The 43,918-nt window shown below is 72.9% G+C and carries 42 protein-coding genes and 1 pseudogene (1 of these 43 running past the window's edge); 26 read left to right on the top strand and 17 right to left on the bottom strand.

What is annotated here, in order from left to right; all coding sequences use genetic code 11:
- Nucleotides 1-517 precede the first annotated feature (517 nt).
- Nucleotides 518-1,360, bottom strand: coding sequence for a helix-turn-helix transcriptional regulator (locus ACQXVK_RS14970; RefSeq protein WP_022907301.1), 843 nt, complete (start codon nucleotides 1,358-1,360; stop codon nucleotides 518-520).
- Nucleotides 1,361-1,462: 102 nt separating this feature from the next.
- Between ACQXVK_RS14970 and ACQXVK_RS14965 the strand changes: the two genes are divergently transcribed.
- Complete coding sequence (locus tag ACQXVK_RS14965; RefSeq protein WP_430854085.1) at nucleotides 1,463-2,206, top strand: SDR family oxidoreductase; 744 nt, start codon at nucleotides 1,463-1,465, stop codon at nucleotides 2,204-2,206.
- Nucleotides 2,207-2,260: 54 nt separating this feature from the next.
- On the opposite strand, the gene ACQXVK_RS14960 is transcribed toward ACQXVK_RS14965, so the two are convergent.
- Complete coding sequence (locus tag ACQXVK_RS14960; protein ID WP_430854084.1) at nucleotides 2,261-2,701, bottom strand: hypothetical protein; 441 nt, start codon at nucleotides 2,699-2,701, stop codon at nucleotides 2,261-2,263.
- 132 nt (nucleotides 2,702-2,833) lie between these two features.
- Between ACQXVK_RS14960 and ACQXVK_RS14955 the strand changes: the two genes are divergently transcribed.
- Entirely contained in the window at nucleotides 2,834-3,304 is a 471-nt protein-coding gene (locus ACQXVK_RS14955; protein WP_430854083.1) for a YbaK/EbsC family protein, read from the top strand.
- The gene (locus ACQXVK_RS14950; protein WP_430854082.1) at nucleotides 3,304-4,221 is read left to right on the top strand and encodes a pentapeptide repeat-containing protein; all 918 of its coding nucleotides are present in this window, start codon (nucleotides 3,304-3,306) and stop codon (nucleotides 4,219-4,221) included. The genes ACQXVK_RS14955 and ACQXVK_RS14950 overlap by 1 nt, the downstream gene beginning before the upstream one ends.
- Here the strand turns inward: ACQXVK_RS14950 and rsmA are convergent.
- From rsmA to rsmI, 4 genes are all read right to left on the bottom strand, one after another.
- On the bottom strand, nucleotides 4,166-5,017 hold the full coding sequence (gene rsmA / locus ACQXVK_RS14945) for a 16S rRNA (adenine(1518)-N(6)/adenine(1519)-N(6))-dimethyltransferase RsmA (RefSeq protein ID WP_022906477.1): 852 nt from the start codon (nucleotides 5,015-5,017) through the stop codon (nucleotides 4,166-4,168). The two genes, ACQXVK_RS14950 and rsmA, sit on opposite strands and share 56 nt — an antisense overlap.
- Nucleotides 5,017-5,925 carry a TatD family hydrolase gene (locus ACQXVK_RS14940; RefSeq protein WP_402267640.1) on the bottom strand — a complete coding sequence of 303 codons (909 nt, stop codon included), beginning with the start codon at nucleotides 5,923-5,925 and terminating at the stop codon, nucleotides 5,017-5,019. Before ACQXVK_RS14940 ends, rsmA begins: the two co-directional genes overlap by 1 nt.
- Complete coding sequence (gene metG, locus ACQXVK_RS14935) at nucleotides 5,922-7,499, bottom strand: methionine--tRNA ligase (protein ID WP_031261835.1); 1,578 nt, start codon at nucleotides 7,497-7,499, stop codon at nucleotides 5,922-5,924. The genes ACQXVK_RS14940 and metG overlap by 4 nt, the downstream gene beginning before the upstream one ends.
- Before the next feature lie 121 nt (nucleotides 7,500-7,620).
- Nucleotides 7,621-8,442 (bottom strand): 16S rRNA (cytidine(1402)-2'-O)-methyltransferase, encoded by an 822-nt coding sequence (gene rsmI, locus ACQXVK_RS14930; protein WP_430854081.1) that lies wholly within the window; start codon nucleotides 8,440-8,442, stop codon nucleotides 7,621-7,623.
- Between the two features lie 65 nt (nucleotides 8,443-8,507).
- Here rsmI and ACQXVK_RS14925 point away from each other — a divergent pair, with 65 nt between their 5' ends.
- Nucleotides 8,508-10,139 carry a dolichyl-phosphate-mannose--protein mannosyltransferase gene (locus tag ACQXVK_RS14925; protein WP_430854080.1) on the top strand — a complete coding sequence of 544 codons (1,632 nt, stop codon included), beginning with the start codon at nucleotides 8,508-8,510 and terminating at the stop codon, nucleotides 10,137-10,139.
- A gap of 256 nt (nucleotides 10,140-10,395) precedes the next feature.
- On the opposite strand, the gene ACQXVK_RS14920 is transcribed toward ACQXVK_RS14925, so the two are convergent.
- The gene (locus ACQXVK_RS14920; RefSeq protein ID WP_022906481.1) at nucleotides 10,396-11,043 is read right to left on the bottom strand and encodes a TetR/AcrR family transcriptional regulator; all 648 of its coding nucleotides are present in this window, start codon (nucleotides 11,041-11,043) and stop codon (nucleotides 10,396-10,398) included.
- Between the two features lie 166 nt (nucleotides 11,044-11,209).
- On the opposite strand from ACQXVK_RS14920, the gene ACQXVK_RS14915 reads away from it, so the two are divergent.
- The 10 genes from ACQXVK_RS14915 to ACQXVK_RS14870 all read left to right on the top strand — a co-directional run bounded on the left by ACQXVK_RS14915 (nucleotide 11,210) and on the right by ACQXVK_RS14870 (nucleotide 23,997).
- Entirely contained in the window at nucleotides 11,210-12,751 is a 1,542-nt protein-coding gene (locus tag ACQXVK_RS14915) for an MFS transporter (protein ID WP_402267650.1), read from the top strand.
- 442 nt (nucleotides 12,752-13,193) lie between these two features.
- Nucleotides 13,194-13,754, top strand: a complete 561-nt coding sequence (locus tag ACQXVK_RS14910) for an MOSC domain-containing protein (RefSeq protein WP_430854079.1) — start codon at nucleotides 13,194-13,196, stop codon at nucleotides 13,752-13,754.
- Nucleotides 13,755-13,832: 78 nt separating this feature from the next.
- Nucleotides 13,833-14,708: a sulfurtransferase gene (locus ACQXVK_RS14905; RefSeq protein ID WP_430854078.1), complete on the top strand. Its 876-nt coding sequence runs from the start codon at nucleotides 13,833-13,835 to the stop codon at nucleotides 14,706-14,708.
- A gap of 175 nt (nucleotides 14,709-14,883) precedes the next feature.
- Entirely contained in the window at nucleotides 14,884-15,954 is a 1,071-nt protein-coding gene (locus ACQXVK_RS14900; RefSeq protein WP_430854077.1) for an NAD-dependent epimerase/dehydratase family protein, read from the top strand.
- Nucleotides 15,955-15,957: 3 nt separating this feature from the next.
- Nucleotides 15,958-16,530 (top strand): AAA family ATPase, encoded by a 573-nt coding sequence (locus ACQXVK_RS14895; RefSeq protein ID WP_022906486.1) that lies wholly within the window; start codon nucleotides 15,958-15,960, stop codon nucleotides 16,528-16,530.
- A gap of 38 nt (nucleotides 16,531-16,568) precedes the next feature.
- The gene (locus ACQXVK_RS14890) at nucleotides 16,569-18,413 is read left to right on the top strand and encodes a thioredoxin domain-containing protein (protein ID WP_430854076.1); all 1,845 of its coding nucleotides are present in this window, start codon (nucleotides 16,569-16,571) and stop codon (nucleotides 18,411-18,413) included.
- Nucleotides 18,414-18,432: 19 nt separating this feature from the next.
- Entirely contained in the window at nucleotides 18,433-22,296 is a 3,864-nt protein-coding gene (gene hrpA, locus ACQXVK_RS14885) for an ATP-dependent RNA helicase HrpA (RefSeq protein ID WP_430854075.1), read from the top strand.
- Nucleotides 22,297-22,315: 19 nt separating this feature from the next.
- Nucleotides 22,316-22,684: a VOC family protein gene (locus tag ACQXVK_RS14880; protein ID WP_430854074.1), complete on the top strand. Its 369-nt coding sequence runs from the start codon at nucleotides 22,316-22,318 to the stop codon at nucleotides 22,682-22,684.
- 6 nt (nucleotides 22,685-22,690) lie between these two features.
- Nucleotides 22,691-23,344, top strand: coding sequence for an HAD family hydrolase (locus ACQXVK_RS14875; protein WP_430854073.1), 654 nt, complete (start codon nucleotides 22,691-22,693; stop codon nucleotides 23,342-23,344).
- On the top strand, nucleotides 23,341-23,997 hold the full coding sequence (locus ACQXVK_RS14870; protein ID WP_430854072.1) for a CatA-like O-acetyltransferase: 657 nt from the start codon (nucleotides 23,341-23,343) through the stop codon (nucleotides 23,995-23,997). The genes ACQXVK_RS14875 and ACQXVK_RS14870 overlap by 4 nt, the downstream gene beginning before the upstream one ends.
- A gap of 60 nt (nucleotides 23,998-24,057) precedes the next feature.
- Here the strand turns inward: ACQXVK_RS14870 and ACQXVK_RS14865 are convergent, their stop codons facing one another.
- From ACQXVK_RS14865 to ACQXVK_RS14855, 3 genes and pseudogenes are all read right to left on the bottom strand, one after another.
- Complete coding sequence (locus ACQXVK_RS14865) at nucleotides 24,058-24,729, bottom strand: DUF2461 domain-containing protein (RefSeq protein WP_402267676.1); 672 nt, start codon at nucleotides 24,727-24,729, stop codon at nucleotides 24,058-24,060.
- A gap of 22 nt (nucleotides 24,730-24,751) precedes the next feature.
- Nucleotides 24,752-25,366: pseudogene (locus ACQXVK_RS14860) on the bottom strand (DUF4166 domain-containing protein).
- 53 nt (nucleotides 25,367-25,419) lie between these two features.
- Nucleotides 25,420-26,049, bottom strand: coding sequence for an SRPBCC family protein (locus ACQXVK_RS14855; protein WP_430854071.1), 630 nt, complete (start codon nucleotides 26,047-26,049; stop codon nucleotides 25,420-25,422).
- Nucleotides 26,050-26,185: 136 nt separating this feature from the next.
- Here ACQXVK_RS14855 and ACQXVK_RS14850 point away from each other — a divergent pair, with 136 nt between their 5' ends.
- The 5 genes from ACQXVK_RS14850 to ACQXVK_RS14830 all read left to right on the top strand — a co-directional run bounded on the left by ACQXVK_RS14850 (nucleotide 26,186) and on the right by ACQXVK_RS14830 (nucleotide 30,580).
- Entirely contained in the window at nucleotides 26,186-27,208 is a 1,023-nt protein-coding gene (locus ACQXVK_RS14850) for a Gfo/Idh/MocA family protein (RefSeq protein ID WP_430854070.1), read from the top strand.
- A complete protein-coding gene (locus tag ACQXVK_RS14845) occupies nucleotides 27,205-28,230 on the top strand; it encodes a Gfo/Idh/MocA family protein (protein ID WP_430854069.1) in 1,026 nt (341 codons plus the stop codon). The genes ACQXVK_RS14850 and ACQXVK_RS14845 overlap by 4 nt, the downstream gene beginning before the upstream one ends.
- A 154-nt stretch (nucleotides 28,231-28,384) precedes the next feature.
- A complete protein-coding gene (locus tag ACQXVK_RS14840; RefSeq protein WP_430854068.1) occupies nucleotides 28,385-29,122 on the top strand; it encodes a class I SAM-dependent methyltransferase in 738 nt (245 codons plus the stop codon).
- A gap of 26 nt (nucleotides 29,123-29,148) precedes the next feature.
- The gene (locus ACQXVK_RS14835; RefSeq protein WP_430854067.1) at nucleotides 29,149-30,156 is read left to right on the top strand and encodes a LacI family DNA-binding transcriptional regulator; all 1,008 of its coding nucleotides are present in this window, start codon (nucleotides 29,149-29,151) and stop codon (nucleotides 30,154-30,156) included.
- 37 nt (nucleotides 30,157-30,193) lie between these two features.
- Nucleotides 30,194-30,580, top strand: coding sequence for a VOC family protein (locus ACQXVK_RS14830; protein ID WP_430854066.1), 387 nt, complete (start codon nucleotides 30,194-30,196; stop codon nucleotides 30,578-30,580).
- A 51-nt stretch (nucleotides 30,581-30,631) separates the two neighbouring features.
- Here the strand turns inward: ACQXVK_RS14830 and ACQXVK_RS14825 are convergent, their stop codons facing one another.
- Complete coding sequence (locus tag ACQXVK_RS14825; RefSeq protein ID WP_430854065.1) at nucleotides 30,632-31,384, bottom strand: esterase/lipase family protein; 753 nt, start codon at nucleotides 31,382-31,384, stop codon at nucleotides 30,632-30,634.
- A complete protein-coding gene (locus tag ACQXVK_RS14820) occupies nucleotides 31,381-32,154 on the bottom strand; it encodes an alpha/beta fold hydrolase (RefSeq protein WP_430854064.1) in 774 nt (257 codons plus the stop codon). Before ACQXVK_RS14820 ends, ACQXVK_RS14825 begins: the two co-directional genes overlap by 4 nt.
- Nucleotides 32,155-32,243: 89 nt before the next feature.
- Between ACQXVK_RS14820 and ACQXVK_RS14815 the strand changes: the two genes are divergently transcribed.
- The 3 genes from ACQXVK_RS14815 (at nucleotide 32,244) to ACQXVK_RS14805 (ending at nucleotide 34,861) form a co-directional block, all read left to right on the top strand.
- Nucleotides 32,244-32,897, top strand: coding sequence for a hypothetical protein (locus tag ACQXVK_RS14815; RefSeq protein ID WP_430854063.1), 654 nt, complete (start codon nucleotides 32,244-32,246; stop codon nucleotides 32,895-32,897).
- A 16-nt stretch (nucleotides 32,898-32,913) separates the two neighbouring features.
- Complete coding sequence (locus tag ACQXVK_RS14810) at nucleotides 32,914-33,462, top strand: dihydrofolate reductase family protein (protein ID WP_430854062.1); 549 nt, start codon at nucleotides 32,914-32,916, stop codon at nucleotides 33,460-33,462.
- A gap of 64 nt (nucleotides 33,463-33,526) precedes the next feature.
- Nucleotides 33,527-34,861: an NAD(P)/FAD-dependent oxidoreductase gene (locus ACQXVK_RS14805; RefSeq protein ID WP_430854061.1), complete on the top strand. Its 1,335-nt coding sequence runs from the start codon at nucleotides 33,527-33,529 to the stop codon at nucleotides 34,859-34,861.
- Between the two features lie 180 nt (nucleotides 34,862-35,041).
- Here ACQXVK_RS14805 and ACQXVK_RS14800 read toward each other — a convergent pair whose 3' ends face one another.
- Entirely contained in the window at nucleotides 35,042-35,950 is a 909-nt protein-coding gene (locus ACQXVK_RS14800; protein ID WP_430854060.1) for an SDR family oxidoreductase, read from the bottom strand.
- A 95-nt stretch (nucleotides 35,951-36,045) separates the two neighbouring features.
- On the opposite strand from ACQXVK_RS14800, the gene ACQXVK_RS14795 reads away from it, so the two are divergent.
- Both ACQXVK_RS14795 and ACQXVK_RS14790 read left to right on the top strand, forming a co-directional pair.
- Nucleotides 36,046-36,618 (top strand): TetR/AcrR family transcriptional regulator, encoded by a 573-nt coding sequence (locus tag ACQXVK_RS14795; RefSeq protein ID WP_430854059.1) that lies wholly within the window; start codon nucleotides 36,046-36,048, stop codon nucleotides 36,616-36,618.
- Nucleotides 36,619-36,710: 92 nt separating this feature from the next.
- Complete coding sequence (locus ACQXVK_RS14790; RefSeq protein ID WP_430854058.1) at nucleotides 36,711-37,922, top strand: acyltransferase family protein; 1,212 nt, start codon at nucleotides 36,711-36,713, stop codon at nucleotides 37,920-37,922.
- Nucleotides 37,923-38,024: 102 nt separating this feature from the next.
- Here ACQXVK_RS14790 and ACQXVK_RS14785 read toward each other — a convergent pair whose 3' ends face one another.
- Nucleotides 38,025-38,777 carry a DUF4184 family protein gene (locus ACQXVK_RS14785; protein WP_430854057.1) on the bottom strand — a complete coding sequence of 251 codons (753 nt, stop codon included), beginning with the start codon at nucleotides 38,775-38,777 and terminating at the stop codon, nucleotides 38,025-38,027.
- Nucleotides 38,778-38,907: 130 nt separating this feature from the next.
- On the opposite strand from ACQXVK_RS14785, the gene ACQXVK_RS14780 reads away from it, so the two are divergent.
- Nucleotides 38,908-40,074 (top strand): FAD-dependent oxidoreductase, encoded by a 1,167-nt coding sequence (locus tag ACQXVK_RS14780; RefSeq protein WP_430854056.1) that lies wholly within the window; start codon nucleotides 38,908-38,910, stop codon nucleotides 40,072-40,074.
- A gap of 76 nt (nucleotides 40,075-40,150) precedes the next feature.
- On the opposite strand, the gene ACQXVK_RS14775 is transcribed toward ACQXVK_RS14780, so the two are convergent.
- The 3 genes from ACQXVK_RS14775 to ACQXVK_RS14765 are packed head-to-tail and all read right to left on the bottom strand — an operon-like array spanning nucleotide 40,151 to nucleotide 43,625.
- Complete coding sequence (locus tag ACQXVK_RS14775) at nucleotides 40,151-41,020, bottom strand: UbiA family prenyltransferase (RefSeq protein WP_402267720.1); 870 nt, start codon at nucleotides 41,018-41,020, stop codon at nucleotides 40,151-40,153.
- Nucleotides 41,021-41,045: 25 nt separating this feature from the next.
- A complete protein-coding gene (locus ACQXVK_RS14770) occupies nucleotides 41,046-42,632 on the bottom strand; it encodes a long-chain-fatty-acid--CoA ligase (protein WP_416393129.1) in 1,587 nt (528 codons plus the stop codon).
- Between the two features lie 39 nt (nucleotides 42,633-42,671).
- Nucleotides 42,672-43,625, bottom strand: coding sequence for a DMT family transporter (locus tag ACQXVK_RS14765; RefSeq protein ID WP_430854055.1), 954 nt, complete (start codon nucleotides 43,623-43,625; stop codon nucleotides 42,672-42,674).
- A 70-nt stretch (nucleotides 43,626-43,695) separates the two neighbouring features.
- On the opposite strand from ACQXVK_RS14765, the gene ACQXVK_RS14760 reads away from it, so the two are divergent.
- Nucleotides 43,696-43,918 carry the start of a LysR family transcriptional regulator gene (locus ACQXVK_RS14760; RefSeq protein WP_022905900.1) on the top strand. It continues 626 nt past the right edge of the window, so only the first 223 of its 849 coding nucleotides appear in the window; its start codon is at nucleotides 43,696-43,698; the stop codon falls past the right edge of the window.

Raw genomic sequence — 43,918 nt, 5'->3', positions numbered from 1 at the left:
ACCGTTGTAGGGCCGCACCGAGCGGTCGCGGCGGCACCGGGCGGACAACCTCGCACGGTGCATGGCCGGCCAAGCTCGCACGGGCCGGACGGACCCGCACGGACCCACACGGCCGGACGAATCCGCACGGTGCGACCTTGTCCGATCCGTGCGCCGATGGTGGCTCGGTGCGAGGTTGTAGGGCCGCACCGAGCGGTCGCGACGGCACCCGGTGAACAACCTCGCACGGTGCTCGGCCGGCCAAGCTCGCACGGGCCGGACGGACCCGCACGGACCCACACGGCCGGACGAATCCGCACGGTGCGACCTTGTCCGACCCGTGCGCCGCTGATGGCTCGGTGCGAGGTTGTAGGGCCGCACCGAGCGGTCGCGGCGGCACCCGGTGAACAACCTCGCACGGTGCTCGGCCGGCCAAGCTCGCACGGGCCGGACGGACTCGCACGGGTCGGACGAAGCTGCACGGTGCGCGGCCGGGCAAGCCCGCACGGGCCGCACGGACCCGCACGGTGCGCAGGTCTCAGCCGGAGAAGACCTGCCGACCCACGACCCGGAGGAGCTCGAGCTTCTGCGCGGCCTCACTGCCCGCCGGCGCCGTGAAGAGCAACAGCGCCTGCGTCTGGCTCGTGGTGTGCAGCACCTGGCAGTCGACCGTGATCCGGCCGAGCTCGGGGTGGACGAACGTCTTGTGGTCCTCCCAGCGACTGGCCACCTCGTGCAGGGACCAGAGCGCCCGGAAGTCCGCGCTGCCCGCCTCGAGGTCGGCGATCAGCCGGGCGGCCCGGCCGTCGCCCGGCCCGGCGGCACCGACGGCGGCGCGGAGTGCTGCGACCTGTGCCCGAGCGAGCCGTTCGTGTTCCTCGGGCGCGTACCTCGCCCGCTCGTACTCCGTCATGAACCACCGCCACGGCTGGTACCGCTCGTTGCCGGGCAGGCCGGTGGTCGTGCCGACGAGTGCGGCTCCGAGCTCGTTCTCGACCAGGGTCTCCCCCAGGTCGTTGACCACGATGGCCGGGGTGTCCTCGAGTCGGTCGAGGACACGGAGGATCGCGGGGTCGACGTGGTCGGAGCGGTGCACCCGTGCGGGTGCGTTGTGCCCGGCGAGGCGGAACAGGTGGTCGCGCTCGTCGAGGGTGCAGCGGAGTGCCCGGGCGATCGCTGCGACCATCTGCTCGGACGGCTGGGGCCCGCGCTGTTGCTCGAGTCGGGTGTAGTAGTCGGCGGACATCCCCGCCAGCGCCGCCACCTCCTCGCGCCGGAGCCCCGGCGTCCGGCGGCGCTGCCCGGAACCGAGTCCGACGTCCTCGGGGCGCAGCAGTTCTCGGCGGCGACGGAGGAAGTCGGCGAGCACGGGTCGGTCCATGGTCATCATCGTGCCCCCGCGGCGCGCCACGTGCCAGGGATCGGCGGTCCCCCGATGACCGGCCTCTGGATGCTCCTGGAGCCTCGCACCACGGTGGTGGACATGGACATCACGAACTCCACCGTCTTCATCCCCGGCGCGACCTCGGGCATCGGCCTCGGCCTCGCGCTCCGCCTGCAGGCAGCGGGCAGCACCGTCGTGATCGGCGGCCGACGCCGGTCGTTGCTCGACTCGCTCGCCGCCGAGCACGGCTTCGGTACCGTGCAGCTCGACGTCACCGACCCGGCGTCGATCATCGCTGCGGCCGCCGCCGTCACCGAGGCGTACCCCGCGCTCGACGCCCTGATCACGATGTCGGGCATCATGCGCACCGAGGACCTGCGCTCGTCCGAGCACCTGCGCGACGCCGTCGCCGTCGTCGAGACGAACCTGCTCGGGACGATCCGCCTCGTCGACGCGTTCCTGCCGCACCTGCTCACCCGTCCCGCGTCAACGATCGTCACCGTGACGTCGGGGCTGGCGTTCACCCCGCTCACGGCGACGCCGACGTACAGCGCGACGAAGGCCGCCGTGCACTCGTACACGCTCTCGCTCCGGCAGCAGCTGTCCGGGTCGCCGGTCGCCGTGCTCGAACTGGCGCCGCCGGCGGTCGCGACGGACATCATGGGAGAAGGGGTGGACTTCGGCGGGATGCCGCTCGACGACTTCCTGACCGAGGTCGTCGACCTGCTGCGCTCGGGTGCCGCCCCGGAGATCCTCGTGCAGAACGTCCTGCCGCTGCGGTGGTCGGAGCGTGACGGGACGCAGCAGCAGCTCATCGAGGCGCTGGCGTCGCGCGGGCACTGACGACCGGCTCACCGTCCCCGGCGGCGGGTGGCGGGTGACGGGTGGCGGGCGCGCTCAGTCGGTGGCGCCGTCCGCCTCGCCGCGAGCTTCGCGCCGCCGGATCACACCGTCGAGGAACCGGTTGACGAGCCGCCAGGCCGGCCAGGTGAGGGCCCCGATCAGCGCTGTGTCGACCGGCCGACCGAGCGCGCGGATCACGACGTAGGCGCCCGTCATCGCCAAGCCGGTCGACAGGGCGGCGTTGAGGCGACGGGGCGTCCAGATCGACGCACGAGGATCGTCCCGGTCGTGGCCCTCGCGGTCGTCGTCGTCGGGGAGCCGGTCGAAGGTGATCCCCCACGCGACGAACATCGCCCCCAGCGCAACGGCCACCCACGCGGCGTCGGCGGACGGGTCCCGGAGCAGCGCGCGCACGGCGACGACCACGATGGCGCAGCCTGCGACCACTGCCGTGAGCAGGAGGACGAGTGCGGAACGGGAACGCGGTGCAGACACCCGTCGAAGCCTAGGGCCATCCGGTCGGTCCACGCGTGCAGGTCGACGTGCTGCGGATCTCGAGGACCCGTCGCGCGCGTTCGCTGTCGAGGGACTCGCGCTGGACACCGGATCCCACGAAGATGGGCGGTGATGAACGACCGCCTCGCCACCGTCCAGCGCATCGTCGCCGAAGCCGGCATCGACGCGACCGCCCGGGAACTCCCCGACTCGACCCACAGCGCCGCGCAGGCCGCCGCCGCGCTCGGCACCGAACCGGGAGCGATCGCGAGCAGCCTGCTGTTCCTGGCGGACGGTGCACCCCTGCTCGCGATGACCTCCGGTCGGCACCGGGTCGACACCGACCTGCTCGCGGCCCAGATCGGCGCGGCCGAGCTCACGATGGCCACCGCGAAACAGGTCCGCGAGATCACCGGGCAGCCGATCGGCGGCGTCTCCCCCGTCGGCCACCCGGCCCCGATCCGCACCGTGGTGGACGAGGCGCTCCGCGAGTACGACACGATCTGGTCGGCCGCGGGGACCGCGAACAGCGTGCTCCCCCTGACCTTCGAGCAGTTGCTGTCGCTGACCGGTGGGACGGTCGTCCGGGTCAACGACCACTGATGACGACGCGGACGCGTGTCGAGCTGGGACGACGCGAGGACCTCGGCGCCGACTGCGCGAACTGCTTCGGCCTGTGCTGCGTCGCCCTGGCGTTCACGCGGTCCGCGGACTTCCCGTTCGACAAAGACGCTGGCGACCCCTGCTCGAACCTCGACGACGCGGACGGCTGCCGGATCCACCCGCACCTGCGGGAACGGGGTTTCTCCGGCTGCACGGTGTTCGACTGCTCGGGGGCCGGGCAGAAGGTCTCCCGGCACACCTTCGCGGGCCGCTCGTGGCGCGACGACCCCGAGACGCGGCGGTCCATGTTCGCCACGTTCCCGATCGTCCGACGGCTCCACGACCTCCTGCGCCACCTCGACGAGGCGATCACCCTCGTGCGAGCGTCACACGACGAGACCCCCTGGGTCCAGGCCTTCGAGCACGTCCGTCTGCTGAGCGACGGGACGCCGGAGGACCTCGCCGTGCTCGACGTCGACGCCGAGTACGACCGTGCCCGTCCGCTCCTGCTCGAGGCGAGTGCGATCGCACGAGGACGGGGTCCGGTCGGCGCCGACGGCCAGCGGGTCGGTCCGGGGACGGACCTCGTCGGCGCGGACCTGCGTGGGGCCGACCTGCGCGGGGCGACGCTGCGCGGGTCGCTCGCGATCGCGGCGGACCTCCGGGGTGCCCGGTTGGACCGCTGCGACCTGCTCGGCGTGGACCTTCGCGACGCGGACCTGCGCGGCACCGACCTCTGCGGAGCACTGTTCCTCACGCAGATGCAGGTCAACGCGGCACGGGGCGACGCGGCCACGGTCCTGCCGGCGGGGTTCCAGCGTCCCGGGCACTGGAGCACGACGGCCGATGCGACCGACGGGGTCACTCCCCCGCGGCGAGCACCGTCCGGCCGAGCCGCACGAAGTCGTCGGCGCTGAGCATCTCCCCGCGGGCCGTCGGGTCGACCCCGGCGGCGGTGAGGAGTTCCGACGCCCGGGCACTGCTGCCGAGGACGCCGGACAGGCTCTGCCGCAGCATCTTCCGCCGCTGCTGGAACGCGCCGTCGACGAGCGCGAAGACCTGCGCCCGCAGGGCTTCGTCCCCGGGGGGCTCGTGCCGGTCGAACCCGACGAGCACGCTGTCGACGTTCGGCACCGGCCAGAACACCTGACGGCTGACCTGGCCGGCGATCGACCACGACCCGTACCACGCGGCCTTGACGCTCGGCGCCCCGTAGACCTTGCTGCCGGGTCCCGCGGCGATGCGGTACCCGACCTCGGCCTGCACCATGACGAGCGCGCGTTCGATGGACGGGAAGGTCGCCAGCAGGTGGAGCAGCACCGGGACGGAGACGTTGTACGGCAGGTTCGCGACGACGTGCGTCGGCGACTCCGGCAGGTCGGTCGCGGCGACGGTGAGGGCGTCCTGGTGGATCACGCGGAGCCGTGCGTCGGGCTGCATCGTGGCCACGGTGGCCGGGAGCTCCGCGGCGAGGCGACCGTCGATCTCCACCGCGGTCACCGAGGCGCCGGTCTCGGTGAGACCGAGCGTCAACGATCCGAGGCCGGGCCCGATCTCGAGGACGGCCGAGTCGGCCGACACCCGGCCGGACGCCACGATGCGCCGGACGGTGTTGGCGTCGTGCACGAAGTTCTGGCCGAGCTTCTTCGTCGGGGTGACGTCGAGCCGGGCTGCGAGGTCCCGGATCTCCGCCGGGCCGAGGAGCGTCGCCACTAGCCGTCCACCGTCACGGGCTCGGCGTCCCACGCACCGTAGACGAGCTCGGTGTTCGAGGCGATCTGTGCCGCGAGCATCGAGGCGTCGGTCCCGAGGGTCTCGGCCATCGACCGGAGCGTGAGCGGGATGAGGTACGGCGCGTTCGGTCGGCCGCGGTACGGCGTCGGGGTGAGGTACGGCGCGTCGGTCTCGACCATGATCAGGTGACGCGGCGCGACGTGCAGGGCCTCGCGCAGGGGTGCGGCGTTCTTGAACGTCACGGTGCCGGCGAACGACATGTACCAGCCGCGCTCCGCACAGAGCCGGGCGAGGTCGGGGCCCCCCGAGAAGCAGTGGAACACGGTCTTCTCGGGAGCGCCGACCCGGTCGAGGACCTCGACCACGGCGTCGTGCGCGTCGCGGTCGTGGATCGTGAGCGCGAGGTCGTGCTCCTTCGCGATGCGGATGTGCTCCTCGAACGAGCGGACCTGGGCGTCGCGGCCGTCCTCGCCCGTGCGGAAGAAGTCGAGCCCGGTCTCGCCGATCGCCCGGACGCGGGGCAGCGCCGCGAGCCGTTCGATGCCCGCGAGGTGCTCGTCGAGCAGCCCCTGCTCCTGCAGCGACGGCGCTTCGTTCGGGTGGAGCGCCACGGCGGCGAGGACCCGGGGCTCCCGTGCTGCGATGGCGGCCGACCACTCCGAGGTCGCGAGGTCGGTGCCGACCTGCACGACACCACGGACACCGACGCTCGACGCCCGGCCGAGGTGCTCGCGGTAGTCGAGCGCGCCGTCGCCACCGTCGGCGATCTCCATGTGGGTGTGGTTGTCGTACACCGGGACGACCAGCGCCTCGGGCAGCGGCGGGTAGGTCAGGTCCCGCTTCGACCCGTCGCCGTCGCCCCGGGAGCGGAGGTGCGCGTCGGTCACGCGGCGCCCTGCTCGGACTGCTCGATGCGCGGGAACAGCCCGCTCTCGAGCGGGACCACGGTCGACGCGCCCTGCCACTCCCATGCGCGGTCCACGCGCTGCTCGGTGATGGAGCCACCCGCACCGATCGCGGCCCAGAGCTTCTCGGTCGCCTTCGGCATGACCGGCGACAGCAGCACCGCGACCGTGCCGAGGCCGCGGAGCGCGGTGGACAGCACGGTGCCGAGCCGCTCGCGCTGGGCGTCGTCCTTCGCCAGGGCCCACGGCTGCTGCTCGGTGATGTACCCGTTCAGGGCGTCGACGAGCTCCCACACCGCGGCGATCGCCTCGTGCGGGGCGAACGCCGCGATGGCCGCGTCGGCACGCTCGGTGACCGACACCGCGAGGGCGTCGATCGCCTCGTCCGACCCGGTCAGCGCGCCGCGCTCGGGCACCGCGCCGTCGAAGTACTTCTGCAGCATCGCGACCAGGCGGGACGCGAGGTTGCCGAACCCGTTCGCGAGCTCGGCCTGGTAGCGGGCGGAGATGTCCTCCCAGCTGAAGTTGCCGTCCTGCCCGAAGGTGATCGCGCGGAGGAAGTAGTAGCGGAACGCGTCGGACCCGAACGTGTCGGTGATCTCGGACGGCGCGATGCCGGTCAGCTTCGACTTGGACATCTTCTCGCCGCCGACGAGCAGCCAGCCGTGACCGAACACGCGCTCGGGGACGGGCAGCCCGGCGGCCATCAGCATCGCCGGCCAGATCACCGCGTGGAAGCGGGCGATGTCCTTGCCGACGATGTGCACGCTCGGCCACAGGCGCTGGAAGGCCTCGTCGTCGTCCGTGCCGTAACCGAGCGCCGTGACGTAGTTGAGCAGGGCGTCGAACCACACGTAGAGCACGTGGTCGTGGTCCCACGGGATCTGGATGCCCCAGTCGAAGCTCGACCGCGAGATCGACAGGTCGCGCAGGCCCTGCTTGACGAACGAGATGATCTCGTTGCGGACGCTCTCGGGCTGGATGAACAGCGGGTTCGACTCGTACAGGTCGAGCAGGCGCTGCTCGAAGTCGGACATGCGGAAGAAGTAGTTGCGCTCGGCCAGCACCTCGACCGGGATCGAGTGGATCGCACAGACCTGCTGCCCCTCGTACGCACCCGTGCCGGGGACGAGGTCGCTCGGCTGCTTGTACTCCTCGCAGCCCACGCAGTAGAAGCCCTCGAACTCGCCCGCGTAGATGTAGCCGTCGTCGTACAGCTTCTGCAGGAACGCCGTCACGCCGCGCTCGTGGCGTTCGTCCGTCGTGCGGATGAAGTCGTCGTTCGCCACGTCGACGGTGTCGAGGAGCGGCTTCCACGCCTCGGTCACGAGCCGGTCCGCCCACTCCTGGGGCGTGACGTCGTTCGCGGACGCCGTGCGGAGGATCTTCTGCCCGTGCTCGTCCGTGCCGGTCAGGAGCCAGGTGTCGTCGCCGCGCTGCCGGTGCCAGCGCGCGAGGACGTCCGCGGCGACCTCGGTGTAGGCGTGCCCGATGTGGGGCACGTCGTTCACGTAGAAGATCGGCGTGGTGATGCTGAACGAGGACCCGTCGGACATGCGGACCATCCTACGGGCGCACCGGTGCCGCATGACGCGCCCCGCGCGCCACCTGTGGAGAACCGGACGGGAGGCGCGGTGCGCGTCCGGAGCCGCGCCTCCCGGCCCGTGACGCTCGCGTCTACCGCGCCGCCAGCGCACCCTCGTAGAGGTCGCGCTTCGACAGCCCCGTCGCGTCCGCGACGGCCGCCGCCGCCTCCTTCATGCGGGACCCGGCGGCGACTCGCTCGAGCACGAGCCGGACCCCGTCCTCGATCGTCGTCACGTCGAGCGCGCCGGTCGACCCCTCGACGACGACGCAGATCTCGCCGCGCACCCCGTCGGCCGCCCACGCCGCGAGCTCCGCGAGGGACCCGCGCCGGACCTCCTCGTGCAGCTTCGTCAGCTCGCGGCAGACCACCGCGCGCCGGTCGTCGCCGAAGCTCGCGGCCATGTCGGACAGCGTGTCGGCGAGCCGGTGCGGGGACTCGAAGAACACCATCGTGCGCTGCTCGCCGGAGAGCGCGGAGAACAGCCGCCGCCGCTCACCGCCCTTGCGTGTCGGGAACCCCTCGAAGCTGAACCGGTCGGTCGGCAGGCCGGACACGGCGAGCGCCATGAGCACGGCGGACGGCCCCGGCAACGCCGTCACCGTCACCCCGGCGGCAGCGGCGGCCTCGACGAGGGGGAAGCCGGGATCGCTGATCGCGGGCATGCCGGCGTCGGTGAGGACGACGACGTCCTCGTCACGGGCGAGCTCGACGACCTCGGCCGCCTTCGCGCGCTCGTTGTGCTCGTGCAGGGCGATGAGGCGGGGTCGGTTCTCGATGCCGAGCGCCCGCATGAGGTGGATCGCGGTGCGGGTGTCCTCGGCAGCGACCACGCTTGCGTTCGAGAGGGTCTCGACCAACCGCCTGGAGGCGTCGCCGAGGTTGCCGATGGGCGTTGCTGCGAGCACGATCACGGGACCATTGTGGTCGCCTGTGCGCGGCAGCGCGGACATGGCGTCGATCCGTAGGATGCTCTGCGATGACCAGCGCGCTGACCGACGACCGCACCGCCGTCCCCGACGGGCCGGTCGGTTCCCGTCTCGACGACTGGTGGGGGCGCACGCTCTCGACCGCCAGGCGCGTCGCACTGTGGCGCTGGGCCGGGCCGCTCGGCGTCACCCTGTTGGCGGCGGTGCTGCGGCTCGTCACGCTCGGCCACCCGCACTCGCTCGTGTTCGACGAGACCTACTACGTCAAGGACGGCTGGTCGATCGTGCACCTCGGGTACGAGGGCACCTGGCCGGGCAACCCCGCCGACGACTCCCAGCCGACGACGGACCAGCGGTTCGTCGACGGGCAGACCGACATCTTCACGAACGCCGCCGAGTTCATCGCGCACCCGCCGCTCGGCAAGTACCTCATCGGCCTCGGCATGCTGCTGTTCGGCGCGGACAACTCGTTCGGGTGGCGCTTCGCCGTCGCCGTGCTCGGCATCGCGACCGTGTTCCTCACGGCCGTCATCGCCCGCTCGCTGTTCCGGTCCACTCTCATCGGCACGCTGGCGGGGTTCCTGCTCGCGGTCGACGGGCAGGCGATCGTGCTGTCCCGCGTGACGCTGCTCGACGGGATCCTGACGTTCTTCGTCGTGCTCGGCTTCGGCGCGCTGCTGCTCGACCGACGCTGGACGTCCAGACGACTCGACGCCTGGGTCGCCCGACGGACGGCCGCCGGACGCGACACGCTCTGGGGACCGGTGCTGTGGTGGCGGCCGTGGTTGATCGCCATGGGGCTGGCGCTCGGCCTGGCGACCGCGACGAAGTGGTCCGGCATGTACTTCCTCGCGTTCTTCGCGGTGTACTCCGTGCTGACCGACATGATGCTGCGGAAGCGGGCCGGCATCGAGTTCTGGTCCTCGAGCGCGTGGCTGCAGCAGGCACCGGTGTCGTTCCTGCTCACCGTGCCGATCGCCGCCGTCACCTACGTGGCGTCGTGGACCGGGTGGTTCGTGTCGAAGGACGGCTGGGACCGGAACTGGATCGACACGGGAGGCGAGCGCTGGACCGGCGTGCTGTCGTGGGTGCCGGACAGCCTGCAGAACTGGTGGCACTACCAGTCCGAGATCTACGGCTTCAACATCGGCCTGCACACCCCGCACTCGTACCAGGCGAACCCGCTGCTCTGGCTCGTCATGCAGCGCCCGACGTCGATGTACTACGTCGGCACGAACGCGGGCCAGGACGGCTGCACGGCCACCCGCTGCGGCGAGGCGATCACCGGCATCGCGAACCCCTTCGTCTGGTACGCGGCGGTCGTCGCCGTCGTGGCGCTGCTCGTGCTCTGGATCCTGCGTCGCCGGTGGGAGTACGCGTTCGTCCTGATGGGGGTCGCGGCGGGGTACCTGCCGTGGCTGCTCTACGTCGACCGGACGGTTTTCCAGTTCTACACGATCGCCTTCGAGCCCTTCATGGTCATGGCGCTCGCCGCGGCGATCGGGTTGGTGCTCGGACGACGGGACGACCCCCGGCCGCGCCGGACACGTGCCGTCGTGTGGGTCGGCGTGTACCTGGGCGTCGTGGTGCTCGCGTCGGCGTACTGGCTGCCGATGTGGACGGGCATGCAGGTGCCGTGGGACTTCGTCCGGTCCCACTACTGGCTGCCGAGCTGGCTGTAGCACGCGACCACCCGTCGGCCGGGAGGCGCGGGTCGGCCCCGCACCGCGCCTCCCGGCCCGGACGGGGTCGCGTCCGGAGCGCGCGCTGGTGCGCACGGCGGGTAGGGATCGTGCCGCGCGCTCGTGCGCACGGCGGGGCGGGGTCGTGTCCGGGCCGCGCGCTGGGGCGCCCGGTCGGGCGGTGTCACGACCGCGCGCTGGTGCGCCCGGTCGGGCGGTGTCACGACCGCGCGCTGGTGCGCCCGGTCGGGCGGTGTCAGGACTGCGCGTGCAGGGCGCGCTCGATCGACTCGCGGTCGAGCGGGTCCCCGAGCATGGGCGCGTCGGGGGTGCCGGGCAGCACGCCCTCGATGAGGACCTCGGCGTAGCGGCGCCATGCGTTCGGGTCGTGCGCGCGCGTCGTGTCCGCGACGGCGCCGACCATCGAGGTGAGCATCGGCAGGTCGCGGTAGTCGAAGCCGACCCGCACCACGCCGGCGTCCCGCGCACGACGGATGATCTCGGAGACCTGGGTCTCGAGCCGGTCACGTTCCTGCACGATCGACGGGCGCGACTTGCCGGCACGCACGATGGCGTCCGCGAGGGCACGGTCGCGCGCCCGGAACTCGAACACGCCCATCAGGTACACCCGGAGGGACTCACGCGGATCGGACTCGTCCGCAGCACGTGCCGCGGCGTCGTTCATGGCCTCGAACTTGGTGGCGAGCAGCGCCTCGATCAGGGAGTCCTTGTCGGCGAAACGGCGGTAGACGGTCCCGACGCCGACGCCGGCCTCGTGCGCGATGTCGTTCAACGTGACCGACAACCCGCGTTCCGCGAAGCACTTGCGTGCCGTCTGCAGGATCAGCTCGCGGTTGCGTGCTGCGTCGGCGCGGAGGGGGCGCTCGAGGTCGGTGGTGCTCACGTCACCGAACCTAGTTGAACTTTCTGGGAATAAGCGGATGCAGACCTTCCGTTTCGGTCTACACTGGTCGCAAGCGGATGCGTCGCATCCGCTTCACCCCCTCCGCTCCAGGAGCGCCCGACGGCGCGTGCTCCGCCACCCCTCCACCTTCTCGAAGGAGGCTGCCGTGACGGCAGAACAGACCGTGCCGACCCCCACCGGGGCCGCACCCACGACTCCGGGCACCACGCCCGACAAGGCCAACCACCGCTGGATCGCCCTGGCGGTCATCGCCCTCGCGCAGCTGATGGTCGTGCTCGACGCGACCATCGTCAACATCGCCCTGCCCTCGGCCCAGGCGGACCTCGACTTCGGCACCGACCAGCGTCAGTGGATCGTGACCGCGTACTCGCTGGCGTTCGGCTCGCTGCTGCTCCTCGGCGGGCGACTCGGCGACCTCTTCGGCCGCAAGAACACCTTCATCATCGGGCTCGTCGGCTTCGCCGTCGCGTCCGTGCTCGGCGGTCTGGCCGACTCGTTCGGCCTGCTCGTCGCCGCCCGCGCGCTGCAGGGCGTCTTCGGTGCGCTGCTCGCACCGTCCGCGCTGGGCATGCTCACCACGACGTTCCGCGACCCGAAGGAGCGCGGTCGCGCGTTCGGCATCTTCGGGTCGATCGCGGGCTCCGGTGCGGCGATCGGCCTGCTCCTCGGCGGGGTGCTCACCGAGTACGCGTCGTGGCGCTGGTGCCTCTACGTGAACGTGGTCTTCGCGGTGCTCGGCGTGATCGGTGCCCTCGTGTTCATGGCGAAGCCGCCGAAGGTCGAGCGTCCGCGCATCGACGTCGCCGGTGTCGTCACGATCACGGCCGGCCTCGTCGGCGTCGTCTACGGCTTCTCCAACGCCGAGACCAACGGCTGGGACGCCCCGCTCACCATCGGCATGCTCGCCGCCGGCGTGGTGCTGATCGCGGCGTTCGTCTTCATCGAGACGCGCGTCGCCCACCCGCTGCTGCCGCTCCGGGTCGTCCTCGACCGTGACCGCGGTGGTTCGTTCATCGCCATCGGCCTCGTCGCGATCGGCATGTTCGGCATCTTCCTGTTCCTGACGTACTACCTCGAGCAGACCCTCGGGTTCAGCTCGCTGCAGACGGGCCTGGCGTTCCTGCCGATGCCGCTGTCGATCATGATCTCGGCGACGCAGATCGGTGGTCGACTGCTCCCCCGCGTCGGTCCGAAGGTGCTCATCTTCGCGGGTGGGCTCGTCGCGGCGACGGGGCTGCTGCTGCTCCTGCGCACCGACCTCGACAGCTCGTACGCGGGCACGGTCCTGCCGGCGCTCGTCGTGATCGGCCTCGGCATGGGCACGATCTTCTCGTCGGCGATGAACACCGCGACGACCGGGGTCGCCCGGGCCGATGCCGGTGTGGCCTCGGCGACGGTGAACACCATGCAGCAGATCGGCGGCTCGATCGGGACCGCGCTGCTCTCGACGATCTTCGCCGACGTCGTGGCGAACAGCCTCTCCGGGCTGACCGCGGCGCCGACGAAGCTCCAGCAGGCGCAAGCTGTGCTCGACGGCTACCACGTGGCGTTCGGCATCTCGGCGGGCGTGCTCGTGCTGGTCGCCCTCGCTGGTGGGCTGCTCATCAACCGCCAGTCGGTCCGGCTGGCGAAGCTCGAGCGCGCCGGCGCAGCGACGACCGGGAGCATCCCGACCGCCGCGCACTGACGCACTGCTGCTCGACACGGACGGCCCGCCCTGGTTCCCCAGGGTGGGCCGTTCGTGTGTGCTGGCAGGGGTTGGGGCGTGGCGGGTGGCGGGTCGCGGGCGGCGGGTTGGCCGACGCCGACGCTGACGCTGACGCTGCTGACGCCGAGCGACATCGTCGACGTCGTACGACAGCGGCCTCGTCGCTCCATGCACACGCGGGCAATCGACGGCCGGTGCGAACGACATCGTCGACGTCGTACGACATCGGGCTCGTCGTTCGAGGTCCACACCCGGGCGGCCGCCGCACACCCGGGCGGCCACCGCGCACCCGGGCGGCCACCGCTCACCCGCCCCGGGTCGCACGCGATGTTCGACGACCCGCGCGTGGATCGACTCGCGGAACGTCACACTCCCCGCGGAACCACTCGCGCCAGGGCACGATCCGCGCCAGGATCGAGGGGTGACCGACCACGAGCAGGACCACCCCGTCGTCGTCTCGGTGAGCCGCGATACCGACCACCACTTCAGCAAGCCGGTCGTCGACGAGGTCGTGCTCGTCGCCGGCTGGGGCATCGAGGGCGACGCACACGCCGGCACCACCGTGCAGCACCGGTCGCGGGTCGCCCGGGACCCCTCGCAGCCGAACCTCCGCCAGGTGCACCTGCTGCACACGGAACTGTTCGATGAGGTCGCCGACGCCGGGTACGCGGTCGCACCGGGCCAGATGGGCGAGAACGTCACCACCCGTGGGATCGACCTGCTGCGCCTGCCCACGGACACGCTCCTGCACCTCGGCGACGACGCGTGCGTGCGGGTGACGGGCCTCCGGAACCCGTGCCAGCAGATCAACGACTTCGAGCCCGGCCTCCTGCGTGCCGTCCTCGGTCGCGCCGACGACGGCTCCGTCGAGCGGAAGGGCGGCGTGATGGCCGTCGTGGTCGCGGGCGGCGTCGTCCGACCGGGCGACCGCATCCGCGTCGAGGTCCCCGCGGGCCCGCCGGAGCCGCTCCAGCCCGTCTGACGACCCGCGACACGACCTCGTTGCGTCGTGTGTCCGTTTCCCTCGCACACGTCAGGGGTCCCGGTTATCGTGTGCGCCATGGCCCCCGTCCTGACCTCGCCGCTCGTGTCGACGCAGTGGCTCGCAGACCACCTCGGTGCTGACGAGCTCATCGTGCTCGACGCCTCGGTGCACACGGCCGGGACCGGATTCCAGACGACGTGGCAGACCGCACGGGACGCGTACGAGCAACGCGGGCACGTGCCCGGTGCGCGGTACGCCGACCTCGTCGAGGCGTTCTCCACGCCCGACGCCGCCGTGCCGTTCACCCGCCCGGACGCCGAGCGGTTCGAGTCCGCCGCCAGCGAGCTCGGCGTGACGAACGGCTCGACGGTCGTGGTCTACGACGACAGCGTCGGCGAGTGGTCGGCACGCCTGTGGTGGATCTTCCGCTCGTTCGGCTTCGACTCGGTCGCGGTGCTCGACGGCGGCTTCACGAAGTGGCGGGACGAAGGACGCCCGGTCCGCGTCGGCGCGCTCCGGACGGCTCCCGCCCCGACCTCGCGGACGGCCGGGGAACCCGCAGCGTTCCTCGCCGGCGAGGAACGCGCGCTCTGGGCCGACCACGACCGGGTCCTCCGCGCCGTCAGCGGCGACGAGCCCGCCACGCTCGTCCTCGCGGCGCCGGACGCCGCGCTCGGCACCGAGCACCCGCCGATCGTCCCCGGCAGCACGACGGTGCCCGTGGACGCCATCGTCGACCCGACGACGAACGCGTTCCTGCGGCGTCCCGCGCTCGAGCAGGCCTTCGCATCGGTGCTCGACGCCGACGAGATCGTCACCTACTGCGGGGTCGGCAGCGCCGCGTGCGCCGATGCCCTCGCGCTCACGGTGCTCGGCCACGACAAGGTCCGGGTGTACGACGGGTCCCTGCTCGACTGGTGGCGCCGCGAACCCGAGGCGCTGGCCTCCTGACCCGGCGCCCGCGCCGCAGCCCCGCTGCCGCACGATCCGCGCGGCGCCCGCACCGCAGCCCCGCTGCCGCACGATCCGCGCGGCGCCCGCACCGCAGCCCCGCTGCCGCACGGTCCGCGCCGCGCCCGCGCCGCAGCCCGGCTGCCACGCGGCCCGCCCGGACTACCGTTGACGCATGAGCACCAGACGCGCGGTCGTCCTCGGCGGTACCGGCGGGATCGGTTCGGCCGTCGCGCGTGAGCTCCTCGACGTCTCGGGGCGCGGCGGCGGCGACTGGCAAGTGGACGTCGTCGCCCGCCGCGGTGGCCCGATGGCCGACACCCTCACGGCAGCGGGAGCGACGTTCGTCCCCGGTGACCGCCGGGACTCGACAGTGCTCCGCGACCTCCTCCGTCCGGGAGCCGACCTGCTGGTCGACACCGTCGGGCTGACCCGCGACGACGCCCGGCAGCTCGCACCCTTCCTCGACGACGTCGGCTCGACGGTCTTCGTCTCGTCGAAGGCCGTGTACGCCGACGAGCAGGGACGCCACGCGAACTCGGTCGACCGGCCGGTGTTCGGGGGTGCGGTGACCGAGCTGACGCCGACGGTCGCGGCGGGTGACGGCGACCCCACCGCGCGCGACGGCTACGGCGCGGCGAAGGTCGCCGCCGAGCAGGTCCTGCTCGACCACGGCGCACCGGTCACCGTGCTCCGCCCGTCGAAGGTCCACGGCGTCGGCATCGGACGACCCCGCGAGTGGTTCGTCGTCCGCCGCGCCCTCGACGGCCGTGAGCGCATCCTGCTCGCCGACCACGGCCGCGGTGTCGACCACACCACCGCAGCGAGCGGCATCGCGTCGCTGGTGCGTCTCGTGGCGGACGCCCCCGACCGGCGCATCCTCAACGTGGCCGACGACACCGCCCCGAGCGTGCTCGAGATCGTCCGCACGATCGCGGGACACCTCGACCACGCCTTCGACGAGGTCCTGCTCGACGAAGGCGCCCCCGCGTTCGTCGGCACGACCCCGTGGTCGTCCCCGACCCCGTTCGTCCTCGACACGACGGCGGCACGGTCGCTCGGGTGGGAGCCGCCCGCGTTCGCGACGGCCGTCCGACCCGAGCTCGACTGGCTCGTCGAGACGGCCCACGCCGTCCCGGCGGACGGCGACGTCCCGTGGGCGGCCGACCCGTTCTGGGACCGGCTGTTCGACTACGGCCCCGAGGACGCCGCGCTCGCGTTGCTGTCCCTGAGCCACCGCGGCTGACCCGTGCCCCGCTCCGAGGTCCTGTTCATCGGCGGACGCTCCGGGGTCGGCAAGACCACCGCGGCCGAGGCCCTGCACGACCTGCTCGTCGCCGCCGACGTCCGGCACGCCGTGATCGAGGGCGACTTCCTCGACCTCGCCCACCCCGCGCCGCACGTCGAGCACCCCGAGGCCCGGCTCGCCGAACGGAACCTCGCCGCGATGTGGGCCGCCTACCGCGAGCTGGGTCACCACCGGCTGGTCTACACGAACACCGTGTCGGTGCTGGAACAGGACGCGTTGGCGCGGGCGATGGGCGACGACCCCGTCGTGACCGCGGTCCTGCTGCGCGCCGACGACGCGACCACGGCCGACCGCCTGCGCCGTCGGTCCGGTGGACACCTGCCCGAGGCGCAGCTGGCGCACAGCACGCGGACGGCCGGGAGGCTCGACGCGGCGGTCCGGGGCGACGTCACGTGGGTGGACACGGACTCCATGGCACCCGGTGACGTGGCCGTGCGGCTCGCGGCCCGCACCGGGTGGATCGACCTGCGGTCGCCTGTGGACGGACCAGATCCGTCCACAGATCGCGCCTGACGGCGCGGCACCCAGGCCGAGGGAGGCAGGCTGGACACATGACCGACAACCGCCTCGGCACCGCGATCAGCCCCTACCTCCTGCAGCACGCCGACAACCCGGTCGACTGGCGCGAGTGGGGTCCCGAAGCGTTCGCCGAAGCCCGCGAGCGAGACGTCCCCGTCCTCGTGTCCGTCGGCTACGCGACGTGCCACTGGTGCCACGTGATGGCCCGCGAGAGCTTCTCCGACCCGGGGATCGGCGAGCTGCTCCGGCAGGACTTCGTCGCGGTGAAGGTCGACCGCGAAGAACGCCCCGACGTGGACGCCAGCCTGATGGCGTCGGCGAGCGCGTTCACCGACCAGCTCGGATGGCCGCTGACGACCTTCCTCACGCCCGAGGGGCACGTGTTCTTCGCGGGCACGTACTTCCCGCCGTCGCCGGTGGGGCAGGTACCGGCGTTCCGGCAGATCCTCGCCGCGGTGCTCGACGCGTGGACGGACCGCCGGCACGAGGTGGACGCGAACGCGAGCGCGATCGCCGCCGCGATCCGGCAGGGCGCCGAGGCGGACCGCACCGCCCCGCGTGGTGCGGTCGGTGGCGGGGGTGCGCCGCGCCTCCCGGCCGTCGGCGAGATCCGGGCCGTCGTCGACCAACTGGCACGTGCTGAAGACACCACCTACGGCGGTTTCGGGGGTGCGCCGAAGTTCCCGAGCGCACCGTTGCTCGAGTTCCTGTCGGACGTCGCCGCCGACGGCGGTGAGCAGGCATCCGCGCTGCTCGACCGCTCCCTGCACGCGATCCGCACGACCGAGCTGACCGACGCGGACGGCGGGGTCTTCCGGTACGCGACCAGGCGCGACTGGTCGGTGCCGCACTACGAGCGGATGCTCTACGACAACGCCGGACTGCTCGCGGTCGCCGGGGCAGAACAGGCCCGGGGCATCGCCGACTTCCTGCGGGACACCCTCCGCCGGCCGGACGGCGCGTTCGTCGCGGCGCAGGACAGCGAGTCGACGATCGACGGCCGACGGGTCGAGGGCGCGTGGTACCGGCTGCCGCTCGACGAGCGCGGACGACTCGATCCCCCGCCGCTCGACGACCAGGTGCTCACGGGGTGGAACGGCCTCGCGATCCGCGGACTCGCGATCGCCGGGGCCCGCCACGGGGACGACGAGATGATCGCGCTCGCCCGGGGAGCAGCGGACGCGATCGTGGCCGGGCACCTCACGGACGGGCACGTGGCGGTGCGGTCGAGCACCCCGCGTGGCACCTCGACGGCGGCGCCGACCATCGAGGACGTGGGGCTCCTCGCCGAGGGGTTCCTCGAACTCGCCCTCGTCACCGGCTCGGTGCACTACGCCGAGGTCGCCCGGTCCCTGGTCGCCGACGGCGTCGCCGGTCGGTTCGACGCCGACCCGGTGCTCGCCGCTGCCGGCACCGCCACGGGCGAGCAGCCGCAGACCGCCGTGCGCTCCGGCACGGTCGCGCTCGCCGCGGCCGCCGCGACGCTGGCCGCGCTCACCGGTGACCAGTCCTTGCGGGCAGCGGCAGCCTCGCTCGTGGCCGACCGGGCCGTCACCGGGACGGGACGACCGCTCGGGCACGCAGACGCCCTCGGGGTCGCGCTCGCCCTGGGGCGTCCCTCGCGCGAGGTCGTCGTGGTGACGTCGGACCCGGACGACCCGATGCGATCGGCCGCGCTCGCGGCCAGGCGACCGGGAACGACGATCGCCCTCATGAACCCGACGCAGGCCCGGGCCTGGGCTGCCGCGGGCTTCGAGCTGCTCGCGGGCCGCGCCGACGACGACGGCGCGGCGTACGTCTGCCACGACCGGGTGTGTGCGCTCCCGGCGCACTCGGCGGACGCGCTGTCCGCGCAGCTCAGCGACGCGAGCCGCTGACGGGTATCCTGGAATGCTCATGTCGACCACGCTGCCCGTCATCACGTACCCGCCCGAACTGCCGGTGTCGCAGCGGCGGGACGACATCGCTGCCGCCATCCGCGACAACCAGGTCGTGATCGTCGCGGGCGCCACGGGGTCGGGCAAGACCACGCAGCTGCCGAAGATCTGCCTCGAGCTCGGACGGACACACATCGGGCACACGCAGCCCCGACGGATCGCAGCCCGCACCATCGCAGAGCGTGTGTCGGAAGAACTCGGCGGCGAACTCGGCGGAGTCGTCGGGTACCAGGTCCGCTTCACCGACAAGGTGTCCTCCGACACCCGGGTGAAGCTGATGACCGACGGCATCCTGCTCAACGAGATCCACTTCGACCGCGACCTCAAGCGGTACGACACGATCATCATCGACGAGGCGCACGAGCGGTCCCTCACGATCGACTTCCTGCTCGGCTACCTCAAGCGACTCCTCCCCCGCCGCCCCGACCTCAAGCTCATCATCACGAGCGCGACGATCGACCCAGAGTCCTTCTCGAAGCACTTCGGCGGTGCGCCGATCATCGAGGTCTCTGGCCGCACGTACCCGGTCGAGATCCGGTACCGCCCGCTCGTCGCGGAGAACACCGACGACGCCGACGACGCCGACGACGGAGGGGACGAGGACGACCCGCGGACGGACGACCACGGCAGCAGCGCCGACGACCGTGACACCATGCAGGGGATCACGGACGCGCTCGACGAACTCGCTCGGGAAGACCCGGGCGACGTCCTGGTGTTCCTGTCCGGCGAGAACGAGATCCGCGACGCCCAGGACGCCATCGAGGGCAAGCACTACGCCGGCACCGAGGTCCTGCCCCTCTACGGCCGCCTGTCCGCCGCCGACCAGCACCGCGTCTTCGAGCGCCGCAGCACCCCGGGGATCCGCCGTCGGGTCGTCCTCGCCACGAACGTCGCCGAGACCTCCCTGACGGTCCCGGGCATCAAGTACGTCGTCGACACCGGCACCGCCCGCATCTCCCGCTACTCGCCACGCGCCAAGGTACAGCGGCTCCCGATCGAGGCGATCTCGCAGGCGAGCGCGAACCAGCGCTCCGGTCGCGCCGGCCGGACGAGTGCCGGCATCGCGATCCGGCTCTACTCCGAGGACGACTTCGACCGTCGTCCGGAGTACACCGACCCCGAGATCCTGCGGACGAACCTCGCCGCGGTGATCCTGCAGATGATCTCCCTCGGCTTCGGCGACATCGAGGCGTTCCCGTTCCTGCAGCCGCCGGACTCCCGGGGCGTCAAGGACGGCCTCGACCTGCTCCGCGAGCTGCGCGCCGTCGACGGCTCCGGCTCGATCACGAAGACCGGGCGGCAGCTCACCCGGCTCCCGATCGACCCGCGGCTCGGACGCATGGTGCTCGAAGCCGGTCGCCAGGGCGTCGGGCGCGAGGTCATCGCCGTCGTCAGCGCCCTGAGCATCCAGGACCCGCGCGAGCGTCCCCTCGAGAAGCGTGCGCAGGCCGATCAACTGCACGCCCGGTTCGCCGACCCGACGAGCGACTTCCTGACCCTGCTGAACCTCTGGAACCACATCGAGGACAAGCAGGACGAGCTCTCGTCGAGCGCCTTCCGCCGCCTGTGCAAGGCCGAGTTCCTGAACTACCTCCGCATCCGCGAGTGGCAGGACCTGTACCGGCAGCTCTCGCGGGCGGCGAAGCAGGTCGACGTCCGCATCGGGCAGGCCCGGTCCGACGACGGCGACGCCGTGCACCGGTCGCTGCTCGCCGGGCTCCTCAGCCAGATCGGTCTGCGCGACCGCGAGAAGCGCGACTACCTCGGCTCGCGGAACACCCGGTTCGTGGTGTTCCCGGGCAGCGTGCTGGCGAAGAAGCAGCCGGACGCGGTGATGGCCGCCGAACTCGTCGAGACGAGCCGGCTCTTCGCCCGCACGGTCGGCCGGATCGACCCGGCCTGGGTCGAGCCCCTCGCCGGCGACCTCCTGAAGCGGACGTACGGCGAGCCCCACTGGGAGAAGAAGCAGGGCGCTGCCGTCGCGTACGAGCGCGTCACCCTGTTCGGCGTGCCGATCGTGCAGCGACGTCGGGTGCAGTACAAGCGCGTCGACCCCGAGCACTCGCGCGAGCTGTTCATCCGGCACGCCCTCGTCGAGGGCGAGTGGGACGCGCAGCAGGCGTTCGACCGCGACAACCGGAAGCTCCGCCGCGAACTGGAGCAGCTCGAGGAGCGCACGCGTCGCCGTGACATCCTCTTCGACGACGAGCGGGTCTTCGAGTTCTACGACGCCCGTGTGCCGGCCGACGTCGCCACCACGCGCGACTTCGAGGGCTGGTGGCGCCAGGCGCGGCGCGACCAGCCGGACCTGCTCACCATGCGCCGGTCCGACCTCCTCGACGAGGACGCTGCGGAAGCCGCTCAGGACCAGCAGGAGTACCCGACCCAGTGGCGCAGCGGTGACCAGCGCCTCGCCATCAAGTACCGCTTCGAGCCCGGCGCCGAGGACGACGGCGTGAGCGTGCAGGTGCCGCTCGCCCTGCTCCCCCGGATGCGTGAGGAGGGCTTCGACTGGCAGGTCCGCGGCCTCCGCAAGGAGCTCGTCACCGCGCTCATCAAGTCCCTGCCGAAGCAGATCCGGAAGAACGTCGTGCCCGCTGCCGACTGGGCGGAGAAGATCGTCGCCGAGCTGCCGGACGACGCCCCGACCGAGCCGACCGAGTCGTTCCGGGCCACCCTCGCCACGGCGATCCAGCGCATGACCTACGTCCCGGTGTCCGAGTCGGACTTCGACCTCGCGCGGGTCCCGGCGCACCTGCTGCCGACGTGGGCCGTGGTCGACGAGCGCGGCCGCCGGGTCGATACCGGCAAGGACCTGTCGGCCCTGCAGACGAAGCTCAAGGACCGGACCCAGCAGAGCGTCGCCTCGGCGACGGCGCGCGCCGCAGGTCGGACAGGAGGCGCGGCTCGCGTCGCGTCCGCGGCCGCCGGTGGCGCCGTGGAGCGATCAGGGCTCACCGCGTGGCCGTCCGACGATCTGCCGCAGGTGCTCGACACGAAGCAGGCGGGTGGCGTGATCCGGGCGTACCCGTCCCTCGTGGAAGAGGGCGACGGTCCGAAGGCGACCGTCGGCGTCCAGCTGCTCGCGACACCGTCCGACCGGGCGGTGCGGATGCCCGCCGGTGTCCGACGGCTCGTCATGCACGCCGTGCCCTCGCCCGTGTCGTACATCCAGTCGCACCTCACGGCGCAGGAGAAGCTCGCGCTCGCCGCCAGTCCGTACCCCTCCACCGCGGCACTGTTCGACGACGTGCTGGCGGCGGTCGTCGACGCCGGGACCCGCCGGGCGCACCCCGACGGGCTGGTGTTCACCAAGGCCGACTTCGAGGCCGTGCGGGACACCGTGTCCGCGACGGTCGTCGACACCATGTTCACGGCCGTGTCCGAGGTCGCTACCGTCCTCGCCGCGCACCGAGCCGCGGAACGATCGCTCAAGCAGGCCAACTCGATGTCGCTGCTGCCGGCGCTCACGGACATGCGGCAGCAGATGGAGCGACTCGTGTTCCCCGGCTTCGTCGCGGTCGCGGGGCTCGATCGGCTGCGGCGCATCCGGGTGTACCTGCAGGGTGTCGACACTCGCGTGCAGAAGCTGCTGCAGAACCCCGGGCGCGACGCCACCTGGATGCGCGAGGTCACCGTCGCGACCGACCGCTACCTCGACGCCGGGGGCACCTTCCCGCCGGCCGCCGGGGCGCACCCGGAGCTCGTGCACGCCCGCTGGATGCTCGAGGAGTTCCGGCTCAGTCTCTTCGCGCAGGAGCTCGGCACGGCCGAGACGGTCTCGCTGCAGCGCATCACGAAGGCCCTGGCCGCCGCGCGCTGATCCCGCTAGCGTTTCGGCCATGATCGGCACGCTCGACGTCATCGTCCTCGACTGCGCGGACCCCCGTGCGCTCGCCCGCTTCTACGCCGAACTGCTCGGCGGCGAGATCGTCGGCTTCGACGAGGACTGGGCCGAGGTCGCCCTCCCCTTCACGGACCACCGGCCGATCCTTGCCTTCCAGCAGGTGGCCGCGTACCGCGCCCCCGAGTGGCCCGGGCAGGACGTCCCCCAGCAGAGCCACCTCGACGTGAAGGTGGACGACCTGGACGCCGGCGAGACCGCGGTCCTGGCGATCGGCGCGACGGCGACCGGATCGGGCACCGACACGTTCCGCGTGTACCTCGATCCCGCCGGCCACCCGTTCTGCCTGATCCGTCCGAACGACTGAGGTCCCGTGACGGACATCCGCGCGGTCCTCTTCGACCTGGACGGCGTCATCCGGCACTTCCACCCGGAGCACGTCGAGGCGATCGAACACGCACACGACCTCGCCTCCGGGACGATCGAGGCGGTGGCGTTCGCTGCACCCCTGATCGACGAGGTGACGACCGGCCGGATCACCCGGGCCGAGTGGCTCCGGGTCGTCGGTGATCGCATCGGCAACCCGGCGGCGGCCGAGGCCTGGGGTCGGCAGCCGTTCACCCCGGACGCCGAGGTCCTCGATCTCGTCGACGAGCTGCGTGCGGCGGGTTGCACGACGGCGGTCCTGACGAACGGCACCGACGGCGTCCCCGCCGAGGTGGCGACGTTCGGCCTGCACGACCGGGTCGACGCCGTGTTCAGCTCGCACGAGATCGGCTTCACGAAGCCCGACGTCCGGGCGTTCCGGCACGTGCTCGACGCGCTCGACCTCGACGGCCCAGAGGTGTTCTTCACCGACGACTCGGAGCGGAAGCTCGGTGGTGCGATCGAGCTCGGCATGCCGGTGCACCACTTCACCGGGGTCGACGGGCTCCGGGCTGCGCTGCGCTCGAGCGGCATCGACGTGCGGATCGACGGGGACCGCACGGCACTCGACCAGGCACTCGCGACGAAGCTGGTGCCGTGACCGAACTCCGACCCGTCGACCTCGACCGCTGGCCCCGCCGCGAACACTTCGCGCACTACCGCGACCGCGTGCCCTGCACGTGGGAGATGACCGTCGAGCTCGACGTGACGGACTTTGCCGAGACCGTCCGCGCGACCGACCGTCGGACGTACGCGTCGCAGATCTGGGCCATCGCGTCGGTCGTGAACCGGCACGCCGAGTTCCGCATGCAGCTGCAGGACGACGGGTCGCCAGCGGTCTGGGACGTCGTGCACCCCATGTTCACGGTGTTCCACGCCGACACCGAGACGTTCTCGGCCCTGACGGTCCCGTACGACGAGGACCCGGCCCGCTTCCACGAGGCGGCGGTCGCGACGATGGAGCGCTACCGGGACGACCACCGGATGTTCCCGCAGGAGGACCGCCCGCAGAACGTGTTCGACGTCTCGACGCTGCCGGGGGCGTCCTTCACCGGGTTCGCCCTGCACGTGCGGGACGGATGGGACCACCTGCTGCCGATCTTCACGATCGGGCGGTACCGGTTCGTCGAGGGGCGCACCATCATGCCGCTCGCGATGCAGGTCAACCACGCGGTGACGGACGGCTTCCACGCGTCGCGGTTCGTGACCGAGCTGCAGACGGTGTTCGCCGAGGCCGGCTGGCTGCGCCGCTGACCGACGGGTCCGGGCCGCGCCCCGGGCCGGGCGCCTGATCGGGTCGGGTGCCCGCCCGGGTCAGGCGCGCTCGTCGATCGACCGTGCGCCGGGCACGGGCGGCGCCGGGTCGTCCGATGCCTCCGGGTCGTCCGCGCGGGCCCACTTCACGGTCCACCGTACGAGGGGCTGCACGCGCTCCCAGGCGTCCACGACGTCGGCCAGCGGGCTCGTGAGCGGCAGGTGCACCAGCGCGGCGTAGTGCTGCATGCGCAGGAGTCCGATCCGGGGGTGGTCCGCCGGGTACCCGCGCGGCGCGGTCTTCAGCGGCGGACCGGCGAGCTCGAAGCCGGCGTCGGTGAGCTCGTCGAGCACGCGCTGCAGGGCGGCGGCCGCCTGCGGGTGCTCGTCGATCGCGGTGCGGGCCGCGGTCAGCTGCGCGCGGGACGGCGTGTAGAGCCCGCCGCCGGCCTGGATCCCGTCGACCCCGGCGCTCAGGTAGACGCCACCCGCGGTGAGCCCGGTGTCCTCGCGGTAGGGGCGTTTGTCGGGCGTGAAGCGCAGGTCGCGGTGCTGGCGGAGGACACGGCCGGGTCCGTACCGCCGCTCGGCCTCGGCGAGCAGTGCCTCCATCGGCTCCTGCACGTGCCGCTGCCAGTCGTCGCGGTGGTCCTCGAACCACGCGGTGTCGTTGTGCGCTGCGAGGCCCCGGAAGAAGGTCGCGAGCGCCGGTCGGAAGGGCGTGTCGGTCACGGGTTCCTCCGGGTCTGGTCGGTCAGGTCCGCAGCTCGGTCCGCCGCGGTTTGAGTCGCTCGGGCGCGTCGGTCGCCGGCGTCCACTCGCAGGTGAACGTCCCGCGGTACCCGAACAGGAACCCGAAGACCCGATTGTGCACCTCGAGGTCGACGTGGAACGCCTGGTCGTCCTCCGACCACCACTCGTTGAGGGTCGCCCGACCGCTGAACAGCATCGGGAAGCGGAACGCGATCGGGCCCTCGTAGAAGCGCTGGGCGTCCGAGGTGAGCACGAGTCCGCCGCGGTCGTCGACGGCGAGGTCGAGGTCCACCGCGAGGTGCTGGTGCGACCCGAGGTAGTCGAGCACCCGGCCGTCCGCGAGGACCATCGTGGCGTCGAACCGCGCCGTCCGCCCGGGCTTGGTCGTCTAGGTCCGGACGAAGGTCACCGTCTCGCGGCCGTACCGGTCGCGGTACGGGTAGTTCTCGATCGTGAAGGGCACGTCGGTCCCGACGTCCGGCACGAGGATGTTCCGCAGCCGACCGATCTGCAGGAACGGCACGGTCCACCACGGTCCCCGACGGATCGACGTCATCACCCCGCGGCCGGTGCACGCCTCGGCCGCGTCGAGCCCCACGCCGAACCGGCGACGCATCATCGGGTGCAGCCGCTGGAAGTCGGCGCCGAGCGCCTCCTCGAACACCGAACTCATCGATCCCCTCCCGGGTCGGGCAGCGCCGCCAGCGTGGCGGGCGCGTCGTGCAGCTGGTCGCCTCGACGAGAGCCGCCCGCGGGTGCGCGGCGGGTCCGGGAGGCGCGGGGCCGGTCCCGTCGCCACGGCTGCAGCACCGAGGTGAGCGGCCAGGCCTCCGGCTCGGCACCGCCCTCGACCCAGATCCGGAGGCGGTCGAAGCTCCACGCCGTCGCCCAGCCCAGGAGGGGCCGGACCACCACGTCGAGGATCCCCCAGCCGGGGTCGTAGTCGTAGCCGGTGACGAACCGGGTGCGCCCGTCATCGGTCGGCACGTACCGCCAGTAGCCCCGACCGGCACGGATCGGTGACAGCCGGTCGTCGGTGGCGAACCGCAGCGCCGAGGTCCTCGTGCCGTCCGCCCGTCGCCGCTCGCCGATGCTCGCCCCGGTCCCGTGCACGTCGTGCACCGGGGTGCGCCGGACGTACGTGAAGCGGGCGGCGCCGTCCGCGTCCGCCGGCTCGGGGACGATCTCGGAGAACCGGACGTCCCACCGCACGTGCTGCACGGGGTCCTGCGTCGCCGCCCACACCCGGTCGACGTCGGCGTCGATGATCGTCTCGACGTAGATGCCACGCTTCCCCACAGGCCGATCGTAGGGCACCGCTCACCCCGGGTGCGGGTCCGCCGCGTTGACCGTGACCGTTCCGGTTCACGATCCCCGGGTTCCGCGAACCGGAACGGTCACGGCCCGAGGAGGACACGACCTCTACGCTGGCTCCATGACGTCGCAGTCGGCACCCCGTCCACGCCGCACGATCGGACTCGTGGGCGCCGGCGGCATCGCGGTCGCCCACGTCCCCGGGCTGCTCCGCCTCGGTGACGTCGTCGTGCACTCGCAGGACGGCGCGCACGAACTCGCCGCGGCCTTCGCGGACGAGGCCGCGCGGGTCGGCAGCACGATCACCGTCGCCGACTCGCTCGACGAGCTGCTGGCGGCGGTCGACCTCGTCGACGTCGTCGTCCCGACGCCCGCCCACGCCGCCGTCGTCCGTCGGGCGCTCGCGGCCGGACGGCACGTCGTCTCCGAGAAGCCGCTGGCCCGCACGGACGCCGATGCCGAGGACCTCGTGGCGCGCGCGGCGGACGCGGGCCTCCACCTCTACCCGGCCCACGTCGTGCGCTGGTTCCCCGCGTACCGGCGGCTGCACGAGGCCGTCACCGCGGGCCTCCTGGGCGACCTCGCCGTCCTGCGCTTCTCGCGCTCCGGCGCGTTCCCGACCCGGGTGGCGTGGTTCGGCGACCGGGCGCAGTCCGGCGGCATCGTGATGGACCAGATGATCCACGACCTCGACATCGCCCGCTGGGTGGCCGGTCCGGTCACCAGGGTGTCCGCGGTCACCGTCCGCGCGGGGGACGCCGAGCACCCGGTCGAGGCCGCGCACGTCCTGCTCACCCACGCGTCCGGCGCGATCAGCCACGTCGCCGGGCTCTGGGGCCCGCAGCACCTCGCCTTCAGCACCGAGTACTCCGTGACCGGCACGCTCGGCAGCCTGGCGCACTCGTCCCTCGCCGAGGAGGACACCCGCGCCGACCTCGCGACTCCGACCGCAGTGGACGGGTTCCTGCCACCGGTCGACCCCGCCGAGGACCCGTACGCCCTCGAGCTCGCCGACTTCGTCGCGGCGTCCGAGGGCGGACCGCTCCCCCGTGTCAGCGCTCGGGACGGTGCCGTCGCGGTGCGCATCGCCAACGCCGCACTCGCGTCCATCGACTCCGGTCAGCCCGTGGAGGTGACGCTGTGACACTCCGCGTCGGTGTCCTGTCCTTCGCCCACACGCACGCGATCGGGTACCTGTCCGCACTCGCCGCGATGCCCGACGTCGAGGTGTGCGGGACCGACCCCGGCGGCGTCTCGACCGGGACGGCCCTCGGCGAACTCCGCGGCGCCGACCTCGCCGGAGCCCAGGGCGTCCGGTACGCCGAGTCGGTCGACGACCTGCTCGCGTGGGGGCCGGACGCCGTCGTCGTGACGAGCGAGAACGCCCGGCACCGGGAGTTCGTCGAACGCGCTGCCGCCGCGGGTGCGCACGTCCTCTGTGAGAAGCCGCTCGCGACCTCGTGGGAGGACGGCCTGGCCATCCGTGACGCCGTCCAGCGCGCCGGGGTGACGCTGATGACGGCCTACCCGGTGCGCTTCGCCTCGGCGTTCGACCGGTTGCGGGCCACGCACGCCTCCGGGGCGCTCGGCACGGTCTTCTCGGTCCGCGGCGCGAACAACGGGATGCTCCCGCTCACCCGCGACTGGTTCACCGACCCGGCGCTGAGCGGTGGCGGCGCGATCGTCGACCACGTCGTGCACGTCGCCGACCTCGTCGACGGGCTGACCGGCGCGCGCCCGGTGTCCGTCACGGCGGTCGCGAACCGGGTGCTGCACGCGGGTCGTGCCCACGCCGAGACCGCCGGGCTCGTGACGATCACGTACGACACCGGGATGATCGCCGCGATCGACTGCTCGTGGAGCCGTCCGGACACGGCGCCGGCCTGGGGCGGGTTGACCCTGGACGTCGCCGGGACCGGCGGGACGGTCTCGGTCGACTTCTTCGGCGCTGCCGCCCGCGGACTCGACGCGGTCGGCGGGCGACCGATCGAACTGCGGTACGGGGCGGACCACGACGTGCCGATGCTGCGGACGTTCCTGGGCGCCGTCCGGGCCGGTGTCCAGCCCCAGCCCGACGTCGAGGTCGGGCTGCGGACGCTGTCGATCGTCCTCGCGGCGCAGGAGTCGCTGCGGACCGGCAGGACGGTGCCCGTCCCGACGGCGTGACCGACGCGTCGCCGCGGCGACCCCACTGCGGAGGGGAGGCGCGTGGCGGCCCCGACCCGTGCCTCCAGGCCGGCACGCGGCCGGACGGGAGGCGCACGACCGGCCCGACCCGCGCCTCCCGTCCGTCACCCGCCAGGCGGGGCATGCTGGTCGCATGACCTCCGCGCCGTCCGCCAACTCGTTCGGGGCCGCTGCCGACGCCTACGAGCGCGGGCGGCCCGGGTACCCGGACGCGGCGGTCGACTGGCTCCTGCCGTCCGGCGCCCGACTCGTCGCCGACGTCGGTGCGGGCACCGGGAAGTTCACCAGGAGCCTCGTCGGACGCGCCGCCGAGGTCGTCGCGGTCGAACCCGACCGGGCCATGCGCGAGCGACTCACGGCCGTGCTGCCGGGCGTGCGGACGCTCGCGGGCAGCGGCGAGTCGATCCCCCTGCCCGACGGGAGCGCCGACGCCGTGACGTTCGCGCAGGCCTGGCACTGGGTCGACCCGGTGCAGGGTGCCCGCGAGGCAGCCCGGGTGCTCCGGCCCGGCGGGGTCCTCGGGCTGGTGTGGAACGTCCGCGACGAGACCCGACCGTGGGCCGCCCGGATCAGCGCGATCCTGGCCCAGCCCGAGTCGCGGGCGAGCGTCCAGAGCGCACCCGTCGTCGGCGCACCGTTCGACCCCGACGCCGTCGAGCACGAACGGTTCCCGTGGGTGCACGAGCAGGACCGCGCGGCGTTCCTCGACATGGTCGCCTCGCGCAGCTACGTCATCGTGCTCCCGCCCGACGAGCGCACCACACTGCTCGATCGGGTGCGACGTGTGCTCGACGAGGACCCGGAGACCGCCGGCCGCGCGACGATCCCGGTCGGCTACACGACCTACGCGCACCGGTCCGTGCGGCCCTGACCCGTCCCCGCGCTACGCTCGTGCCGATGCGCGCGACCGTGCGGGACGTGGCTGCCCTCGCCGGGGTGTCGCCGAAGACCGTCTCCAACGTGATCAACGGCGGCGTCGTGGTGCGCCCGGAGACCCGGCAACGGGTCGAGCAGGCGCTCGCCGAGCTCGACTACGTGCCGAACCTGTCCGCCCGGGGCCTGCGCAACGGACGCTCCGGGGCGATCGCCCTGACGCTGCCCGAGATGTCCAGCGCCTACTCCGCCGAGCTCGCGCAGTGGTTCGTCGAACTCGCGCGGGACCGCGGCTGGACCGTGCAGCTCGACCAGACGGCCAACGACCCCGCCCGCGAGCGTGACCTCGTCTCGCGCGCCCGGGCGCACCTCGTCGACGGGCTGATCCTCAACCCGGTGTCGCTCAGCGCGAGCGTCCTCGCCTCCACCGAGGGCCTGCCCCCGACCGTCGTCATCGGCGAGGTCGAGCCCGAGCACGTCGACCAGGTGCACGTCGACAGCCGCGCCGCTGCCGAGCAGGTCACGTCCTACCTCGTCGGACGAGGGCACCGGCGGATCGCGATCGTCGGGGCCGCCCGCGCCGTCGAGGCCACCGCGACGAGCGAGCTGCGGGAGCGCGGGTACCTCGCCGGTCTCGCCGGAGCCGGGATCGCGGCCGACCCCGGGCTCCGCGTCCCGCTGGCCGCGTGGACGACGAGTGCGGCGGCGTCGGCGTTCGCGGTGTGGCTCGACGAGCATCCGCTGCCCGACGCCGTGTTCGCCTTCACCGACTCGATCGCGTTCGGCGTGCTGCACGTCCTCGCGGCCCGCGGTGTGCGGGTCCCCGAGCAGGTGAGCGTCGTCGGGTTCGACGACGTCGACGGTGCCGCCTACGCGATCCCCGCCCTCACCACGGTGTCGTTCGACCGACGGGCGTTCGCGACCGCGGCGCTCGATCTCCTCACCCGACGGATCGAGGACCGCGAGGCGCCGCCCGAGACCGTCGTGGTCCCGCACCGCATCGTCGAGCGCGCGAGCGTGGCCACGCGCTGACGACCCATCCCGCCGGAGTCGGCGTACGCTCCGCCGCATGACCGCCGCTGACCCGTCGATGCCGACGCTCGCCGCCACGGTGCTGCAGTCGCCGGACCCCCTCGCGCTCGCCCGGTTCTACGGCGCGCTGACCGGCTGGACCGTCCACGAGGACGACCCGACCTGGGCCCGCATCCGGCCCGACGACGGCCCGGGCCTCTCCGTGCAGTACGAACCCGCCTACGTGGCGCCGACGTGGCCCGGGACGGAGGACGCTCCCGGCATGCAACTGCACCTCGACTTCCAGGTGGAGGACCTGCCGGCCGCGGTGACCAGGGCGGAGGGACTCGGCGCACGCCAGGCGGCGTTCCAGCCACAGGAGGACGTCCGCGTCCTGCTCGACCCGGACGGGCACCCGTTCTGCCTGTTCCTCCCCGGGGCCTAGGGACACGCGGACCCGCTCCGGAGCGACCGCGGGTCCGTGCCGCGCGCGGACTCAGGCCGGGGTCGTACCGGGGTCGGGGTCCGCCGCCGCCAGCACCGCCGCACGCGTGCGCGGGTCGCCGAGGATGCGGAAGTGCCCGCCGACCGGCACCCGCACGTTCGTCGCCCCGGCGAGCGCACTGCCCTCGGGGATGAGCGTGTCGAACACGCCGTACACGCTGGTGATCCGGGCGTTCGCGTCGAGCTCCCGTGCGAGGCCGGCGAGCACCGGGTCGCTCGACCGGAACGCACGGAGGTGCCGCACGGGCGCCAGGCGTGCGTACCCGGAGCCGGCGAAGGGCGTCGAGACCGCGACCATGCGGTCGATCCGGCCGTGGTCGTCGAGCCGCGTCATCGCGTACTTCCCGATGAGTCCGCCCTTGCTGTGCGCGACGAGCAGGACGTCGTGCAGGTCGTGCGCCTCGAGGTACGCCAGCACCTCCGCCGCGGACTCCGGGACCGGGCGCAGGTTGTGCCGCAGCACCGGCAGCACGTGCACGGGGTGTCCGCGGTCGTGCAGGGCGTCCATGAGCGGGCGCATGAAGTGCCAGGTCTCGTAGACGCCCGGCACGACGACGACCGGTTGGCCGTCGCCGCTCCGGTAGTCGTCGGCGGTCGTCGGGCCGAGGCTCCGCACCTGCCAGCGGATCGCGTACCACCAGTCGAGGACGGCCCACCGGCAGCGGCGGAGCACGGTGACGCGGACAGGAGGCGCGGTGCGGTCCGTGCGCGGCCCATCCGTCCCCGACGTGGTCGCGTCGGTCATCGTGGGCCCTCGAGGGTCTGCACGCGGCGGAACTCCCCCACGAGCCGTGCGAACGTCACCGGCTGGCGCTCCTGCACGTGGTGCGGACCCGGCAGCTCGACGAACGCACCACGCGGGGCGGTCGCGGCGACCCGGGCGGACCAGTCGTGGCGGGCGATCGGGTCCTGGTCACCGCGGACGACGAGCACCGGCTGGGTGAGTTCGGCGACGGTGTCCTCGAGCCGGTAGCGGAGCATCGTCCGGAGCTCGGGCACGTACTGGCGCACGCTCCGCAGGTAGTCGGTCACGAGGACCGCGTTCATCCGGGCGCCCTCGACGAAGCCGTCCCGCCCGAGGTCGAGCGCCTGCGTGAGCAGTCGACGGCGACCAGCGGCGATGACCGGACCGACGAGCACGACCGACGCGACGGCGTCCGGGTGCCGACGCGCTGCCTCGACGACGACCTGCGTCCCCATGGACTGTCCGACGAGCACGAGGTCGCCGGTCCCGCGGGAGCGCACGGCGCGGACGACGAGGTCCCCGAGCTCCGTCATCGTGAGGCTCCGGCCAGCTGCCGGGAGCCCGCCGAACCCCGGTAGGTCGACGCTGACGGTCCGGTGCGTCGCGGCGAGTGCCCGCTGCGAGCGCGCGAAGGACCGGTGCGACATGCCGATGCCGTGCACGAGGACGACCGTCGGGGCGAGGACGTCGTGCACCCGGCCGGCCGGTGCCAGGGTGTGCAGGCGCACGGGGAGTCCGTCGATCCGGACGGTCTCGACTCTGGCGCGCACGGTGCGAGGCTACGCGGACCGTGCTGTGCACAGTGAGGCGTCAGCGTCGTCATCGCCCGCACACAGGCGACCGGTCTGTACTCGTCCTCATGACCGAGCGCACCCCCGTGAACCCCGAGTCCCGCGAGTTCCGCGACGACATGGACCCCGCAGCCCACCAGCACACCACGCCGTACCCCGCCAGCCCGGCCGGCTGGGGGGCGGCACCGACGCCGACGTCGACCGCGACGCTCGACGAAACCCCGTCCCCGTCGGGCCTGTACGCCCCCGCGCCGGCGGCCGATCCGTCGCCCGCCCCCGCTGCTGCCGCCGACGGCCAGTGGGCCGGGGAACCGCCGTACGTGACGCCGGCCCCGCCCGCCGGTTCGTGGGCTCCGGTCGCTCAGGGTGCCCAGAACGGTGCGACGCCCTGGTGCGGCGCCGCAGCGACCAGCCGCCGGAAGCGCGGCCGCGGCGCGAACGGCCCGCGACCGCCGTGGTTCTGGCAGGTGCTCGCCGTCGGGGTCGGTCTCGCGGCGCTGCTCGTCGGCGGCGGGATCGGCTTCGCGATCGGGCACGCGATCGGTGGCGGCTCGAGCCAGTCGACGACCCAGGTGCCCGGGACGAACGGCGGCACGAACCAGTTCCCCGGGGGCGGCACCGGGCAGTTCCCCGGGAACGGTTCGCAGGGCGGGACCGGGACGCAGGGCGGGACCGGCACCGGCACCGGATCCGGCACGAGCGGTTCCGGGTCGAACAGCTGACGGCTACGCTCCGAGCATGCGCAAGGTCACCGCGGGACTGTTCACCTCGGTCGACGGCGTCGTGCAGGACCCGTACACGTTCCAGTACGACAGCTTCGACGACGAACTCGGCGCGGGCATGGGCGCGTTCATGGCCCGGACCGACACCGTCATCCTCGGGAAGAACAGCTACCTCGAGTGGGCCGAGTGGTGGCCCGCCCACCCCGACGACCCCTTCGGCCGGTGGATCAACCCGATCGAGAAGTACGTCGCCTCGACCACGCTCGACGACGACCTGGCGTGGGAGAACAGCACGCGGATCGACGGCGACCTCGACGCGTTCGTCCGTACGCTCAAGGAACGGGACGGTGCCGACATCGCCGTGTGCGGCAGCGTCACCGTCGTCCGGCACCTGCTGTTCGCCGGGCTCCTCGACGAGCTGCAGCTGATGGTGCACCCGGCGATCGCGGGGTCCGGACGCACGCTCTTCGAACCGACCGACCCGCCCACGCGCCTGCGGTTGGTCCAGAACACCGTGACGAGCAAGGGCAACGTCGTGAGCACCTACGCGAGGCTCGACGTCTGACGGCGGTGAGCCGTCCCTCCAGGCCCCCGTCGAACGACCGTCCGAACCGCGCGTACCCTCGGTGGTGACCATCTCACCATCCGAGGAAGCCGGAGTCAGCATGCCCCAGGACACCCGCCCGCACGTCGTCATCGTCGGCGGTGGATTCGCCGGTGTCGCGGCCATGCGCGAGCTCGCCGACGCTCCGGTGCGGGTCACCCTGGTCGACCGCCACGTCTACAACATGTTCCAGCCGCTCATGTACCAGGTGGCGACGGGCGGGCTGAACGCGGGCGACGTGACGTACTTCCTCCGGAGCCTCCGCGCGAAGCAGAGCAACGCCGAGTTCCGGCACGGGCTGCTGACCGGCATCGACCCGGTCGAGCGCATCGCCGAGATGTCCGACGGCGAGCACCTGCACTACGACTGGCTGATCCTCGCGAACGGCGTGAACACGAGCTACTTCGGCACGCCCGGAGCGTACGAGTACGCGTACTCGATGTACTCCCGCTCGCAGGCGCTCCGGATCCGCGACGAGCTGTTCACCCGGCTCGAGGAAGCCGCCGCCAACCAGGGCCCCGACGAGATCAAGATCGTCATCGTGGGCGGTGGCGCGACCGGCGTGGAGATGGCCGGCGCGCTCGCCGAACTCCGCGACCAGGCCCTCGTCGGCGCGTACCCGGAGATCGAGCGGGGCAACATCTCGATCACCCTGGTGCACCGCAGCGGCGAGCTCCTGAAGCCCTTCGCCCCGCGGCTGCGTCGGTACGCGGCCAAGGTCCTCCGCAAGCGCGGCGTCGTGCTGCGGCTCAACACCGGCGTCTCCAAGGTGAAGCCCGACGGGGTGATGACGGCCGAAGGTGAGTTCATCCCGGCGTCGCAGGTCATCTGGGCGACCGGCGTCGCGGCCCACAAGGAGGTCTCCGGCTGGGGCATGCCGCAGACCCACGGCGGGCGCATCCAGGTGAACGACGACCTCAGCGTCAAGGGCGTCGAGCGGATCTTCTCCGCCGGCGACATCGCCGCGCAGGACGACGCCCTCGCGCAGCTCGCCCAGCCGGCACTGCAGGGCGGCCGGCACTCGGCGCGGCAGATCGTGCGGCTCATGGCGGGCAAGCCGACCGAGCACTTCAAGTACTTCGACAAGGGCACCATGGCGACGATCGGGACGAACGCCGCCGTGGCGCAGCTCCGCGGCGGCATCACGATGGTCGGCCCGGTCGCCTGGCTCGCATGGGTCGCCGTGCACATCGCGTCGCTGCTCGGCAACGGCAACCGGCTGTCGACGCTGTCGCACTTCTTCGTGCGGTACCTGTGGTTCATGCGGAAGCGGGCGATCCCGATCGTCGGCGACGTGCGGCCCGTGCGGCCGAACGGCGACCGCGAGCCCGAGCCGTGGCAGATGCAGAAGGCGGAGTAGGCGGGGGCGCGCGGGGCCCGGGGTGCGGGGCCCGGGCGCTCGTGTCAGGGGGCCCGTCTCGGTACGACATCGTCGACGTCGTACGACAGCGACTTCGTCGCTCCTCGCGACGGGTGACATGACGCGCGTGCACAAAACGACAAGACCGACGTCGTACGACGTCGGTCTTGTCGTTCTGGGTCAGCGGCGCGCGGCGACCCCGGCGTAGGCGCCCGCGGCGATGTCCTCGAGCAGCCCCGGCCCGACGGGCTCCCAGCCGAGGAGCCCGCGCGTCGCCTCGGACGTCGCCGACATCTCCATGCCGAAGAACCGCCCGATGAACCCGAAGTGCGACAGCGCGTCCTGCGGGTCGATCGAGGTCACCGGCAGCCCGAGGCTCTCGCCGATGGCCTCGGCGATCGCCCGGGTCGGGATCGCGGTCTCGGCGACGGCGTGCAGGCGCGTGCCAGCCGGAGCCTGCTCGAGCCCGAGCCGGACGAGCCGCGCGGCGTCCGTGACGTGCACGGCCGCCCAGCTGTTGGTGCCGTCGCCGACGTAGCCGGACTCGCCCCGCTCCTGGGCGGCGGCGACGATCGCGGCGATGAACCCATGGTCGCCGGTGCCGTGCGTGGTCGGGCTGAACCGGGCAGCGATCGTCCGCACGCCCTGCTCGACGAAGTCGAACCCGCGGTTCTCGCTGCCGCCGCGCATGCTGTCGGCGCCGACGAAGGGGCTCGGGTCCGCCTCGGTCGAGGGGCGGCCCTGCGCGAGCCCGGCGACCCCGGACGCGACGACGAACGGACGGTCGGTGCCGACGAGCGCCTGCCCGATGGTCTCGACCGCGGCCCGCTCGCTGGCGTTCGTGGCCGCGGCGTTCGCCCAGTCGTGCTTGTTGGCGAGGTGCAGGACGCCCTCGGCCTCGGACGCGCCGCGCCGGATGGCGTCGAGGTCGTCGAGGTCGCCACGGACGACGGCGACGCCCTTGGTCTCGAGCCCGGCGGCGGAGGAATCCGAGCGTGCGAGGCCGGTGACGGTGTGCCCGGCGGCGAGGAGCTCGTCGACGGTGTGGGAGCCGATCCATCCGGAGGCCCCGGTGACGAACACGTGCATGTGCTTTCCCTTCACAGGTGTCCACGGCGGTGATGTCATGAACTGACATCACCGTAGCACTCGATGTCAGCCACTGTCATCAGTAGACTGCGGACATGGCCCGATGGCAACCCGGAACCCGCGAACGACTGCAGGCGACCGCCCTGCAGCTCTTCGCCGAGCGGGGCTACGACGACACCACGGTCGCCGAGATCGCCGCCGCGGCCGAGGTCACCGAACGCACCTTCTTCCGGCACTTCGCCGACAAGCGCGAGGTGCTGTTCGCCGGGCAGGACGACTTCCTCGGCATGTTCACCACCCCGATCGAGACCGCACCGGCGGACGCGGCACCGTTCGATCTCGTCCGGCTCGCGCTCGCGGCCAGCGGCGCGTTCTTCCCCGACGACCGCCGCCCGTGGTCGCGCGCGCGACAGGGCATCATCGACGGCAACCCGGCACTCGGCGAACGGGAGCTCGGCAAGCTCGCCACCCTGAAGGTCCGGCTGGGTGAGGTGCTGCGCGACCGCGGCGTCCCGGAACCGGCCGCCACGATGGCCGCCGAGACCGCGGTGACCGTGTTCCACCTGTCCTTCGCCCAGTGGATCGCGCCGGGCGAGGAGCGGTCGTTCGCCGCGATCGTCGACGAGCGCCTCGACGCCCTGACGGAGCTGGTGCACCCCGTTCGTTGAGACGGCTCTTACATGGCGCGAGCATGATGTAACGATCCGGTCACGACCCCACGGTCCGTGACCCCATCGACCAGATCGCGCAGGAGGCGTCCGTGGCCATCACCACGACCTCGCCGGAGCGGACCCGCACGACATCCGCACCGGCCGACACCGACGGCAGGCACGCACGACCGACACCCCCGCCGCCGTTGACCAACCGGGCCCCGGCGCTCGACGGACTCCGGACGGTCGCGATCCTCATCGTGATCCTGTACCACCTGCACGTGCCGCAGTTCGAGGGCGGCTTCATCGGCGTGACGGTGTTCTTCGTGCTGTCCGGGTTCCTCATCTCGACGCTCCTGCTCGGCGAGCACCGGCGCACCGGACGCATCCGGCTCGGCTCGTTCTGGACGAAGCGCCTCCTGCGCCTGTACCCCGCGCTCCTGGCCCTCGTGGTCGTCGGACTGCTCCTCTGGAACTGGGTCGGCGACTACAAGGGTGCCTCGTTCTCCCCCGGCGAGGCCGCCTTCATCGCACTGAGCTACACCGGCAACCTCTTCCGCTCGTACTGGGACACCACGCAGGGCGTCTTCGCGCACACGTGGAGCCTGTCGATGGAGGAGCAGTTCTACCTCGTCTGGCCGCCCGTCCTCGTGCTCCTCTTCGCACTGCGCGCGCGTCGCCGCTGGCTCATGACGGGGCTCGGCGTCGTGATCGTCGGGGCCGCCGCGGCATCGTGGCTGAGCTACCGCACGCCGAACAGCGGTGCGACCCCGGACGTCTACTTCTCGCCCGTGCTCGGCGTCGTGCCGCTGGCGACGGGCTGCCTGCTCGCGCTGCTCCTCGACGACGAGCGCGTCCGGACCTGGGCGGCCGGGCTCGCCGGGCACGTCGGCACCTGGCTCGGCATCGGGCTCCTCGCGGCGGTGCAGTTCTGGATCGACGGCGACTGGACCCAGCACGCGTGGTCGTTCGGTGTCGTCCTGCCGGTGACCGGGCTCATCTCGGCGCTGCTCATCGGCGGCCTGGTGTCCGTTCGCTCGCCCCTGTCGGCGGCGCTCGCGTGGACGCCGGTCTCGTGGTTCGGTCGCCGGGTGTCGTACTCGGCGTACCTGTGGCACCCGCTCGTCATCGCGCTGCTCGGTACGTTCGCGATCGGCCCGTGGGGCACGGTGTGGCTCGTCGCGGTGGCGCTGCTCGTGGCGGTGGGCGCGGCCTACGCGGTCGAGGTGCCGGTCGAACGGCTGCGGAAGCGACTCCGCGAGGCGCGTCGCCTCGTCGCGGCCGACCGGTCCGCGCGCGAGACGGCGGACGCGACCGTCTGACGGCCTGGAGGCGCGGGTCGGCCCCGCACCGCGCCTCCCGACCCACGGTCTGCCGGACGCGACACCCGCGGGCCCACCCGCACCGCGCCTCCCGCCCCGGCGTCAACCGACGCGACGGCGACGCACGACCAGCAGGCCGACCGCCCCGAGCACGAGCACCAACGCGACGACCACCGGCAGCCGGAACGCCAGCTCCGTGACGACCCCAGCGACACCGCCGCCGCCGAGGAACGCCCGACCGGCGAGCCCGAGCGCCGCCACGGCCACGACGACGCCGGCGACCACCACGACCGTCCGCTCCGACGCGCCGAGCGGCGGCAGCACCCGCGGTGTACTCCGTCGCCACCAGACCACGGCGGCGACCACGAGCCCGGCCAGTCCGAGCACGCTCGATGCGTCCTGCACGCCCGCCCACACCGGGTAGCCCACGGGCCCCTCGCGGAGGAACGGGATCGCCTGCACCGCCCAGCCCGCCTGGTGCGAGAACGCGTCCCAGACCACGTGCGTCACGCTCCCGACGACGCAGGCGACGACGACGGTGAGCAGCCGGCGGACCGGTCGCTCCGGCCACGGTGGTCGGTGCGACCAGGCCTGCGGGACGCGCTCGCGCACGCCCGGCACCGCGTCCGCCCACGCCGGTCGCACCAGGCCCCACCACGCCGCGAGGACGACGAGCGCCACGAGCAGGTCGATCGTCACCACGCCCACCCACGAGTGCGCCACCACGTACGGCGGCAGGAACGGCGCGAACAGGACGGCATCGGGTGCCATCGCGCCGACGGCGACGGCCGCGACGGGCAACGGGGTGCGTCGCGCCGCCAGGGCGACGACCGCGTGACTGACGGTGAAGGGCACGACACCAGCATCGCGGAGCGAGCGGTCCGCCCGCTTCGGTCGAGCGGATGACCCCGGCGCGTCGACCGACCGGGCGCGTGTCCGGCCCGCCTGGGCGAGCGCCCCGCCCACCGTCCGTAGGCTCGACACCGTGACCACGGAGCGCGTCGACGTCCTCGTCGTCGGCGGTGGGCCCGTCGGCCTCTTCGTGGCGGCCCTCCTCGCGGCGCGCGGGATCGAGGTCGCCGTGTGGGAACGCCGCAGCGGGGCACCGACGGGCTCCCGCGCGATCGGCATCCACCCGCCCTCGCTCGACGCCTTCGCCGCGATCGGGCTGGACGCACCGGTGCTGCGGGAGGCGGTGCGCGTCCGACAGGGCGTCGCCCGGAGCCGCGGCCGGACGCTCGGCACCCTGACCTTCGACCGGGCGTCGACCACGCACCCGTACGTCGCGACGCTCGACCAGCACCGCACCGAGGCCCTGCTGCGGGACGCCCTCGCCGCCGCCGCACCGGACGCGCTCCGGACCGGCACCGCGCTCGCCACGCTCGAACGGCACGCGGACCACGTCGACGCCGTCGGGACCGACGCCCGCGGGAGCGTGGCCGTCCGCGCCCGGTTCGTCGTCGGGGCGGACGGCGCCCGGAGCGCCGTGCGGGACCTGCTCGGCATCGGCACGACCGGACGGGACTACCCGGACCGCTACGCGATGGGCGACTTCGCCGACGTCGAGGGGTCAGCGGCGCGGACGGCGGCCCTGGTCGACGTCGGACCCGCCGGCGTGGTCGAGTCGTTCCCGCTCCCCGGGGACCGACGGCGGTACGTCGCGCTCCTGACGGCGTCGGACGACCCCGCACCCGACGCGACGGCCCTGGCCGCGATCGTGACGGGCCGCACCGGTGTCCGGCCGGACCCGGACTCCTGCAGCATGCTCAGCGGGTTCGGCGTCCGCCGCCGCCAGGCGGAACGCGTCGGCGTCGGACGCGTCGTCCTCGTCGGGGACGCCGCGCACGAGATCAGTCCGATCGGCGGGCAGGGCATGAACCTCGGTTGGCTCGACGCGGCCGCGCTCGCGCCGCTCCTCGCCGAGGGGGTCCGCACCGGCAGCGCGGGACCGTGGCCGGAGTACGCGCGGCGCCGGCAGGCCGTGGCGCGACGGGCGGCGCGGCAGGCGGAGGTGAACATGGCGCTCGGACGTCCGTTCGGCCGTCCGCTCGGCAGGGTGGGGGCGGTCGGACGGGAGGCGTTGCTCCGGACGGTCCTGTCCCTGCCGTCCGCCGACGGGCTGGCCGGGGTCTACGCGATGCGGTGGGCGTGACGGGTCGCGCGGGGGGGCGCGCGCGGGGGGGGGTCGCGCGGGTCGGAACGCGCGGGCGTGACGGGTCGGTCGTCGGTCAGGCGACGAGGCGGGCGCCGGCGAGTCCGAGCTCGACGACGAGCACGAGGGACGACGTGATGACGAGCCGGAACAGGATCCTCGACGCCCGTCCCGCCAGCACGAGCCGGACCCCCACAGCCGCCAGCACGACCACCACGACCGTCCCGAGGACCGCGAGCACCACCCCGGGGCCCCGGACCGGGTCGTCGCCCAGCACCTGACCGCCGACGACGAGCAGCGCCGCGACGACGAGCGACCCGAACGCCACCACGCCGGCGCCCCGCAGCCCGAGGCGGTGCGGGAACCCGCGGACCCCCGTCGCTGCGTCGTCCACGAGGTCGGGCAGCACGTTCGTGCAGTGGATCGCGACCCCGAACACCGCGCCGGTCGCGATCGCCCACCACGCCGGCCACGATCCGTGCGGGCCGGCGGCGACGGCGACGACCGGCAGCAGCCCGAACGCGACGACGAACGGCACGACGGACCACACCGTGCGCTTCAGCCCGGCGTCGTACGCCCACCCCGCGGCCACGAGCACGAGGTGCGCCACCGCGGCGACCGGCCCGAGCACGAGCGACAGCACGACCGACGCCAGGGCGGTGCCGAACGCCGCCCGCCGGACCGTGCCGACGGCGATCAGGCCCTGGGCCACGGGCTTGTCCGACCGGCCCACCGCCCGGTCGCGGTCGGCGTCGATCCAGTCGTTGGCGAGCCCGATCGAGAGCTGCCCGGCGACGACCGTCAGCGCGACGAGGAGCACGGTCCACCAGGCGTGGCCGACCGCGACGGCGATCACCGTCGCGAGGACGGTCACGGTGACGGTCGGCCCCGGGTGCGACGAGGCGAACAGCAGGCGTGCGGTCGAGGCCCTGCCGGTGTCGCTCACGTGGCCAGGGTACGCACGGCCGCCGTCAGGACCCCGTCCGGACCTCGGTGCCGAACCGCTCGACGAGCTCGCGCTTGAGGATCTTCCCGCTCGGGCCGAGGGGCAGCGCGTCGAGCACGTGCACGGCCCGGGGGTACTTGTACGCGGCGATCTCGGCCGCGACGAAGTCGATCAGCTCCTCGGGCGTCGCGGTCGCACCGGCGCGGAGCACCACGGCGGCCTCGACCTCCTGCCCGTGCAGCTCGTGCGGCACGCCGAACACCGCGGCCATCGTGACGTCGGGGTGGGTGGCGAGGACCTCCTCCACCTGCCGCGGGTACACGTTGTAGCCGTTCCGGATGATCATGTCCTTCGTCCGGTCGACGATCGTGAGGTACCCGTCGTCGTCCTTCGTGCCGAGGTCGCCCGTGCGGAACCACCCGTCGACGATCGCCTCGGCGGTGTCCTCGGGACGGTCGAGGTACCCGTTCATGAGGTTGTGCCCGCGGATCACGAGCTCGCCGATCTCGCCGTGCGGCAGCATGACGATCGCGTCGTGCTGCTCCGGGTCGGCGATCTCGACGTCGACGCCCCATACCGGGGTGCCGATCGTGCCGGGGCGCGGCGGCGTCCCGACGTGGTTGAACGTCGCCACCGGCGAGGTCTCGGTGAGGCCGTAGCCCTCGTGGATCGGCGCGTCGTAGACGTCCTGGAAGCGCTCGAGGACCGCGAGGGGCAGCGAGGCACCGCCGGAGATCGCGTACCGCAGCGCCGGGCGGTCGTCGGAGCGGGTGGCGGCGTCGAGGAGCGCCATGTACATCGTCGGGACGCCCATGAAGACGCCGCACCCGTGCTCGACCATCGCGGCGAGCGCGGTGTCCCCGTCGAACTTCGGCAGCATCACGATCGTCGCGCCGACGCGGAAGCCGGTGTTCATCGTGCAGGTCTGCCCGAAGGTGTGGAAGAGCGGGAGTGCGCCGAGGAGGACGTCGCCGCGGTGCATGTCGAACGTCGTCATCAGGTTCGTGTTGACCTGTTCGAGCAGCGAGAAGTGCGACCCCTCGGCGCCCTTGGGCTTGCCGGTGGTGCCGCTCGTGTACAGGATCGTCGCGGTGTCGAACGGGTGCCGCGGGACGTAGGTGTCGAGGGGTTCCGCCTGCTGGGCGAGCGCTTCGAGCCGGTCGTGGCCGGTGCCGGGCTGCTCGTCGGAGGGCGGCGGCGCGAGCACGGTCAGCACCTCGACGCCGGCGAGCTCGGCCCCGGCAGCCCCCTCGCCGATGAGCGGCGCGGCGCAGACCAGCAGGCTCGCGCCGCTGTCGCGCAGGACGTACTCGATCTCGCGGCGCTTCAGGAGCGCGTGCACGGGGACGGCCACGGCACCGAGCGCGAGGGTCGCGTAGTAGACGCGGGGGAAGTCCTCGACGTTCGGGACGAGCATCGCGACCCGGTCGCCGGCGCCGACGCCGCGGGCCCGGAGTGCCCCGGCGTAGGCGAGCGTCTGGCTCCAGAGCTCGGCGTACGTGGTGTGCCGGTCGCCGACGATCACGGCGACGTCGTCCGGGTACCGCGAGGCGGACTCGGAGAGGATCGCTGCCACCGAGGCGGTCGCGCTGGTGTGGTGGGTGGCGGTCATGACCGTGCTCCGTCTCGTCGGCGAGTGCGTGGCCCGATCCTACGGCGGCCGTCCGCCGTGGACCCTGCCCCCGTTCAGGCGGCGGCGCGGTCCGGGGTCCGCGCGGCTCGCCGACGTCGACCGACCCACGCCCGAGGCCAGCGCGATGCCGAACAGCACCACGAGGCCGCCGACCGGTTCGTTCCACCGCACGTGCTCCCCGAGGACGAGCACGCCGAGCACCACCCCGACGACCGGCGTCAGGTAGGTGACCGTCGAGGCGCGACCCGCTCCCCACGCCTGCACCAGCCGGGTGTTCCACGCGTAGGCCAGCCCCGTGCCGACGCAACCGAGCGCGACCATCGCGCCCACGATCCTCCAGTCCAGCCGTACCGGACCGGTGGCGATGACGGGCGCGACCAGCAGGAGCAGCCCGGAGGCGAGCGTGAGCTGCACCGTCGCGAGCGTGACCGGGTCGTACGCGCTGCCGACCGCGACCCGTCGCAGGTAGGCCAGGCCGATGCCGTAGCAGGCGGTCATCCCGAGCAGCGCGACCTGCCCGGGCACACTCGCGAGGACCTCCGGGTCGCCGATGACGTTCCACGGCCCGACCAGCACGAGGACGCCGACGATCCCCAGCACGATGCCGGCGACCTGACGGCCGCGGAGCCGCTCGGACGGCACGAGCACGGCGAGCGCCGCCAGCGTCATGATGGGCGTCGTCGCGTTGTAGATGCTCGCGAGTCCGGACGGCACGGTCTGCTCCGCCCACGCCATGAGCGACGACGGGACAGCGTTGAGGAACACGGAGACGACGAGCAGGTGCCCCCAGACCCGTGGCTCGCGCGGCCATCGGCGGCGGGTGGCGACGAGGACCGCGACGAGCGTGAGCGCGCCGAGGACGGTGCGCACCGTCGCGACCTGCTGCGGCGCGAGGCCGTCGAGCCCGATCTTCGCGAAGAGGAAACTCGACCCCCAGGTCAGTGCCACGAGCAGGTAGAGGACCGCGTTCATGTGGCCTAGTGTCGACATCCACGGCGCATGCGGCAAACGCATGGCGCTCATGACCGGATGAGGAAGACGCATGACCGTCTCGTTCCCCCAGCTGCGCGCGTTCGTCGCCACCGTCGACGCCGGATCGTTCACGGGCGCGGCCGCCGCCCTCGGCGTCGGGCAGTCGGCCGTCTCGCACGCCGTCGCAGGGCTGGAGCGCGAGGTCGGTGGTCCGGTGGTCCGGCGCGGTGCGGCCGCGGTCACGACTCCGCTCGGCGACCGGCTGCTGGCACACGCCCGCAGCGTGCTCGCCT

It is taken from the genome of Curtobacterium sp. AB451, assembly GCF_050585845.1.
Taxonomy (GTDB): Bacteria; Actinomycetota; Actinomycetes; order Actinomycetales; family Microbacteriaceae; genus Curtobacterium.
The sequence above is the reverse complement of the archived record's forward strand: the minus strand, read 5'-3'. Positions and strand labels throughout refer to the sequence as shown.

Bases quoted from the DNA above. Each gene is read 5' to 3' on its own strand.
- ACQXVK_RS14890 (WP_430854076.1), top strand. From the start codon at position 16,569: ATGACCGACAACCGCCTCGGCACCGCGATCAGCCCCTACCTCCTGCAG.
- ACQXVK_RS14900 (WP_430854077.1), top strand. From the start codon at position 14,884: ATGAGCACCAGACGCGCGGTCGTCCTCGGCGGTACCGGCGGGATCGGT.
- hrpA (WP_430854075.1), top strand. From the start codon at position 18,433: ATGTCGACCACGCTGCCCGTCATCACGTACCCGCCCGAACTGCCGGTG.
- ACQXVK_RS14765 (WP_430854055.1), bottom strand. From the start codon at position 43,625: ATGAACGCGGTCCTCTACCTGCTCGTGGCACTGACCTGGGGGTCGAGT.
- metG (WP_031261835.1), bottom strand. From the start codon at position 7,499: ATGTCCGACGGGTCCTCGTTCAGCATCACCACGCCGATCTTCTACGTG.
- ACQXVK_RS14955 (WP_430854083.1), top strand. From the start codon at position 2,834: ATGAACGACCGCCTCGCCACCGTCCAGCGCATCGTCGCCGAAGCCGGC.
- ACQXVK_RS14835 (WP_430854067.1), top strand. From the start codon at position 29,149: ATGCGCGCGACCGTGCGGGACGTGGCTGCCCTCGCCGGGGTGTCGCCG.
- ACQXVK_RS14810 (WP_430854062.1), top strand. From the start codon at position 32,914: ATGCGCAAGGTCACCGCGGGACTGTTCACCTCGGTCGACGGCGTCGTG.
- ACQXVK_RS14770 (WP_416393129.1), bottom strand. From the start codon at position 42,632: ATGACCGCCACCCACCACACCAGCGCGACCGCCTCGGTGGCAGCGATC.
- ACQXVK_RS14905 (WP_430854078.1), top strand. From the start codon at position 13,833: ATGGCCCCCGTCCTGACCTCGCCGCTCGTGTCGACGCAGTGGCTCGCA.
- ACQXVK_RS14970 (WP_022907301.1), bottom strand. From the start codon at position 1,360: ATGGACCGACCCGTGCTCGCCGACTTCCTCCGTCGCCGCCGAGAACTG.
- ACQXVK_RS14850 (WP_430854070.1), top strand. From the start codon at position 26,186: ATGACGTCGCAGTCGGCACCCCGTCCACGCCGCACGATCGGACTCGTG.
- ACQXVK_RS14950 (WP_430854082.1), top strand. From the start codon at position 3,304: ATGACGACGCGGACGCGTGTCGAGCTGGGACGACGCGAGGACCTCGGC.
- ACQXVK_RS14840 (WP_430854068.1), top strand. From the start codon at position 28,385: ATGACCTCCGCGCCGTCCGCCAACTCGTTCGGGGCCGCTGCCGACGCC.
- ACQXVK_RS14965 (WP_430854085.1), top strand. From the start codon at position 1,463: ATGGACATCACGAACTCCACCGTCTTCATCCCCGGCGCGACCTCGGGC.
- ACQXVK_RS14825 (WP_430854065.1), bottom strand. From the start codon at position 31,384: ATGACCGACGCGACCACGTCGGGGACGGATGGGCCGCGCACGGACCGC.
- ACQXVK_RS14795 (WP_430854059.1), top strand. From the start codon at position 36,046: ATGGCCCGATGGCAACCCGGAACCCGCGAACGACTGCAGGCGACCGCC.
- ACQXVK_RS14800 (WP_430854060.1), bottom strand. From the start codon at position 35,950: ATGCACGTGTTCGTCACCGGGGCCTCCGGATGGATCGGCTCCCACACC.
- ACQXVK_RS14815 (WP_430854063.1), top strand. From the start codon at position 32,244: ATGACCGAGCGCACCCCCGTGAACCCCGAGTCCCGCGAGTTCCGCGAC.
- ACQXVK_RS14880 (WP_430854074.1), top strand. From the start codon at position 22,316: ATGATCGGCACGCTCGACGTCATCGTCCTCGACTGCGCGGACCCCCGT.
- ACQXVK_RS14925 (WP_430854080.1), top strand. From the start codon at position 8,508: ATGACCAGCGCGCTGACCGACGACCGCACCGCCGTCCCCGACGGGCCG.
- ACQXVK_RS14830 (WP_430854066.1), top strand. From the start codon at position 30,194: ATGACCGCCGCTGACCCGTCGATGCCGACGCTCGCCGCCACGGTGCTG.